Origin of the sequence: Actinoplanes sp. NPDC026670, from assembly GCF_040638175.1 — a bacterium.
In the GTDB taxonomy this organism is placed as follows: domain Bacteria; phylum Actinomycetota; class Actinomycetes; order Mycobacteriales; family Micromonosporaceae; genus Actinoplanes.
Genome location: NZ_JBEZXU010000079.1, coordinates 1 through 52,012, shown reverse-complemented (window position 1 = coordinate 52,012; position 52,012 = coordinate 1). Strand labels below are relative to the sequence as shown.

General features: G+C 70.7%; 43 protein-coding genes and 2 pseudogenes. 23 read left to right on the top strand and 22 right to left on the bottom strand.

Annotated elements, in window-relative coordinates:
* Positions 1 to 80: 80 nt before the first annotated feature.
* From AB0E94_RS45340 to AB0E94_RS45320, 5 genes are all read right to left on the bottom strand, one after another.
* Positions 81 to 1,127 carry an ABC transporter ATP-binding protein gene (locus AB0E94_RS45340; RefSeq protein ID WP_360340370.1) on the bottom strand — a complete coding sequence of 349 codons (1,047 nt, stop codon included), beginning with the start codon at positions 1,125 to 1,127 and terminating at the stop codon, positions 81 to 83.
* Positions 1,124 to 1,912, bottom strand: coding sequence for an ABC transporter permease (locus tag AB0E94_RS45335; protein ID WP_360340367.1), 789 nt, complete (start codon positions 1,910 to 1,912; stop codon positions 1,124 to 1,126). The genes AB0E94_RS45340 and AB0E94_RS45335 overlap by 4 nt, the downstream gene beginning before the upstream one ends.
* Before the next feature lie 5 nt (positions 1,913 to 1,917).
* Positions 1,918 to 2,727: a molybdate ABC transporter substrate-binding protein gene (gene modA, locus AB0E94_RS45330; protein WP_360340364.1), complete on the bottom strand. Its 810-nt coding sequence runs from the start codon at positions 2,725 to 2,727 to the stop codon at positions 1,918 to 1,920.
* Entirely contained in the window at positions 2,724 to 3,137 is a 414-nt protein-coding gene (locus AB0E94_RS45325; protein WP_360340361.1) for a MerR family DNA-binding transcriptional regulator, read from the bottom strand. The genes modA and AB0E94_RS45325 overlap by 4 nt, the downstream gene beginning before the upstream one ends.
* 357 nt (positions 3,138 to 3,494) lie before the next feature.
* Complete coding sequence (locus AB0E94_RS45320) at positions 3,495 to 4,979, bottom strand: FAD/NAD(P)-binding protein (RefSeq protein WP_360340358.1); 1,485 nt, start codon at positions 4,977 to 4,979, stop codon at positions 3,495 to 3,497.
* Positions 4,980 to 5,237: 258 nt separating this feature from the next.
* Between AB0E94_RS45320 and AB0E94_RS45315 the strand changes: the two genes are divergently transcribed.
* Together AB0E94_RS45315 and AB0E94_RS45310 are read left to right on the top strand one after the other, a co-directional pair.
* The gene (locus AB0E94_RS45315; RefSeq protein ID WP_360340355.1) at positions 5,238 to 5,879 is read left to right on the top strand and encodes a SnoaL-like polyketide cyclase; all 642 of its coding nucleotides are present in this window, start codon (positions 5,238 to 5,240) and stop codon (positions 5,877 to 5,879) included.
* Positions 5,880 to 6,065: 186 nt separating this feature from the next.
* Positions 6,066 to 6,296, top strand: coding sequence for a hypothetical protein (locus tag AB0E94_RS45310; protein ID WP_360340352.1), 231 nt, complete (start codon positions 6,066 to 6,068; stop codon positions 6,294 to 6,296).
* A 715-nt stretch (positions 6,297 to 7,011) separates the two neighbouring features.
* Here AB0E94_RS45310 and AB0E94_RS45305 read toward each other — a convergent pair.
* Positions 7,012 to 7,479, bottom strand: a complete 468-nt coding sequence (locus AB0E94_RS45305; protein WP_360340349.1) for an Lrp/AsnC family transcriptional regulator — start codon at positions 7,477 to 7,479, stop codon at positions 7,012 to 7,014.
* A gap of 83 nt (positions 7,480 to 7,562) precedes the next feature.
* On the opposite strand from AB0E94_RS45305, the pseudogene AB0E94_RS45300 reads away from it, so the two are divergent.
* From AB0E94_RS45300 to AB0E94_RS45290, 3 genes and pseudogenes are all read left to right on the top strand, one after another.
* Positions 7,563 to 8,363 (top strand): annotated as a pseudogene (locus tag AB0E94_RS45300) (DMT family transporter); the annotation flags it as partial.
* Positions 8,364 to 8,397: 34 nt separating this feature from the next.
* Positions 8,398 to 9,555: an aminotransferase class I/II-fold pyridoxal phosphate-dependent enzyme gene (locus AB0E94_RS45295; RefSeq protein ID WP_360340346.1), complete on the top strand. Its 1,158-nt coding sequence runs from the start codon at positions 8,398 to 8,400 to the stop codon at positions 9,553 to 9,555.
* Positions 9,556 to 9,598: 43 nt separating this feature from the next.
* Positions 9,599 to 11,218, top strand: a complete 1,620-nt coding sequence (locus AB0E94_RS45290) for an ATP-binding protein (RefSeq protein ID WP_360340343.1) — start codon at positions 9,599 to 9,601, stop codon at positions 11,216 to 11,218.
* Positions 11,219 to 11,228: 10 nt separating this feature from the next.
* Here the strand turns inward: AB0E94_RS45290 and AB0E94_RS45285 are convergent, their stop codons facing one another.
* The 4 genes from AB0E94_RS45285 to AB0E94_RS45270 form a co-directional block, all read right to left on the bottom strand.
* Positions 11,229 to 12,350, bottom strand: coding sequence for a 5-methyltetrahydropteroyltriglutamate--homocysteine S-methyltransferase (locus tag AB0E94_RS45285; RefSeq protein ID WP_360340341.1), 1,122 nt, complete (start codon positions 12,348 to 12,350; stop codon positions 11,229 to 11,231).
* 36 nt (positions 12,351 to 12,386) lie between these two features.
* Positions 12,387 to 14,645: a YhgE/Pip domain-containing protein gene (locus AB0E94_RS45280; RefSeq protein WP_360340338.1), complete on the bottom strand. Its 2,259-nt coding sequence runs from the start codon at positions 14,643 to 14,645 to the stop codon at positions 12,387 to 12,389.
* Positions 14,642 to 17,227: an MMPL family transporter gene (locus tag AB0E94_RS45275; RefSeq protein WP_360340335.1), complete on the bottom strand. Its 2,586-nt coding sequence runs from the start codon at positions 17,225 to 17,227 to the stop codon at positions 14,642 to 14,644. Before AB0E94_RS45275 ends, AB0E94_RS45280 begins: the two co-directional genes overlap by 4 nt.
* 108 nt (positions 17,228 to 17,335) lie before the next feature.
* On the bottom strand, positions 17,336 to 17,734 hold the full coding sequence (locus tag AB0E94_RS45270) for a PLD nuclease N-terminal domain-containing protein (protein WP_360340332.1): 399 nt from the start codon (positions 17,732 to 17,734) through the stop codon (positions 17,336 to 17,338).
* A 483-nt stretch (positions 17,735 to 18,217) separates the two neighbouring features.
* Between AB0E94_RS45270 and AB0E94_RS45265 the strand changes: the two genes are divergently transcribed.
* Positions 18,218 to 19,828 carry a methyl-accepting chemotaxis protein gene (locus tag AB0E94_RS45265; RefSeq protein ID WP_360340329.1) on the top strand — a complete coding sequence of 537 codons (1,611 nt, stop codon included), beginning with the start codon at positions 18,218 to 18,220 and terminating at the stop codon, positions 19,826 to 19,828.
* A gap of 252 nt (positions 19,829 to 20,080) precedes the next feature.
* Here AB0E94_RS45265 and AB0E94_RS45260 read toward each other — a convergent pair whose 3' ends face one another.
* Positions 20,081 to 21,640, bottom strand: a complete 1,560-nt coding sequence (locus tag AB0E94_RS45260; RefSeq protein WP_360340326.1) for an ABC-F family ATP-binding cassette domain-containing protein — start codon at positions 21,638 to 21,640, stop codon at positions 20,081 to 20,083.
* Positions 21,641 to 21,892: 252 nt separating this feature from the next.
* Between AB0E94_RS45260 and AB0E94_RS45255 the strand changes: the two genes are divergently transcribed.
* From AB0E94_RS45255 to AB0E94_RS45235, 5 genes and pseudogenes are all read left to right on the top strand, one after another.
* Positions 21,893 to 23,101 (top strand): TetR/AcrR family transcriptional regulator, encoded by a 1,209-nt coding sequence (locus AB0E94_RS45255; RefSeq protein WP_360340323.1) that lies wholly within the window; start codon positions 21,893 to 21,895, stop codon positions 23,099 to 23,101.
* Positions 23,094 to 23,693, top strand: coding sequence for a transcriptional regulator (locus tag AB0E94_RS45250; RefSeq protein WP_360340320.1), 600 nt, complete (start codon positions 23,094 to 23,096; stop codon positions 23,691 to 23,693). The genes AB0E94_RS45255 and AB0E94_RS45250 overlap by 8 nt, the downstream gene beginning before the upstream one ends.
* Complete coding sequence (locus tag AB0E94_RS45245) at positions 23,690 to 24,952, top strand: PEP/pyruvate-binding domain-containing protein (protein ID WP_360340317.1); 1,263 nt, start codon at positions 23,690 to 23,692, stop codon at positions 24,950 to 24,952. The genes AB0E94_RS45250 and AB0E94_RS45245 overlap by 4 nt, the downstream gene beginning before the upstream one ends.
* Positions 24,945 to 25,346 (top strand): annotated as a pseudogene (locus AB0E94_RS45240) (DUF664 domain-containing protein); the annotation flags it as partial. The gene AB0E94_RS45245 and the pseudogene AB0E94_RS45240, both read left to right, overlap by 8 nt.
* A 60-nt stretch (positions 25,347 to 25,406) precedes the next feature.
* Positions 25,407 to 25,796, top strand: coding sequence for a VOC family protein (locus tag AB0E94_RS45235; RefSeq protein ID WP_360340373.1), 390 nt, complete (start codon positions 25,407 to 25,409; stop codon positions 25,794 to 25,796).
* Here the strand turns inward: AB0E94_RS45235 and AB0E94_RS45230 are convergent.
* The gene (locus AB0E94_RS45230; RefSeq protein ID WP_360340314.1) at positions 25,769 to 26,158 is read right to left on the bottom strand and encodes a helix-turn-helix domain-containing protein; all 390 of its coding nucleotides are present in this window, start codon (positions 26,156 to 26,158) and stop codon (positions 25,769 to 25,771) included. The two genes, AB0E94_RS45235 and AB0E94_RS45230, sit on opposite strands and share 28 nt — an antisense overlap.
* Before the next feature lie 101 nt (positions 26,159 to 26,259).
* On the opposite strand from AB0E94_RS45230, the gene AB0E94_RS45225 reads away from it, so the two are divergent.
* Entirely contained in the window at positions 26,260 to 26,625 is a 366-nt protein-coding gene (locus AB0E94_RS45225) for a DoxX family protein (RefSeq protein WP_360340311.1), read from the top strand.
* On the opposite strand, the gene AB0E94_RS45220 is transcribed toward AB0E94_RS45225, so the two are convergent.
* Positions 26,620 to 27,321, bottom strand: coding sequence for a GNAT family N-acetyltransferase (locus tag AB0E94_RS45220; RefSeq protein ID WP_360340308.1), 702 nt, complete (start codon positions 27,319 to 27,321; stop codon positions 26,620 to 26,622). The genes AB0E94_RS45225 and AB0E94_RS45220 overlap by 6 nt on opposite strands.
* Positions 27,322 to 27,489: 168 nt before the next feature.
* Between AB0E94_RS45220 and AB0E94_RS45215 the strand changes: the two genes are divergently transcribed.
* From AB0E94_RS45215 to AB0E94_RS45200, 4 genes are all read left to right on the top strand, one after another.
* The gene (locus tag AB0E94_RS45215) at positions 27,490 to 28,212 is read left to right on the top strand and encodes a hypothetical protein (RefSeq protein WP_360340305.1); all 723 of its coding nucleotides are present in this window, start codon (positions 27,490 to 27,492) and stop codon (positions 28,210 to 28,212) included.
* A 325-nt stretch (positions 28,213 to 28,537) separates the two neighbouring features.
* Positions 28,538 to 29,413, top strand: coding sequence for an excalibur calcium-binding domain-containing protein (locus AB0E94_RS45210; protein WP_360340302.1), 876 nt, complete (start codon positions 28,538 to 28,540; stop codon positions 29,411 to 29,413).
* A gap of 273 nt (positions 29,414 to 29,686) precedes the next feature.
* Positions 29,687 to 31,471: a GGDEF domain-containing protein gene (locus tag AB0E94_RS45205; RefSeq protein WP_360340299.1), complete on the top strand. Its 1,785-nt coding sequence runs from the start codon at positions 29,687 to 29,689 to the stop codon at positions 31,469 to 31,471.
* On the top strand, positions 31,468 to 32,163 hold the full coding sequence (locus tag AB0E94_RS45200) for a GTP pyrophosphokinase family protein (protein ID WP_360340296.1): 696 nt from the start codon (positions 31,468 to 31,470) through the stop codon (positions 32,161 to 32,163). The genes AB0E94_RS45205 and AB0E94_RS45200 overlap by 4 nt, the downstream gene beginning before the upstream one ends.
* Positions 32,164 to 32,269: 106 nt before the next feature.
* Here the strand turns inward: AB0E94_RS45200 and AB0E94_RS45195 are convergent, their stop codons facing one another.
* Positions 32,270 to 32,842, bottom strand: a complete 573-nt coding sequence (locus AB0E94_RS45195; RefSeq protein ID WP_360340293.1) for a hypothetical protein — start codon at positions 32,840 to 32,842, stop codon at positions 32,270 to 32,272.
* A gap of 168 nt (positions 32,843 to 33,010) precedes the next feature.
* On the opposite strand from AB0E94_RS45195, the gene AB0E94_RS45190 reads away from it, so the two are divergent.
* Positions 33,011 to 33,787, top strand: a complete 777-nt coding sequence (locus AB0E94_RS45190; RefSeq protein WP_360340290.1) for a GNAT family N-acetyltransferase — start codon at positions 33,011 to 33,013, stop codon at positions 33,785 to 33,787.
* A 100-nt stretch (positions 33,788 to 33,887) separates the two neighbouring features.
* Here the strand turns inward: AB0E94_RS45190 and AB0E94_RS45185 are convergent, their stop codons facing one another.
* Complete coding sequence (locus tag AB0E94_RS45185) at positions 33,888 to 34,595, bottom strand: MOSC domain-containing protein (protein ID WP_360340287.1); 708 nt, start codon at positions 34,593 to 34,595, stop codon at positions 33,888 to 33,890.
* Between the two features lie 47 nt (positions 34,596 to 34,642).
* Here AB0E94_RS45185 and AB0E94_RS45180 point away from each other — a divergent pair, with 47 nt between their 5' ends.
* Both AB0E94_RS45180 and AB0E94_RS45175 read left to right on the top strand, forming a co-directional pair.
* On the top strand, positions 34,643 to 35,077 hold the full coding sequence (locus AB0E94_RS45180; protein ID WP_360340284.1) for a GNAT family N-acetyltransferase: 435 nt from the start codon (positions 34,643 to 34,645) through the stop codon (positions 35,075 to 35,077).
* 253 nt (positions 35,078 to 35,330) lie between these two features.
* Positions 35,331 to 40,706, top strand: a complete 5,376-nt coding sequence (locus AB0E94_RS45175; protein WP_360340281.1) for a biotin carboxylase N-terminal domain-containing protein — start codon at positions 35,331 to 35,333, stop codon at positions 40,704 to 40,706.
* A 240-nt stretch (positions 40,707 to 40,946) separates the two neighbouring features.
* Here AB0E94_RS45175 and AB0E94_RS45170 read toward each other — a convergent pair whose 3' ends face one another.
* Together AB0E94_RS45170 and AB0E94_RS45165 are read right to left on the bottom strand one after the other, a co-directional pair.
* The gene (locus AB0E94_RS45170; protein ID WP_360340278.1) at positions 40,947 to 41,591 is read right to left on the bottom strand and encodes a response regulator transcription factor; all 645 of its coding nucleotides are present in this window, start codon (positions 41,589 to 41,591) and stop codon (positions 40,947 to 40,949) included.
* A gap of 69 nt (positions 41,592 to 41,660) precedes the next feature.
* Complete coding sequence (locus AB0E94_RS45165) at positions 41,661 to 43,046, bottom strand: sensor domain-containing protein (protein WP_360340275.1); 1,386 nt, start codon at positions 43,044 to 43,046, stop codon at positions 41,661 to 41,663.
* 134 nt (positions 43,047 to 43,180) lie between these two features.
* On the opposite strand from AB0E94_RS45165, the gene AB0E94_RS45160 reads away from it, so the two are divergent.
* A complete protein-coding gene (locus AB0E94_RS45160; RefSeq protein ID WP_360340272.1) occupies positions 43,181 to 44,392 on the top strand; it encodes an alpha/beta hydrolase in 1,212 nt (403 codons plus the stop codon).
* Between the two features lie 254 nt (positions 44,393 to 44,646).
* On the opposite strand, the gene AB0E94_RS45155 is transcribed toward AB0E94_RS45160, so the two are convergent.
* From AB0E94_RS45155 to AB0E94_RS45145, 3 genes are all read right to left on the bottom strand, one after another.
* Entirely contained in the window at positions 44,647 to 45,645 is a 999-nt protein-coding gene (locus tag AB0E94_RS45155; protein WP_360340269.1) for a GNAT family N-acetyltransferase, read from the bottom strand.
* A gap of 166 nt (positions 45,646 to 45,811) precedes the next feature.
* On the bottom strand, positions 45,812 to 47,167 hold the full coding sequence (locus tag AB0E94_RS45150) for a DJ-1/PfpI family protein (protein WP_360340266.1): 1,356 nt from the start codon (positions 47,165 to 47,167) through the stop codon (positions 45,812 to 45,814).
* Positions 47,168 to 47,244: 77 nt separating this feature from the next.
* Positions 47,245 to 48,204, bottom strand: coding sequence for a helix-turn-helix domain-containing protein (locus AB0E94_RS45145; protein ID WP_360340263.1), 960 nt, complete (start codon positions 48,202 to 48,204; stop codon positions 47,245 to 47,247).
* 87 nt (positions 48,205 to 48,291) lie between these two features.
* Here AB0E94_RS45145 and AB0E94_RS45140 point away from each other — a divergent pair, with 87 nt between their 5' ends.
* Genes AB0E94_RS45140 through AB0E94_RS45130 form a run of 3 tightly spaced genes read left to right on the top strand, consistent with a single transcriptional unit; the run spans position 48,292 to position 50,219 of the window.
* Complete coding sequence (locus tag AB0E94_RS45140; RefSeq protein WP_360340260.1) at positions 48,292 to 49,017, top strand: alpha/beta hydrolase; 726 nt, start codon at positions 48,292 to 48,294, stop codon at positions 49,015 to 49,017.
* Between the two features lie 50 nt (positions 49,018 to 49,067).
* Positions 49,068 to 49,547 (top strand): SigE family RNA polymerase sigma factor, encoded by a 480-nt coding sequence (locus AB0E94_RS45135; RefSeq protein ID WP_360340257.1) that lies wholly within the window; start codon positions 49,068 to 49,070, stop codon positions 49,545 to 49,547.
* A 6-nt stretch (positions 49,548 to 49,553) separates the two neighbouring features.
* Positions 49,554 to 50,219: a hypothetical protein gene (locus tag AB0E94_RS45130; protein ID WP_360340254.1), complete on the top strand. Its 666-nt coding sequence runs from the start codon at positions 49,554 to 49,556 to the stop codon at positions 50,217 to 50,219.
* Here AB0E94_RS45130 and AB0E94_RS45125 read toward each other — a convergent pair.
* Both AB0E94_RS45125 and AB0E94_RS45120 read right to left on the bottom strand, forming a co-directional pair.
* Positions 50,206 to 51,045, bottom strand: coding sequence for an aminoglycoside phosphotransferase (locus AB0E94_RS45125; RefSeq protein WP_360340252.1), 840 nt, complete (start codon positions 51,043 to 51,045; stop codon positions 50,206 to 50,208). The two genes, AB0E94_RS45130 and AB0E94_RS45125, sit on opposite strands and share 14 nt — an antisense overlap.
* 453 nt (positions 51,046 to 51,498) lie before the next feature.
* Positions 51,499 to 51,735, bottom strand: coding sequence for a hypothetical protein (locus AB0E94_RS45120; protein ID WP_360340249.1), 237 nt, complete (start codon positions 51,733 to 51,735; stop codon positions 51,499 to 51,501).
* Between the last annotated feature and the right edge of the window lie 277 nt (positions 51,736 to 52,012).

The window sequence follows — 52,012 nt, the reverse complement described above, 5'->3', positions numbered from 1 at the left end:
CATACGCCGGCGCGACACCGGCCCGGCGGCGGTCAGCCGCCGCGGCCCGACAGCGGTCAGCCGCCGCGGCCGGACGGCGGTCAGCCGTCCCCGGGGTACGCCCGGGTCTCGGCGGCCTTGACCGCCACCCACAGTTCCCGGCCCGGTTCGAGGTGCAGGTGGGCGGCGGCGGCCGGGGTGATGTCGGCGGCCACACTGATCGGCCCGTCCAGCCGGACCCGCAGGTTGTCGCCGTGCCGCTGCACGTCGGCGAGGACGGCCGGCCAGGTGTTGCGCGGGCTGCCGTCCGGGCGGCTCGGGTGCAGCGCGACCGCGGCCGGCGGGAACGCCACGAACGCGTCGCCGTCCACCCGGTCGGTGCTGGTCAGCGTGAAGTCCTCGGTGATCGCCACAGTGTGGCCGTCACCGCGGCCGCGATAGAGGTTGAGGCCGACCAGCCGGGCCACGTAGTCGGTGCGCGGCCGGGCGGTGATCGTCGCCGCGTCACCCTCCTGCACGACCCGGCCCTGCTCGACGATGACGAGACGGTCGGCGAGCACCAGCGCGTCGAGCGGGTCGTGGGTGACCAGCAGGGTCGCGCCGGGATGGGCGGACAGATGGCGGCGCAGCTCACCGCGGGTCTCCAGCCGGGTCCGGGCGTCCAGCGCGGCAAGCGGCTCGTCGAGCAGGAGCAGCACCGGGTCGACGGCCAGGGCACGGGCCAGCGCGACCCGTTGCGCCTGCCCGCCGGACAGGTGGCGGGGCTTACGACGGCCGTGGTCGGCGAGTCCCACCCGGTCGAGCCAGCGGTCGGCTACGGCGTACGCCTGCTGGCGATCTTGACCGTGCCGTCGTGGGCCGAAGGCCACGTTGTCGCGGGCGGTGAGGTGCGGGAAAAGCAGATAGTCCTGGAAGACGACGCCGATCGGGCGTCGTTCCGGCGGGTCGTCGCGGATGTCGCGGCCGTCGAGGGTGAGATGGCCGTCGTCGAGCGGCGTGAGGCCGGCGAGGGCGCGCAGCGCGGTGGTCTTGCCGGCGCCGTTCGGCCCGAGCAGCGCGACGGTCTCCCCGGGAGCGATCCGCAGCTCGATGTCCAGCAGAAACGTGCCCCGACGCACCACCAGGCGCGTATCCAGGAGGGAACTCACGGCGCCGTCAGCCAGCGGTCGCGCAGCCCGGCCAGGATGGCGACCGAGACGATCAGCAGGATCAGGCTGAGCACGACCGCTCCCTCCAGGTCACCGCTCTCCATCGTCTGGTAGACGGCCAGCGGCATCGTCTGTGTGATGCCCGGATAGTTTCCCGCGAACGTGATCGTCGCCCCGAACTCCCCCAGCGCCCGCGCCCAGCACAGCACCGCGCCGGCCGCGATCCCGGGCGCCACCAGCGGCAACGTCACGTGGGTGAAGGTCGTCCACCGGGTCGAGCCGAGAGTGGCGGCGGCCTCCTCGTACCGGCTGTCGGCGCCGCGCAGCGCCCCCTCGACCGCGATCACCAGGAACGGCAGCGCCACGAACGACTCGGCGATCACCACCCCGGCCGTGGTGAACGGCAGCGTGATCCCGAACGTCGAGTCCAGCCACTGCCCGACCAGCCCGCGCCGGCCCAGCGCCAGCAGCAACGCGATGCCGCCGACCACCGGCGGCAGCACCAGCGGCACGGTGATCAGCGCCCGGACCAGACGCCGGCCCGGAAAAGTCACCCGGGCCAGCATCCACGCCAGCGGCACCCCCAGCATCAGGCACAGAACCGTCGCCATCGTCGACGTGAGCAGCGACAACTTCAGCGCTTCGACCACCTGCGGCTCGGCCAGCCGAGCCGGCAGGGTCGACCACGGCGTGCGCGCCAGCAGCCCTGCCAGCGGCAGGAGCAGAAAGATCAACCCCAAAACCGCAGGCACCAGCAGCGGTACGGGTACACGCGCCGTTCTCATGATGATCAGGGTGCCTGGAAACCGGCCTCGGTGAGAACCTTAGCCGCGTCGGCCGACAGCACGTACTCGATGAACGCCTGCGCACCTGCCGCGTTCTTCGCGTTCTTCAGCGCGACGATCGGGTAGTCGTTGATCGCCTTCGCCGACTCCGGGAACTCGACGGCGTCCACGTCGGCCGCGGAAGCCTTGGCGTCGGTGCGGTAGACCAGCGCGGCATCCACCTCACCCAGCTTCACCTTGGACAGCGCCGCCTTCACGTCCTGCTCCAGCGTCACCGGGGTGACCTTGACGCCGGCCGCCTCGATCGCCGTCTTCGCGGCCGCACCACATGGGACGGCCTCGGCGCAGAGCGCGACCTTCAGGTCCGGCTTGGTCAGATCGGCGAGCCCGGCGATACCCTTCGGGTTGCCCTTGGCGACCGCGATGACCAGCTGGTTCTTCACGAACGTGGTCGACTGGCCCGCGCTGTTGCCGGCGTCGACGACGACCGCCAGGTTCTTCGGGGAGGCCGAGGCGAACACGTCGGCCGGGGCGCCCTCGTTGATCTGCGTGGCCAGCGCCGAACTGCCGGCGAAGTTGAACGTGACCTTCACTCCCGGGTGGGCGGTCTCGAACTGCTTGCCGAGCGTGGTGAACGACTCGGTCAGCGACGCCGCCGCGAAAACCGTGATCCCGCCGGTGATGTTGCTGGCGCTGCTGGCCGTACCAGAACCGGGGCTGACGTTGTTGGTGTCGGATTTGTCGCCGCCACATCCGGCCAGGCCGAAGGCGACCACGGCGGCCAGACCGGCCGCCAAGGTACGAAGGGTCCTCAACTGCTTCTCCCTTTATGTGCCACGGCACGCTCCACCACGACCGTGGTCGATTTGATCACTGCCACGGCGACCGAACCGACCTGAAGGTCCAGCTCGTCGACGGCTTCCCGGCTCATCAGCGACACCAGCCGGAACGGCCCGGCCTGAATGTCCACCTGAGCCATGACGGTGTCCTTGACCACGGCGGTGACGATGCCCCGAAGCCGGTTACGCGCCGACGACTCGTCCGCCCGATCATCCGGATCGTTGCCTTTGGCCCGCACGAACCCGGCCAGCTCCACCCCGTCGATCACCCGGTGCCCGGCCTCGTCACGCCCGGCCGGCAGCCGCCCGGCGTCGATCCACCGGCGCACGGTGTCAGCGCTGACCCCGAGCAGCTCCGCCGCCTCACCGATCCGAAACTCCGTCACAGCCGGAACTCTATCGCCCCCGCATCTGCAACCATAGGCGGCCTTGATCACTAGCAGATTCGGCGGGCACCACCTCGCCCTCGCCGCAACTGCCCAATCCCGCCAGCCGTCGCCCACCACGGGAATGCGGCCTTCATAACCGCCGCCAGCGACGGCAGGCGGGTCGGCCGTCGCTCACCACGGGAATGCGGCCTTCGTAACCGCCGCCAGCGACGGCAGGCCGGGCCGGCCGTCGCTCACCACGGGAATGCGGCCGTCGTAACCGCCGCCAGCGACGGCTGGCGGGCCGGAAACCGGGCGGCCGTCGCTCAGCAGGGTTATCCGGTACGGATAACCCGCGTCAGCGACGGCCGGTGGTCAGGCGGTTGGGGCCGGTTGCGGGAGGGCGGCCACCAGGCGTTCGATCTGGGCGCGGATCTCCGGGACGGCTGTCGACTCCCAGGAGCGGCCCCGGCGCAGGGGGCCGACCAGCCACAGGCCGGGGCGGATCCGGCCGTCGGGGCCGGCTTCGAGGCCCAGACCGTGCGGGCCGGTCTCGACCAGGCCTTCGGCGAGCAGGTCGGTGAGCAGCGGGCCGGCCGAGGACGGCAGGGGGCCGGGACCGGTACAGGAGATCACGGCGGCGTACCGGCGCGGGGCCTCGCCCTCGATGTGGACCAGGAGGCCGCCGCGCGGGTCGGGTTCGACCGACAAGAGACGGCCGGAGCGGATCCGTAGGGTGCCCTGTTCGCGGAGGCGGCTGATCCGGGCGGCGATCGGCGGGGCCATCCGGTGCCGGTGCACCTCCCAGTATCGCTGGACGTGCCGGAGGAAACGCTCCTGCGCGGCCGGGTTCAGGCCGTTCCACAGCCGGTCGGCGTTGTGCCGGACGTACTCGACGACCGCGGTCCAGTCGGCGCCGTCGGCGATGGCGGCACGGACACGGCGCAGCAGCGGGCCGAGTTCGGCTGCCTCCGGCAGCGCGAGATCAACGGCGGGCGCGGGTCGCTGCGGGTGGGCCTGTGGCAGCAGTCCGCGACGAGAAAGAGCCTCCATCGGTACGCCACGCGCCTGCTCGTTGATCGTCAACGCCACGTCGATCGCGGTCAGCCCGGTGCCGAGCAGCAGCACCGGCGCCACGACATCCGAACCCGCCGTGGCACCGACCGGCGACGGCCCACCCGAACCGGCGAGCCCGGCAGGCGGCCCACCCTCGGCGTGCGCGGCAGGCGGCGCGCCCGGACCGGCGGCGGCTCGCGCGGCGGTCAGGGCCTGGGTCAGGGCGCCTGGGGTCCACGGGTCGGTGACGAAGGTGGGTGCGCGGCGGGCGGCGGCCGAAACCGCGGGCGGCGGGCTGGACGGCGGGTTGCCGAGAGCGAGGATCACCTGGTCGGCGTGGATCCGGCAACCGTTGGCGTCGGTGATGGTGTATCCGGCGCCCCCTGGCCGTACCGCCACGGCTGTTGATCTGTGGTGCACGAGCCGGGAGCCGGCCGCGGACGCCGCGGCAGCCAGATGGCCGGAAAGGTAGTCGCCGTACCAGGCGCGCGGGAGGAACGTCGCCGCGTCGGCCGGAAGGCCGCGGGCGCGGCACCAGCGCAGCAGGTGCTGGGGGTCGGTGGCGTCGGCGGACATCGTGGCGACGCGGGAGTTGAGGAGGTGCCAGGGCTCGGCGGCGCCGTAGGCGACACCCCGGCCGGGCCGTTCCTCGGGCGAAACAATCACTGTCCGCCATTCGGGATTTTTCGTGATCTCGGCGGCGGCTAGAGCTCCACCGAAGCCGCCGCCGATGATCGCGACGGTATTGCGGTGGCGTCCGGTTGCGGCGGCCGTGACCGTATTGCGGGCAACAGTACTGGTCATTGCGTTGCCACCTCGATCACCGGCCGCTCGGTACAGCAACAGTGCATTGGTTCCTCCTGCGGCTCGCTCCCGCTCCCAGCAAACCATATAACCCGTCGGCTTTGTAGGCTATCCGCGCCGAATTCAGTTGTTAACAGTTCCGCCCTTCCCCGGATCGTCCATCGTGGATATGGTGATCACCGCCTTTGGCACTACGGGGGGTAACCGAAGCGCAACAAACTGATACCCCCTTCCCTCATTCCGGAAGGACATTTCGTCTTGTCTGAGACTCCGTTGTGGCTACAGGGCCGGTCGGCCGTCATCGAAGCCGCTGACCCGTCGGAATTCCGGCACGGCACGCCCGACTACCACCTGTCACACACGGTCATGCCCGGCCAGCGCACCACCGACCATGCGCCCGGTTCCCTGGAGGCGATCGTCGAGTCGATCGTGCAGGTCTTCGAGATGGAGGTCTCGCACAAGCACGACCCCGCGACCTGGGTCTCGATGGTCTCCGAGAAGTTCCGCACCAACATCAACGGCGGCGGCTGGGCCTCCGCGAAGGACATCGCCGAGCAGGGCAGCTACAACGTGCTCATCGGCGACAGCCCGTTCTACCGGGTCGGCAAGGAATCGTTCGACAGCCAGCACGACATCTTCCACGGGGCGTTCCCGGGCGGCTTCTACTGGGAGGTCCTCCAGGTGCTCAGCCCGCCGCCGGTGGTCGCCTTCAAGTGGCGGCACTGGGGCGCCTTCGAAGGCGAGTACCACGGCTTCCAGCCGAACGGCAAGACCATCGAGATGTTCGGCATGAGCGTCGCCAAGGTCGACGACGACCTGAAACTCCTCGAGGTCGAGCACTACTACGACCCGAACGCGTTCCTCGGCTCGCTCACCGGCGGCTGCCCGGTCGCGCACTGACTCCCGGTCCGGGCCGGCCTCCCCTGTCACGAACCTGGGTGGCATGGGCGGCCGGCCTCGCACCTCCGGCACGGCCAACTCGGAAGTAGGCCTAACTTCCTCCCGATCAGGGCCGCTTTTGCGCAGCGGAGCGACAGCGATCAACCCGCGTCGAGCCCATTGACCAGCGTGGCTACCGTCCAAAGTATGACCGGCTACCTCATCGGCGGGATCGGCGCGGCGCTCCTGGTCATCCTGCTCGTCACGACACTCCTGGTCCGGCGCACCCGGGCGAACCGCCACCCCGCAGACCGCGACGAGCTGCTGCGCCGGGCCCGTCAGGCGTCCGGCCAGATCACCCGGGACAACAAGCGCCTCAAGAAGGGCTCCCTCCGGGGCGGCGGCCTGGGCGGAGGCTCCAGCAGCGCCACCGACTGAATTCGAGGTCCGGGCCAACCCCGCGGCGGTCATCGTTGTAGATCTTGCACGGTTCTCCACGTCGGCTCGGTCCCGGTCGGCCCTGGAGATCTTGCACGGTTCTCCTCGTTGGCAGCGATCTTGCACGGTTCTTCACGTCTGGGTGTGGATTGTCGTGCAAGGTCCACTGCGCCGGGGAGACCTTGCAGCTTTCTTCCCGTCGGGCCATGGAAAGGGCTGCAAGATCGGCGCGAGGGTGAAGATTCGTGCAAGATCCGCGGACAACGGACGACGGACGACGGACGACGGACGACGGGCCGTGGCCGACAAAGCCGCGGGGAGGCGTCGCCGGAGGAGGCGTCGCAGCCGAGGAGATATGTCCGTCTGAGGGCTGCCCTTCTCAAGCCGAGGCGCCTGCACAGAAGGCTCCCGGCCGGGCGAAACCTCGCAAGATCGCCGGTCGACGCGGGCTCAGCCGTCGCCGGGCACGGTCAAACCGAACGCATTCCAGCGCCCAGCGACGGCCCGCGGGCTCAGCCGTCGCCCAGCACGGTCAAACCGAACACATTCCAGCGCCCAGCGACGGCCCGCGGGCTCAGCCGTCGCCCAGCACGGTCAAACCGACCACATTCCAGCGCCCGGCGACGGCCCGCGGGCTCAGCCGTCGCCCAGCACGGTCAAACCGAACGCATTCCAGCGCCCAGCGACGGCTGGCGGTCTGCGACGGGGCGCGGTCTCAGGCGGGCAGGGGTAGTGGGGCGGACGGCTTCGTCACGCCGAAGGCGAAGGTGGTCTGGATCGAGGCCAGGGCCGGGATGGTGCGCAACCGGGTCCGGACGAAGGTCTCGTAGGAGGCGAACGAGTCGATGGTCACCTTCAGCAGGTAGTCCTGGTCGCCGGCCAGCAGGTACGCCTCGACGATCTCGGCCACCTGGCGGATCTCCGACTCGACGCGTTCGACCACGTCCCGGCCGTGGGTCTCCAGGGTGATCCGGACGAACGCGGTGATCGGCAGGCCGACGGCCGCCTGGTCGACGACCGCCCGGTAACCGGCGATCACCCCGGCCTCCTCCAGTAGCCGGACCCGGCGCAGGCACGGTGACGGGGACAGGCCGACCCGGTCGGCGAGGTCCTGGTTGCTGATCCGGCCGTCGCGCTGCAATTCGAGCAGGATCCGGCGGTCGATCTCGTCCAAGGCTTTCACGTGGCAGATTCTGCCAAAGCAGGGTCGCCCGGAGCACGAATTGGCAATCGCCTGCCCCGGCCGAAAGCCTAGCGTTCCAACCCATGGGCAGAGGGCTGATCGCGATGGCGGTGACCGTCGTGGTGTGGGCGGGGTTCGCGCTGAGTGTGCGCGGGATCGGGGCGTCCAGCCTGACCACGATGGACGCGGCGCTGATCCGGTTCACGGTTCCGTTGCTGGTGTTCGCCCCGTGGATTCCGCGGACCCTGCGCGAGGTGCGACGGGAACGGCCGATCGTCCTCATCGGGCTGTGCGCCGGAGCGGGGCTGCCCTATTTCCTGGTGGCGGCAGCAGGTGGGCGGATGACCAGCGCGGCCCTGGTCGGCCTGATCATCCCGGGGACCGTCCCGATCTTCGTGACGCTCTTCACGTACCGGCAAAGAATCCGGCTGCCGCAACTGGCCGCGCTCGGCGGGATCGTCGCGGGCGTCGCCGTCGCGGGCGGCAGACCGCCCGGCGGCGGCACCGCGGTCCTTCTCCTGGCGGGCGCCGTCTGGGCGGTCTACACCCTGTCTCTGCGGGTCAGCGTTCTTGATCCATGGGGTACGGCCATCGTGCTCTGCCTGCCGTCATCCCTGCTCACCGCGCTGCTCATCACGACCGGAGCCGTCGATTCGAACCTGGCTCACGCGAACCCGGCCGACCTGGCGTTCTACCTGATCGTGCAGGGCGCGGGCGTCGGCGTGCTGGCCGCGGTCTGCTATCCGATCGCGATCAGGCGCCTGGGCAGTCGCAGCGCCGCGACGCTCGGCGCGCTGAGCCCGGTGGTGACCGCGCTCGCCGCCGTGCCGCTGCTGGGTGAACCGCTCACCGGGGTGCCCGCGCTGGCCCTCGTGGTCGCCGGCGTCATCCTGTTCAATCTGCTGAAACGAGAACCGCATGCTGTTGACGACCGCCCCCGACCCGCTCTGGCAGTTGACCGCGGACTGCGCCGCCGACGCCCGGCCGGACCGGCTGGACCTGCTCGTCGGCGTCTACCGGGACGACTCGGGCGAGGCTCCGGTGATGGCCGCGGTCCGCGCCGCCGAACTGCGGCTGGCTGATCGTTCCCGGTCAAAGGCGTACGTGGGCCCGGCTGGCAACACCCGGTTCCGGCACGAGATGACCCGGCTGCTGCTGGCCGATCCGGTGTTGGCGGCCCGGACCGACGGTGTGCAGGCGGTCGCCGGGACCGGCGCGTTGCGGCTGCTCGCGGAGCTGCTGACGGCGACCGGCCCGGACCGGACGGTGCTGCTGGGCACGCCCGCCTACGTGAACCACCCGGCGATCCTGGCCGCCGCCGGGCTGCGCACCCGGACGTATCCGGTGACCGCCGACGGTGCCGCGATGCTGGCCGCGGTGCACGCCGCGCAGCCCGGTGACGTGCTGCTGTTGCAGGGCTGCTGCCACAACCCGACCGGCCTGGGCTTGCCGCTCGGCCTGTGGGACGAGCTGGCCGCGGCCCTCGCCCGGCGTGGCGTGACGCCCTTCATCGACCAGGCCTATTTCGGTCTCGGCGACGGACTCGACGAGGATCTGGCCGGCATGCGGCGACTGCTGCGTGTCGTCCCGGAGGCGTTCGTCGCGGTGAGCGCGTCGAAGGCGTGGGGCCTGTACAGCGAGCGGACCGGCTGCGCGCTGGTGCTGAGCGCCGACGCGGGACGGCGGCAGCAGGCCCGGACGATGCTGGAGACGATCGCCCGGATCGCCTATTCGCAGCCCCCGGCGCACGGCGCGGCGATCGTCGAGGAGATCCTCACCGATCCGATCCTGACCGCGTGCTGGCGCGACGAGCTGGAGGCGATGCGCCGCCGCCTCGGCCGCCTCCGCGACGGCCTGGCCGCCGGCACCGGCTTCGCCGGGCTCGGACGACAGCGCGGGATGTTCCTCACCCTTCCCCTGGACGCTGCGGCGATGCTGCGATTGCGGCAGATCCATGGGGTGTACGGGCTACCGTCCGGCCGGATCAACCTGGCCGGGATCCCATACCCCCGAATTGAGGCGGTGTCATCAGCCATCAGGTCGGTTGGCGGACGAAATCACGAAATGTCAGCCTGAGAGGGCTACCGTTCGCGTTATTCGGCGAAACGGGAAGGTGGTCATGCTTCCGAGAGGCAGCGCCCTGGCCGTCGTGACCGCGGCCGGCGCCGGGCTGCTCGGCTGGCTCACCGGGCGCTACCTGCGCGGACCCGCCCGCACCTACACGCAGGAACGGGAGATGCTGGCCGCCGTCGCCGACCAGTCCGCCGACGCGATCATCGCCTGCACCCTGGACGGCACGCTCACCGTGTGGAACAGCGGCGCCGAAGCCATGTACGGCTGGCTCGCCGAGGAGGTGCTGGGCACCCCGTTCCGCGGAATACTGCCGCCGGGCGCCGGTCCCGCCCTCGACCAGGCGCTCGCCGTGCTCGCCGCGGGCGGGCAGATCCGCCTGGAGGAGAGCCGCCGGGTCCGCCGGGACGGCAGCACCCTGCTGGTGTCGGTGACCGTCTCGCCGATCCGCAACGAGCAGGGCATCGTCGTCGCCGCGGCCGCCACCGAACGTGACATCACCGAGAAACGGCGGTTCGAGGCCGAGGAGAAACTGGCCATGGAACGGTCGGTGCGGGCCGCCCGCCTGGAGAGCCTCGGGCAGCTCGCCGGTGGGGTCGCCCACGACTTCAACAACCTGCTCGCGATCATCCTGAACTACGCGGACTTCCTGGCCGACGAGGTCACCGGGGACGGCGCGGCCGACCTGTCCCGGATCCGCGACGCCGCCGACCGGGCCCGCTCCCTGACCGGGCAACTGCTGCTCTTCGCGAAACGGGAGCCCACCCAGGTCGATGTGGTCGATCTCAACGAGGTGGTGACCGGCTCCGGAGAGTTGCTGGGCCGGACCATCGGCGCCGACATCCGGCTGGTGTGCCGGCCGTGCGGGGAGACGGTTCCGGTGCACGCCAACCGGGGGCGGCTCGACCAGATCCTGCTCAACCTGGTCATCAACGCCCGGGACGCGATGCCCGACGGCGGGGTCGTGGTGGTGGAGACCGACCTCATCGAGATTCGGGGCGGGTCGGGCGTACCGCTGCCGCAAGGTCGTTATGCCCGGCTGACCGTGAGTGACACCGGAACCGGAATGACCGCGGAGGTCCGTGATCGGCTCTTCGAGCCGTTCTTCACCACCAAGCCGGCCGATCGCGGCACCGGGCTCGGCCTGTCCACCGTCTACGGCATCGTCGGCGACGCCGGCGGGCACATCGGCGTCGACTCGGCGCCGGGGGTCGGCACCACGTTCCGGATCCTGCTGCCGCACGCCGCCGGGCGGGCCGGCCAGGCCGACGGGCCGCCGGTCCAGGCCTGCCCGAGCGGCGACGGGCAGCGGGTGCTGGTGATCGAGGACGAGGACTACGTACGCGATCTGGTGGTCCGGATCCTCCAGGAGAACGGCTACCGCACCACGGCGATCAGCGAGGACGCGGTGGTCACCGCCGACCTGGCCGACGTCGCCCTGCTGATCACCGACGTGGTGCTGCCCGGCCGGTCCGGCCCGGCCGTCGCCGCCCAGCTGCGGGCCCGGTGTCCCGCCCTGCGGGTGCTGTTCATGTCCGGTTACAGCGACGCCGAACTGCGCCGCCGCTACGACATCGCGCCCACCACCCGGATCGTCCAGAAGCCGTTCACCGCCGTCGAACTCCTGGCCACCGTCGGTGAGGCGCTGGCACCAGCCCGCCAGCCGTAGCCGAGCACGGTCAGCCCCAGATCTCGTCGGCGGTCTCGGCGATCAGGCGCAGCTTGGCGACCTGCTCGTCGTAGGTCAGCACGTTGCCCTCGACCGTCGACGAGAAGCCGCACTGCGGTGACAGGCACAGCTGCTCCAGCGGCACATGGCGGGCGGCCTCGTCGATGCGGCGTTTCAGGTCGTCCTTGGACTCCAGCACGCCCCGTTTCGTGGTGACCAGGCCGAGCACGACCATCTTGCCGGGCGGCACGAACCGCAGCGGGGCGAACCCGCCGGAACGGTCGTCGTCGTACTCCAGGAAGAAACCGTCGACGGCCAGCTCACTGAAGAGCGCCTCGGCCACGAAGTCGTAGCCGCCCTCGGCCGCCCACGACGACCGGAAGTTGCCCCGGCACATGTGGGTGGTCACGTTCAGACCGGCCGGGCGGTCGGCGATCGCCGCGTTGATCTGCCTGATGTAGCGCAAGTGCTGGTGCTCGGCGTCGTCGCCGCGGTCGGTCAGCAGGCGCCGCTGTGCCGGGTCGTTGAGATAGGCCAGACTGGTGTCGTCGAGCTGCAGGTAACGGCAGCCGAGGGCGGCGACCCGACGGATCTGCTCGGCGTAGGCATCGCTCAGGTCGGCCCAGAACTCCTCCTCGTCCGGGTAGACCGCCGGATCGATGGCGGCCCGGCCGCCCCGATAGTGGACCATGCTCGGCGACGGGATCGTCAGTTTCGCGGTCACCGCGTCGGCGGTCTCCGCGTTGAGGAAGGCGAAGTCGTCGCCGAAGATCGTCTCGGTGAGCTCGATCGGGGCGTCGACGGCCAGGGCGGCTGATTCGAAGTCGAGTTCGCCGGTCTCGTTGCGGAAGTGGACCTGGATCTTCTCGTCGGTCGGGCGGATGCCCCCGAGACGGTAGATGAAGTCCATGTGCCAGGACGTCCGCCGGAACTCGCCGTCGGTGGCCGAGCGCAGACCGACGTTGCGCTGCATCCGGACCACCTCGCGGATCGCGTCGTCCTCGACGAAACGCAACTGCTCGGCGCTGATCTCGCCGAGAGCGCGCTGCGCACGGGCCCGCAACAGCTGCGGCGGGCGCAGCAGGCTGCCCACGTGGTCGGCTCGGAACGGAGGTTTGTCACGGAGCGTCATTGGCGTGGCCTCCTTCAGTAGGGTCCCGAAGTCAACCTACGCCGGAGGGTGATCAATGGCCATCGATGCCACGCCGTACCGGCCCAGATCGGAGGTGGTCGTTCGGCGGTGGGCGGTGGCCAGGAGGTAGCCGGCTGTTCCGGCGGCCAGCCACGCCAGGGTGTGTGCGACTCCGGAAGGGCCCAGGCCGGCGTCGGCGGTGATCGCCCGGATCGCCAGCACCGGGCCGTGGCCGGGAAGCAGGCCGTCCAGGATGGTCACCCAGGCGGGCACGCCGGAGACCACGGCAGCGGCCAGGGTCACCACCGGGACGATGATCGACAGGAGGCGGCCGCCGCTGCCGAAGGCCACCGCGAGAGCCTGGTTGATCAGCAGGAACGTCACGGCCACCAGGATGTCGACCACCAACAGGGCCAGGAGCTCGACCGGGCCGGGAGACAGCAGCGCGCCGGCCACGGCGGTGACCAGGACGGCCTGGCCGGTGGCCAGCAGCAGTGGGCGGCGGGCGTTACGGACGGCGAGCCGCCAGGTGCTTCCGCGCCAGGCCAGCGGGTCGTGGGCGGCGGCCGGGACGAGCTGGAAGATCAGCATCGCGCCGATCCACAGGGCGATGGCGATGACCGCGCCGGCGATCAGGTCGCCGATTCCGGCGTCGTCGCCGGTGATCGCGGCGACCGGGGTGGCGGCGACGGTCTTGAGGTGGTCGCGGTCGGCATCGCTGTAGGTGGGCACCTGGTCACGGCCGTCACCGAGCGCGCCGGCGAGGCTGCCCGCGCCTTCGGCGAGCTTTCCCGAACCGTCGGAGATCTTCCGGCCGGCGTCACCCGCTTCGTGGGCGCCGTCGGTGAGCTGTCCGGCTCCGCCCGCCGCGGAGGTGGCGCCGTCGGCGAGCTGTTGTGCGCCGGAGGCGGCGTCGCCGGTGCCGGAGGCGAGCCGGCCGGCGCCTTCGGACAGGGTGCCGGCGCCGGTGGACAGCCGGCGGGCGCCACGGTCGACCGAGGCGGCGCCGGTGGCGGCCTGGTGGGCGCCACGGTTCACCGCGACGGCCCCGGTGGCGGCCTGGTCGATGGCGGTGACCAGGCGTGGCGTCCGGTCGGCGAGGACGGCCGTTCCGTCGGCCACCTTCTCCGATCCGTCGGCCAGCGCGGTGATGCCGTCGCGGACTTCGGTGACCTGTCCGCGTACCCCCTCTTTGGCGTTCTCGGCGTTGCCCGCTTCGGCGACGATCCGGTCGGCCAGGGCCTGGAGCTGGGTGCACAGGTCGGCGGGGGTTTCGCACTGGTCGGCGAGCTGCCGGATGCGGGCCGCCTCGGCGGTCAGGTCGGGTAGTGCGTCGATGCCGTCGACGGCCCGGTCGGCGAGCGGGACGACGGTGTCGGCGAGTTCCCGGTTGCCGTCGGCGACCTGCCGGGCGCCGGCGGCGAGCGCCCGGGTCTGGCCGGGCAGCGCGGCGGCGCTGTCGGCAAGCGTGTCGAGTCCGGTGGAGAGCCGGCCGGCGCCGGTGGCGAGTTGCCTGGTCCCGGTGGCGAGGGCGCCGGTTCCGCGGGCCAGGGCGGTGGCGCCGGAGTCCAGTTTGCGGGCGCCGCCGGCGAGGTCTCCGGCGCCGTCGTCGAGTTGTTCGAGGCCGTCGGCGAGTTCCCGGCTGCCTGCGTCGAGGCGTCCGAGCCCGGCCGCGAGCTCGTCGGTGCCGGTGGCGAGCCGGTTCAGGCCGACGACGAGCCGTTCGCTGCCGTCGGCGAGGCGGCCGGCGCCGTCGGAGAGCTCACCGGCGCCGTCGGCGGCCTGGCCGAGCTGGTCGTGCATCCGGTTGAAGCCGAGGTACACGTTGTCCAGATAGGTCTCGACGACGGTCCGGTTGAGGGTGGTGACGGCCGCGTCGGTGAGCGTGCGGGTGATCACCGGGTCGACGCCGGTGACGGTCCGGGAGGCGGTGACGTCGATGCGCGCCTGCGCTGCCGCGGAGGCGGAGGCGTCACCGGTGGAGACGGCTGCGGCGGAGAAGTTCGAGGGGATGGTCACGGCGACGGCGTAGGCCCCGGAGCGAAGACCCTCGGCAGCGTCGTCGGCGGAGGTCAGCACCCACGTGTAGTTGTCGCCGGTGTGGTTGACGAGACGGCCGGCCAGCTCACGGCCGAGCGGAACGGTCTGCCCGCCGCGCTGCACGGGTTCGTCGTCGTTGACCACGGCCGCGGTCACCGTGCCGAGTCGATCCGCGGGCCGGCCGAACGCGCTGAGCAGGGCGCCGGCGATGACCACCGGCACGAGGAGGATGCCGATGCGGCGGAGGCGGGTCATGCGTACACCTCGGAGGGGTTGAGATCGATGGTGCGGGTCGCGTCGAGGCGCGGATCGTGGTCGCGGGCGGTGACGATCACGGTGGTCCCGGCGCGGGCGGCGGCATGCAGGGCGCGTTGCGCGTCGTCCCGGCCGGCCCGCCCGGGAATCCGGTCGAGGCCTTCGACCAGCAACAACGGCGGCGCCAGGCAGGCGGCATCCACGGTTTCGCGGGCCGGCTCGGCGAGCGCGGGACACCTGATCAGAACAGCTTGATCTCGTACGGCCGAAGCGCGCTGTGGCAGCACGAATCCGAGCGTCCGGGCGGCCCCGGGCAGCCTGGTGATCCGCCCGCCGATGGCGTAGAGGAGATCCCGGGTGGCGTCCGGCGCCCCCACGATCTCGACGATCTCGCCCGGACCGGCCCGCAGCACGCCGGGGGTGTACCCGGCGATCGCGACGACGTCCTCGGCGCCGGGTTCGGGCCAGTCGGCGAGGGCGAGCTCGCGGGTGAGCCCTTCGCCTTCGACGTCGAGGGACGGCAGTGCCCGGTCGAGCCGGGACGGCAGCCACCAGGCCCGGTCGCCGAGGAGCCGCAGCACCGCCGGGACGAGGGTCATCCGGACGAGGAACGCGTCCACGAACACCCCGACGGCGAGGGCGAACGCGATGGGTTTGATGGTGGTGCTGCCGTCCGGGACGAACGCCGCGAAGACCGCGAACATGATGAGCGCGGCGGAGACCACGACCGGGGCGGACGCTTTGAATCCGGCGTCGACGGCGTGGCCGGCATCGCCGGTGTGCACGTACTCCTCGCGGATCCGGGAGACGAGGAACAGCTCGTAGTCCATGGCCAGGCCGAACAGGACACCCATCAGGATGATCGGCAGGAAGCTGATCACGCTGCCGGTGTGTGACACGTGCAGCACGTCGGTGAGCCAGCCGCGCTGGAAGACGAGCGCGGTGGCGCCGAACGCGGCCCCGACCGACAGCAGGTATCCGGCGGTGGCCTTGACCGGCACCGCGATCGACCGGAACACCATGGTCAGCAGCACCAGCGACAGCCCGACGACGAGCAGCCCGAACGGGATGAGCGCGCCACCGAGCCGGGCCGACACGTCGATCCCGACCGCGGTGATCCCGGTGACCGCGACGTCCGACCCGGCGAAGTGGTCGCGCAGCCGGTGGACGAGATCGGTGGTGGCCTCCGAGTCGGGGGCGCTGTCCGGGATCACCTGGACGATGCCGACCTGGCCTTTCGGGTCCGGGGTGGCGAGGGCGACCAGGGCGACCCCGGGCATCCCGGCGATCTCGGCGCCGAGCCGGTTCATGTCACCGACCGGGTCACGGCTGGAGATGATGTTCGCGGTGACGAGCAGGGGGCCGTTGTAGCCGGGTCCGAAGTGTTCGGTGATCGTGTCGTAGGTGACCCGGGCCGGGCTACCGTGGGCTTCGCTGCCGTTGTCGGGCAGGGCGAGGCGCAGTTCGGCGGCAGGCAGGGTGGCCAGGCCCAGTCCGAGAACGATCACGACGATGGTGATGATCGGGCGGCGCGTCGCGAGGCGTACCCAATGATCGAAGATGTTGACCTTGGGAAGCCGGAGGCGTGGTTTTCGGGGACGCAGACGCTCGCCCGCCACGGACAGTAACGCCGGGATGAAGGTGACGGCGATCAGCACGGCGACGACCACCCCGAGGGCGGCGGCCAGGCCCATCGTGGTGAGGAACGGGATGCCGGCCACCACCAGCCCGACCAGCGCGATGATGACGGTCAGGCCGGCGAAGACCACCGCCGAGCCGGCCGTGGCGGTGGCCCGGGCGATCGACTCGTCCACGTCGAGGCCGTCGCGGAGCTGGTCGCGGTGCCGGGAGAGGATGAACAGCGCGTAGTCGATGCCGACGGCGAGGCCGAGCATCACGGCGAGCATGATCGCGGTGGACGGCACTCCGGTGAACGCGGTGACGCCGTAGAGCAGCGACGCGGACAGCCCGACGCCGAGGACGGCGGTGAGCAGCGGAATCCCGGCGGCGAGCATCGAGCCGAAAGTGATCAGCAGGACCAGGAGCGCGACGAGCAGGCCGAGCCCTTCGGTGGGGCTGAGTTTCGGCACCCGGTCGGCGAAGGCGTCGCCGCCGGCCAGCACCTGGACGCCCGGTCCCAGGTTCTGCCGGAGCTCGTCGGCGACCGCGGCGAGGCGTTCGCGGGTGGCCGGCTGCACCTCGGTGACCGAGACGTCGAGCTGGACGGTGATGATCGCGGCGGTCCCGTCGGCGGAGACCGCACCCTTGATCCGCTCGTCGTAGGGCGAGACGACCGCGACGACGTGCTCGACACCCTCGGCCCGGTCGGCCGTGTGCGCGACCGCGTCGCGGATGTCCTGGTCGCGCACGTCACGGCCGTCCGGCAGGGTCAGGACGATCTTCGCGGACGCGCCGCTGACCTGCGGGAAGACGCGGGAGAGGGTGTCGAGGGCGGTCTGTGAGGGCGAGCCGGGGATGGTGAACTCGTCATCGGCGCCGGCCGAGATCAGGTTGCCGGCGCCGGCCAGCGCGAGGATCACGAGGAGCCAGAGCGTGATGGTCCGGGCGCGGCGCCGGATCACGGCTGCGGCGACGCGGTACAGGGTCGTGGACAGAGCCGACCTCCGGTGAGCAGAACCTGCACAGTCAAGTGCAGGTTACTTACCTACTCACCGGTGTGCAATTACGGGTTACTCGCCGCCCTCCCGCTTACGCAGGTCCTCCTCACGTCGCCGCAGGTCGGCCTCCCATTTCTTCATCATGTCCTCGTCCTCCTTCCGGCTGCGCTCGGCGACCCGCTTGAGGAACTCGGGGTCGTCGTCGGGCGCCACCGGGCGGGGCCGCTCGTTCTCCGGGAAGCCGCTACCAGGCTTCCAGACGGTGCCGTTGCTGAGCCGGATCGGACGAGCCGGACGGCCGGCCACGAACCAGGCGATCGGGCCGATCGGCGAGAAGAGCAGGATGAGGATCACCCAGACGATCCGCGGCAGGGCCCGGATCTCGTACTCCTCGGCGGACAGGCAGGAGATCAGCGCGCTGATGATCAACACGAGGTCGATCAGCGCGAACAGTGAGTAGAGGCGAATCACGCCGGAGATGATGACAGAGCATCGGCCCCGGCGTGGTCCCATTCCGCAGGCGCTGACCCCGGTCGTGGCGAAACGAGGTCCGCGCGGTCTGAACAGGGTCCGGACCCGGTCGCCGGGCCAAGCGGAACGGGGCGTCCACCATCAGGTTCTGCAGATGCGCGAACCGTTCCGGCGGGAAGTCCGCAACCGCCGCCGCCACCTCCTTGGCCGACGTCTCGTCCACGTCCGCCAGATGCCGCTGCCGGCCCCGGTCACCAGTGCCGTCCGGCCGTTCAGGTCCAGCGTGACCACCCGCGTCGTCCTGCCGCACACCCTACGAGCCCCACACGGCACACATCCATGTGTGAGATCGACACCCCGGGCGGCCCACAGGTGTCCTCACGCCACAACACCGGCCCGTTTTCCCCGCAATCAGCCCGTTGAGCCGGTACGGATGGCGAATGATTCCTTTCGGGGCAAATTCCAGACGAGGGGGACGACGTCATGAGCGAGCCCGTACCATCGGCGGCCCGCCTGGCCGGAGACGTACGCATCGGCACCAAGATCCTGGTGGTCGTGCTCGTGGTGGCGGCGCTCGGCGGGGCGGTCGGACTGTTCGCGCTGCGCCAGATGAGCACACTCTCCGACGCCGCCGAGGGCGAGTACGCCCAGACGCTCAAGGCGCAGGCGATCGCCGACATGCGCTCGGCGTTCAACCGGACCCGGATCAACGCGCTGGAGTTCCTGCTCGCCGGCGACGCCACCACCCGGGCCGACGAGCAGAAGGAGTTCCAGGACGAGGTCACCAACGTCGCCGGCCTCAGCGCCCAGTACCAGGCCCTCACCGGGACCTCAGCCGAACGCGACAGCCTCGAATCGTTCACCGGCGACTGGGACCAGTACCTCGCCCTCGTCACGGACCGACTGTTCCCCCTCGCCGAACAGGGGCGGATCGATCAGGTACGCACCATCCGCGCGAAGGAGATCCAGCCGCTCGTCGCCTCGATGCGCGACGATCTCACCGCGCTGTCCAACGCCGCCGTGGCCGAGGCCCGCAGCTCCCACGAGGGCGCGAACGGCGCGTACAGCAGCGGCCGGGCCATCATCATCACCGCGATCCTGATCGTGCTCGCGGTCGGCGCGGCCATCGCGGTGCTCTTCGCCCGGGGCATCACCCAGCCACTCGCCCACTGCGTGCAGGTGTTGCAGCGGATCGACGAGGGTGATCTCACCGCGCGTACCGAGATCGGCGGCGGCGACGAGATCGGCGAGCTCGCCACCGCCCTCAACCACACTGCCGGCGCGGTCGCCACCACCGTCCGGCAGGTCCGCGACGACGCCGACGCCCTGTCCAGCACCTCGGCCCGGCTGTCGGTGATCGCCGAGGAACTCACCAGGTCCGCGCAGACCACCGCCGAACAGGCCGGATCGGTGTCCGCGGCGGCCGAGGTGATCTCCTCGAACGTGCAGACGGTCGCCGCCGGCACCGAGGAGATGAGCGCGTCGATCCGGGAGATCGCCACCAGCGCCGGGGCCTCCGCGCAGGTCGCCGGATCGGCCACCACCGCCGCCCAGCGGACCAGCGACACGATGGCCAAACTCGGTCAGGCCAGCGCCGAGATCACCGAGGTGATCAACGCGATCACCAGCATCGCCGAACAGACCAACCTGCTCGCCCTGAACGCCACCATCGAAGCCGCCCGGGCCGGCGAGTCGGGCAAAGGGTTCGCCGTGGTCGCGTCCGAGGTCAAGGATCTGGCCCAGGAGACCGCACGGGCCACCGAGGACATCAGCAAACGGATCGCCGCCATCCAGTCCGACACCGACGCGGCGGTCGCGGCGATCGGCGACATCGGCGACGTGATCGCCCAGATCAACGACTACGCCACCACGATCGCGGCAGCCGTCGAGGAGCAGACCGCCACCACCGGCGAGATGGGCCGCAACGTGGCCGAGGCGGCCAGCGGGTCCGGGCACATCGCCGCCGACATCACCAACGTGGCCGCCACCGCCAACCAGACCACCCAGAGCGCCGACGAGGCCCGGACCACCGCGGCCGAACTCGCCGGGATGGCCCAGCGGCTCGGCAGCGCGGTCAGCAACTACCGGGTGTGACCCGGACGCCCGACCGCCGGCCGTCGCCCAGCACGCCGTCGTCGAGCAACGGCCGAGACCGCCAGCCGTCGCTCAGCGCGGCAAAGCGCACCCGATTCCGTCGCTGAGCGACGGCCGAGACCACCGGCCGTCGCCCAGCACGGGAAAGCGCACGCCATTCCGTCGCTGGGCGACGGCCGAGACCGCCAGCCGTCGCTCAGCGCGGGAAAGCGCACGCCATTCCATCGCTCAGCGACGGCTGGCGGTCCTTGGTCACCTCTCGGTGGCGGGCAGGTGCAGGCGGGGCCACGTGGCCAGGTCCGCGAGCAGCTGACGGTCGTGGGTGGCGACCACGACCGCGGCCGGCGTGGTCAGCAGCGCCTCGGTCAGTTCGTCGACCAGCGCCGACGACAGGTGGTTGGTCGGCTCGTCGAAGATCAGCAGGTCGGGGCCGCTCGCCAACTGGAGGGCCAGGTCGAGACGGCGCTGCTGGCCCTGGGAGAGCAGCCGCACCGGGGTACGCAGCGCCTCCGCGTCGAGCAGCCCCATGGTGCCCCGGCCGGCCAGCAGCCGGTGGGCCGTGACGCCGTCCGGCCAGTCCGGGACCTCCTGGGCGATCAGTGCGATCCGGATGTCCGGAGATCGGCGCACGTCACCGGCCGGGGCGGCGAGCCGGCCCGCCAGCAGCGACAGCAGCGTCGACTTGCCCGCCCCGTTGGCGCCGGTCACCAGCAGCCGATCACCACCGTCGATACTGAGGGTGACCGGCCGGTCGAGCCGGCCGGGCGCCCGCACCCCGTCGGCGCGCAGCAGCGGCACCCCTTTGCGGGTGTTCAGTTCCGGCCATCGCAAAACCGCGGGCGGCGCCGGAACGGTGATCCGATGTGCTTCCAGCGCCTCCCGCTCACGGTTGAGGGCCTGCACCACACCGGGCGTGTGCGACTGTCGTTTGTGCTTGTTGACGCCCTTGTCCGGACGCCAGCCGGTGCTCAGCCGGGATCGGGCACGGTCGACCGACTCGACCAGGCGACGGTGTTCGGCCTGCTGTTCGTCGTACTCCTGGGACCATCGTTCCCGGTCACGGCGACGGCCGCGCTGCCACTCGTCGTAACCACCGGCGTAGGTGCGGGCCCGCCCGTCCTGGCTGGGATCCAGGTCGACGAACTCGCCCGCCACGTCCCGCAGCAGTTGCCGATCGTGGCTGACCAGGACGATCCCGCCGGGATGGGCCCGCAGCCGCCCGGTCAGGAAGGACAGGCCCGAGGCGTCCAGGTGGTTGGTCGGCTCGTCGAGCAGCAGCAGGTCGTGATGGGCGCCGAGCAGGCACGCCAGACGCACCCGATATCGCTGCCCGACCGACAGGGTGCGCAGCTCACGGTCCCGGTCGGGGCACGCGCCGAGCGCTTCGAGCGCGATGTCGACGCGGCGTTCGGCGTCCCACGCGTCCAGCCGCCCGGCGGCCTCGAGAGCCGCCCCATACCGGTCATCGGCGCCGGTCCGGCCGGCGGCCAGGTCACCCGCCGCCAATTCAAGATCATTCAGCGCGGTACGGGACTCCAGCAGCGCCGCCGACGTGAGGCTGCCGACGGTGTCACCGGCTCCGGCATGAAGCGCCTGGGCGGCCAGCCCGACACTGCCGGCCCGGTGCACCCGGCCGGAGTCCGGGGTGATCAGTCCAGCGAGGACATGCAGGAGGGTGGTCTTGCCGCGCCCGTTCTCCCCGACGACGGCCAGGCGGTTGCCGGCCGAGGCGGTGACGGACACGCGGTCGAGTACAAGCCGGGCGCCGAGACGAACGGTGACGTCATCGGCACGAAGGTGCGCAAGGGACATGGGTGTGCTCCGCAGCTCGAGAGTGAGCCGGGTAGCCGGATGTGGCCGCCCGGCAGAACGCCGAGACGGCGGGCAGTTCGCAGATCAGTGCGCAAGCGCCGCCGTCAGCGGCCGCCGCGGATCCTCATGAACACGAACCCCATGTGCACAGCTCCTTGAGACATGCCGACGAGGCTAGCCGCCCCGCCCCGCGAGCGCCCACCCATTTTTCAGATGTTCTCATCATCCCGATGTTGGGGGTATCTTGACGGCATGGTTCGGTTGACGAGAATCCAGCAGCAGGCCCGGACGAGAGCCGCGGTGCTCGATGCCGCGGTCGAGGAGTTCGCGGAGCACGGATACGCCGATGCCAAGATCGATCGGATCGCCGCCCGCGCCGACCTGACCCGCGGGGCCGTCTATTCGAACTTCGCCGGCAAACGGTCGCTCTACCTCGCGGTTCTGCTCGGCTACCCGCAGCCGCAGGGCTGGTCGATGCCGGCCGCCGAGCTGCCGGAGAGCGTTCCGGTGACGACGGCCGTCGAGGGGTTCGCCCGCGCATGGCTGGAGCATCTCCCCCTCGCCGGGGACACCTCGGCCGGCGGGCGGCTGCGGTCACGATCGGTCACCGGAGTGTTCGACGACGAGCCCGGCCGGGCCGCCCTCACCGCGATCACCCGGCTGGAGGCTCTGCTGCTGGCCCTCGCGCTGGAGTCCTGCCCACCGGTCGCGACGCGGCGGGTCCGGCTGGCCGAGCTGGTCCTCACCCTGCTGCACGGCGCCGACCATCTGGCCGACACCGCCCCCGGTTTCGGTGATCTGTTCGACCTCACCCGCGCCTGCGCCCACCTGGCCGGGATCACTCTGGACGATTCGTGGGACCCGCCCCACCTGCCGTTCGTGCCGCCGGCCGAGCTCTGCGACGTCCCGTGGGAGCCGGCCGACGGCATCACCGACGACGGGCTGCTCGTGGTCCTCGGCACGGCCCGGCTCGGCGCCGCCGAGGAGGTGGTCCGGGCCGCCGGTCCCGGCGACCGGGTCACCGTGGCGGTGGTCTCCGGCGACCCGGCCGAGACCGGCGCGCTGGTCCGTCTGCGGCTCACCGCCATGGCCGCCTGCCTGCGCCAGGCCCTGCCGCCAGGTGTCGCCCGGCCACTCCACATCGAACTCGACGACGGCCCGGCCCTGGCCGCCGCCGTCGCCGCCTCCTCCCCCGGCCTCGCCGCGCAGGATGACGTGCGCGGCGACGACACAGCGGCCACCGCGAGAGGTGACGTGCTCGGCGCCGCCGCCGAGGCCGCCGCGGGAGGTGGCGTGTTCGGGGACGACGACCAGGTCGCCGCGAAGGTTGACGAGACCGAGGTCGCGGTTCGGATCCGGGACGGACGGGTGGTCGCGCGGGCCTCCGGGCGTGGGGCCGGGCATGCGGTGGCGGTCGCGCTTCGCGACGGCGGGACGGGCGGGGTGGACGGCCGTGACTGATCTGCTGGTGCTGCACACGTTGCGCTGTCTCGGGTTCACCGACCTGGAGCGCGTCGCTGCGGCGGCGGGACTGACCACGTCCGACGCGGAGTCCCGGCTCATCGATCTTGCGGTTGACGGGCTTGTCACCCGTACCCCAGGAGCGTTTGGGGGTTGGGGTCTCACCGAGAGTGGCAAGATCGCGGATGCCCGCCTGGTCGCGGCCGAGCTGGCGGCTGCCGGGGCGCGCGACGCGGTCGGCGCGGCGTTCGAGGCGTTCCTGGTGCTCAATCCGGAGCTGCTGGACCTGTGCACGGCCTGGCACATGCGGCCGGTCGACGGGATCAGCGAGGTCAACGACCACAGCGACGCCGCCTATGACGGCCGGGTGCTGGCCCGTTTCGTCGATCTCGATCAACGGGCGGCGGCGGTGTGCACGGCGCTCACCGCGGCGCTGCCCCGGTTCGGCGGCTATCGCGGACGGCTCACCGCGGCCCTCGATCTGGCGCGGGCCGGCAAGCTGGAGCACCTGGCCGACACCACCACGTCGTATCACAACGTCTGGTTCCAGCTGCACGAGGATCTGCTGGTCACGCTGGGGATCCCGCGATGACCGACATCCACCGGCTCGATCCCCGGACGCCCGCCGACGCCGGCGTGCTCGGCGGCAAGGCGGCCGGGCTGATCACGATGATGCGGCTCGGGCTGCCGGTGCCGGCCGGGTTCGCCGTCTCCACTGTGGCGGGCCGGGAGTTCCTGCGGAGCGGGCGGCTGCCGGAGCTCGACGACGCGGTCCGCGACCTGGCCGCTCCGGCCGTGTCGGTGCGGTCCGGGGCGGCGGTGTCGATGCCGGGCATGATGAGCACCTTCCTGAACGTGGCAGGTGACCCCGGCCCGGTCCGCGACGCGGTCGAGGCGGTGTTCGCGTCGTGGCACACCCCGCGCGCCACGTCGTATCGGGAGGTGCACGGCATTCCCCACGACCTGGGGACGGCGGTGGTCGTACAACAGATGGTCTTTGGTGATCTTGATCTGCGCAGTGGGAGTGGGGTCGCGTTCAGCCGGGATCCCGGCTCCGGCGCGCCGCATCCGTATGGTGACGTGCTGTTCGGGCATCCGGGTGACGACGTCGTGTCCGGCCGGGTCGCCACCCGGCCGCTCGGTGACCTCGCCGGCCGTGAACCGGCGGTGTGGGCGGCGCTGCTCGACGGGCTCGGCCGGGTGGAGCGGCACTACCGGGACGTGTGCCATGTGGAGTTCACGTTCGAGGCCGGGCGGCTGTGGTTCCTCCAGGTGCGGCCGGGCGGGCTGGCCGGGCGGGCGGCGGTACGGGTCGCGGTCGACCTCGCCGACGAGGGGATCATCGACCGGCCGGCCGCGGTGCGACGGGTCTCGGACCGGCAGTTGCGGGCCACCCGCACCCCGCGGATCCGGGCCGGCGTCGAAGCGCTGGCCCGGGGCATCGGAGCGAGTCCCGGCGTGGCGTCCGGCCGGATAGCGGTCACCGCCGACCGGGCCGCCCGGATGGCCGCCGACGGACCGGTCATCCTGGTCCGGCCGCACACGTCCCCGCTCGACATGCACGGGCTGGCCGCGGCCGCCGGCATCGTCACCACGATCGGTGGCCCCACCAGCCACGCCGCGGTCGTGGCCCGGTCGATGGGCCGGCCCGCCGTGGTCGGCGCGACGGCGCTCACCGTCGACCCGGAGGCCGGTTTCGTGCACTCCCCGGCCGGTTCGCTGCCGGAGGGCGCCGTGATCACCATCGACGGCGCCGGCGGCGAGGTGGTGGCCGGCGAGGCCGGGAGCATCGGCGGCGAGGCCGACCCGCACCTGGATCGCCTTCTATCCTGGGCCCGTGCCTATGGATGAAGTCATCGACCAGCCGCTTCGGGCCCAGTGGGAGTCGTTCCTCGAGGAGCACCGGACAGACCTGCACGACAGCCTCGACGGGCTGACCGAGGAGCAGGCCCGGCGACGGCTGGTGCCGTCCGAGACGACACTGCTCGGCCTGGTCAAACACGCGACCTTCGTGGAGAAGGTGTGGTTCGACGAGGCGATCACCGGGCGGCCGCGCAGCGAGATCGGGATCCCGGACACGCCGCACGAGTCGTTCGCCCTCGACGACTCCGACACCATCGACAGTGTGCGGGCCGCCTACCGGGAGGCCTGCGCGGCATCCCGGGCCGCCGTGGCCGGGCTCGGGCTGGACGACATCGTGACCGGCAACCGTCGCGGCCCGGTGCCGCTGCGCTGGGTCTACCTGCACTTCCTGCGGGAGATCGCCCAGCACTGCGGGCACGCCGACATCCTGCGCGAGCAGGTTCTGGCCCAGCCCGCCGACCGGTGGGCACGGTCCGACTGGTGGGGTGTGGTGCTCGACGCGCCGGACATCGAGGTGCTCGCCACGTTCTACGCGGAGTTGCGGGGCTGGTCGATCTGGCGGCGCGAGCCCGGGAACATCGCGCTCGACGCCGGTGAGGGGGTCGGCTACCTCACGGTGCAGCACAACCCCGACCATGTGCGCCCGGTGTGGCCGGCCGAGGCGGGCCGCCAGCAGATGATGCTGCACCTGGACTTCGAGGTCACCGACCTGGCGGCGGCCGTGGCGCACGCGGTCGGGCTCGGCGCGGAACTACCCGCGTATCAGCCGCAGAAGAACGTGCGGGTGCTGCTGGATCCCGCCGGTCACCCGTTCTGCCTGTACACGGCGTAGGCCTCGCGGCTCGCCTCGATGCCCGGGGCGTGCTCGATGGCCCAGCCGGCCAGCGCCAGCGCGGGCGGGATGAGGCTCTTGCCGGTCGGGGTGAGCGCGTACTCGACGCGGGGCGGAACCTCGGCGTGGACGGTCCGGGTGATCAGGCCGTCCCGTTCGAGGTTGCGCAACGTGAGGGTGAGCATGCGCTGGGAGATGCCCGGAATCTGATGGTGCAGGTCGGTGAAGCGCAGAACGCCCTGGTCGAGGGTGGCCACCACCAGCAGCGTCCACTTGTTGCAGATCTGGTCGAGGATCGCGCGCAGCGCACGGCCGCCGTCGCCACGGATCATGCAGGTGTGTTCGTACTCCACGGGTGACATCTCTCTGTTCGTCAGGCACATTTCTGTGCCTTTTGTAGGGCTCCCAAAAGTACCGGATGATGTGGCCACTTACCTCCGGTAACTATTGAGGGGCCCTCGCCATGCACATCGCCTACTGGGTGCTCGCTGTCCTGCTCGCGGTCTTCTACGGCTACGCGGGCGGCAAGAAGGTCAGCCAGAGCCGGGAACAACTCCAGCCGATGATGGGCTGGGTCGACTCCACGCCGATGCCGCTGGTCCGGACGATCGGCTGGCTGGAACTCGCCGGGGCGGCCGGGCTCCTCCTGCCGCCGCTCACCGGGATCGCACCGGTGCTGGCCCTGGCCGCGGCGGCCGGGCTCACCATCGTTCAGATCGGCGGGATCATCGTGCACGTCACACGCGGCGAGGTGAAGGTGATCGGGCTCAACATCGGGCTGCTGATCGCCGGCGCGGTCACCGTGTGGCTGGCCGCCGTCTGGCTATAGCAGCACCCGGTAGTGGTAGCTGTGCGACGGGACGAAGCCGACCTTCCGGTACAGCGCGCGGGCCGCCTCGTTGTCCTCCTCGACCTGGAGATACAGCAGGCCGGCGCCCTGCTCGGCGGACCAGGCGGCCCCGGCCCGCAGAATCGACCCGGCATACCCCTTGCGGCGGTGTCGGGGGTCGGTGGCCATGCAGAACACGCCGCTGAGCCCGGCACCCGCGACGAACAGCCCGAGCGCCGCGATCTCACCGTCGACAGTGACCGACGCGAACCCGGTGGGCGCCGCGATCCGGTCCAGGACGTGCTCGCTGACCGCCTGGTTGCGGTAGGCCGCCCGCCATCGCGGTGTCAGCTCCGGCTCGATCACGACGGCCGGATCGGGCCCGGCCACGCCGGCGACCGGCGCGGTCATGACGATCGTCGGCGCGTCGAACCGGTAGCCCCGGCCGGCCAGCGCGGCATCCAGCTCGGCGTGCTCGTCGGCCGGGCTGATCTGCACGATCACCGGAAGGTCGCGATCCCGATAGAACGCCTCGGCCACCTCGACGGCCGGCCCGGCCTTGGACGGCAGCGCCGAGTTGTTGCGCCGCTTCCCGACACCCGGCGTGTGCCGCAGCAGCCAGCCGCCGGCCTGCTCAGCGTGCGCGGACGGCCACGCGGCAACCGCGTGTTCCTCGATCTTCGCGATGATCCCCATGATCGATGATCTTATGGATCGCCAGCCGGAGCGATTTGCGCCGGATCGCCGACCGGGGCGATTGCGGGGATCGCCGGCCGAGACGATTTGCGGCCGGATCGCCGGCCGGGGCGATTTGCGGCCGGATCGCCGGCCGGGGCGATTTGCGGGGTCCGATACCTTGGGCCGATGCCGAGAGCTGACGAGTCCCACGAGTCCGCACCGGACTGGCTGCTGTGGCCGGTCCGGGCGATCGCGGTGCTCGTGGTGTTGCCGTTCCGCCTGCTCGGCATGGCTTTCGAGGCGATCGGCGGCTTCCTGCACCGCTACCTGCTCATCCCGCTGACCTGGCTGGGCCGACGCCTGATCGTCATCCCCGCCCTATGGCTGTGGCACTGGCTGATAGTCGTCCCGGCTACCTGGATCTGGGGCTGGCTGATCGTGGTCCCGCTGACCTGGCTCTGGGTCAACGTGTTGCGCCCACCGGCCCACTGGCTCGGAAAAGCCCTGGTCACAGTCTTCGGCTGGCTGCTCGCGATCCCGGTCATGCTGATCGGCGTACCGCTGATGTGGCTGTGGGAGCACGCTGCCGTACCGGGCGCGATCCTCCTGTACCGCTGGGTCCTCCACCCGGCAGGCGCCTTCCTGTGGACGTGGATCCTGGTCCCGATCGGCCGGGCCCTCGCCTGGTTCCTGCGGACCGGCTGGAACGGCACCACCTGGCTGTTCCGCCAGATCTACCGCTTCCTGCTCCGCCCGATCGGCATAGCCATCGCGGTGACCTGGCGATACACGGTCGGCGCCGTCTGGCGCCACGTCATCACACCGGCCGCCCGCTGGCTACGCGACGAGATCCTCCGCCCCACCGGCGCCGCGATCCGGTCCGTCCTTTCCGCTCTGGGCCTCCGATAACCCCTCATCTGGTACGGCCACCCCTACCCGAAAGCACCGGCCCCGCCCCGGACCACACCGCGACGGGGCTGCCCGCTCCCGGCCGCCCCGCGCCCGCCGGGCCGAATCCGCCGCTCACCGTCACCCCGCCCGCCGCCGGCCCGCACCGCCGCCTCCGAGCGCTCAGCACGAGCGTGAAAAGTCGTGCAAGATCGGCGCGGGCAGGACGAGAACGCGGGCACCCGCACGGCGATTCACCCGGACGGGCTGCGACGTATGTCTACGGACCCGAACCGGACGGCCAGTACCGTAGGTGACCGGTCGACAGCAAGCTCACCCTGTGAACTTGCCGCCACCCCAGGACCCGTGGGCCGGCCAGCCGGGACCGCCGCCACCACCGCGCCCCGGTAACGGTCCGCCCACCCCGCCGGCGCCACCGAACGCATCGAACAGCCCGCACGGCTACGGTCCGCCGATCGTCCCGGGCCAGCCGGGCGTGCCGTACCCGGGATACGGCCGACCAGCCGCCCCGCGCCCACCCGCCGATCCCTACCTCGGCTACGGCGTACCGCCCACCGCCGGCCAGCCGACCGTCCCGGGCCAGCCGGCCGGTTACGGCCAGCCGCCCTATGGCCCGTCGCCCACCATGATGTTCGCGGCGCCGGCAGCTCCGGCCCCGAGGTGGAAGTCGTGGCACAAGCAGGTCCTCGGTGTTCTGGGGGTGCTGACGTTGTGCGTGTGCGGGGTGGCCCTGTTCGCACCGGATCAGGACACGGACAAGACGGCAGACAGCCCCGAGGTCGCAGCGTTGCAGCAGTCCGCTTCGACTACCCCGCAGACCGCCACGGCGACCCCGAAGGTCGAGGCGACCACCACCGCGAAGCCGGCCAGAACGACGACGAAGCCCAAGCCCAGCCCGTCCCGAACGGCGTCCAAGTCACCGAAGGCCGTCTACTACGCGAACTGCGACGCCGCGCCGGGCGAACTGGGCCGCACCGACCCGGGCTACCGCAAGGCCCTGGACCGCGACGGTGACGGGGTGGCCTGCGAGTCGAGTGGCGACGACGAGGAACCGATCGAGGACGACGACGGCACCGACCCGCGTTACAAGACGTGTGCGGCGGCCAACGACGCCGGGCTCGGCCCCTACCGTCGCGGCATCGACCCGGAATACGAGTGGTACCAGGACCGGGACGGCGACGGGGTGGTCTGCGAGACCTGACGGCGGCCGAACCCGAACCACCGGGCGACACAGCCGGTGACCAGCGGCCTCAGCCCGGAACCCGCGCTGCGGCCGCGTCCCGGCAGCCACCTCGCGTGGTAGCCGACGGAACGGCCCCGATCGCCGGGGAGACCCTTTCCGTACCAAATGTTCGGTTTGGAAAGGCGACCCGGAAGTGACCGCGACCGGGATGGCCCGCCGGGGACGCCGGCGAACGAAATCGGACAGCCGGTCCGGACGTGGGCGCGGGCGATTTGCGGGATCATGACCGGTGTGAGTGGGCGCACGTTCGGGATCCTGTCGCCGTTCGTCGGAGGGGACTACTACGGGGCGATCATCGAGGGGATCAATGCGGCGGCTGTCGCCGGTGGGGACCGGGTGATGGCTGTGCAGACGCTGGACCCTGGCGCGCACAGCGCCGACCGCAGTGGCCTGCCGGAATTCCACCGGCCGGTGGCGTGGCGGCATCTGTCGGGGCTGGCGATGCTGCCGGGCGCGGTCGGTTCGGAGTATGCCGAGGCGGCCCGCCGGGCCGGGTTGCCGGTGGTGCTGGTGGCGGCGGAGAAGTCCGGCGAGGGCATGTCGGTGGTGGCCGCCGACAACCGCAGCGGGGTCCGCGACGCGGTCGCCCACCTGATCGAACACGGTCATGAACGGATCGCCTTCGCCGGCTACATGGTGCATTTCGACCTGCGTGAGCGGCTTGCCGGGTATTGCGCGGGCCTGGCCGAGCACGATCTGAGCCCGATGGTGTTCGACACCGGCGACAACCACGAGTCGGGTGGCGTGGCGGTCGCCGACGCGCTGATCCGGGCCGGCATGCCGGTGACCGCGATCGTTCTCGGCACCGACCGGAACGCGATCGGCCTGATCGAGCGGCTCGCCGCGGCCGGTTACGACCTGCCGAAGGATCTGGCTGTCGTCGGGTTCGACGACATCGCCGACGCCGCCTACCTGCGCCCGGCCCTGTCGAGTGTGCGGCAGCCGCTCGACGCGCTGGGCGCGGCGGTCTACGACCTGATGTCCGAGCCGCCGCAGAAACGCCAGGTGGCGACGCTTTTCGAGCGGCGCGAGTCGTGCGGCTGCGCCTCGGACGGGCTGCCGTTGTCGGAGGCGAACACCCGGAAGCTGTTCGGGCAGGTCCAATATCTCCAGGACACCCTGAACGTCCAGTACGAGCTGGGCATCGCGCTGCTCGGCGAGCAGGGCGGCGATCCGGCGCACCTGGACTGGCTGGACCGGACGACGGCGCGGGCCGGGTGTCTGGGCCTGTGGCATCCGGATGAGCCGGAGAAGCTGGAGACGGTCGGCACGTTCCAGTGCCCGGGGGTCGGCGGCCGGGTCATCCCGGTGGATGAATTTCCGCCGGCCGAGCTGTTCGCGCTGGCTGACGGGCCGGGCGGCGACATCGTGTTCACGGTGCCGGTCCGCAGCCGTAAACGTGACTGGGGGATGCTGGCCGCGGTGGGGCGGATCCAGTCGACGACCCCGCCGGGCCGGGAGATGATGAACCATTCCGGGTCGTTGCTGGCGAAGGCCCTGGACTACCGGGTGGTCGAGGAACGGCTGCGTACGGCCGCGATGCACGATCACCTGACCGGCCTGCCGAACCGGCTGTTGCTGGAGGACCGGCTCACGCAGGCCGGGTTGCGGGCCGCGCGGGAGCCCGGTTACCGGTTCGCGGTGCTGCTCATGGACCTGGACGGGTTCAAGGCGGTCAACGACAGTCTCGGGCACGCGGCCGGTGACCAGTTGCTGGTCCAGGTGGCGAGGCGGCTGACGGCGCTGTTGCGGCGCACCGATACGGTAGCTCGGCTGGGCGGGGACGAGTTCGTCGTGCTGATCGACGACGTCGCCGGGCCGGGAGGGGACAGTGTGGTCCGCGCCGGGATCGAGGCCGCGGTGGTCGAGCCGTACACGATCGACGGGCATGTCGTCGAGGTGGGGCTGAGCATCGGGTCGGCGGTGTCCGGTGACGGGTCGGCCGATCCCGACCTGCTGCTGCGGGAGGCCGACGCCGCCATGTACCGGGAGAAATCGGCCAGCCGCCGACGATGACGGATTTCGTGGAGAAGCGCGACGTGACGACCGACCAGCCCGGCCAGTTGGCGCGCCGGGGTCACCCCGAGGCCTGGCACGACCAGTGGACCGACCTCAATCACTTCCTGATGGTCTACAAGTTCGGCCTCGCCGAGATCAACACGAAGATCACGATCCTGGCCGAGGAACTCACCCACCGCGGCTCCGGCAACCCGATCGAGCACGTCAGCCCGCGCCTGAAGTCCCCGGCGAGCATCACCGCGAAGGCCCACCGCCTCAACTGCCCGCTGCATTTCGACGATCTCCGCTCCCGCATCCGCGACATAGCGGGCATCCGGATCGTGTGCAGTTTCGTCTCCGACGTCTACACGGTCGCGAACATGCTGACCCGCCAGCCGGACGTCAACCTGGTCGTCACCAAGGACTACATCGCCAAGCCGAAGCCCAACGGCTACCGCAGCCTGCACCTGATCGTCGAGATCCCGGTCTTCATGTCGGACCGGGTGGTGGCGGTTCCGGTCGAGGTCCAGCTGCGAACGGTCGCCATGGACTTCTGGGCCAGCCTCGAACACAAGATCTACTACAAGCACGATCCGGACGTGGTTCCACCCCGCCTGCGCGACGAGCTGACCGCCGCCGCGGAGGATGCCGCGCGTCTCGACGTCCGGATGGAACGGTTACACCGCGAAATCCACGGACCAAGACGCTGATTCGGTACGGCCACACCGCCCACCGAATCCACCCCGTCCCGCCGGCGCCACGCAAGGCCCGCAGCGGGTCCGGACCGAAACGCGACCGCCGGGCTGATGCGGTGGCTCAGAGATCGGTGATCCGCCCGCCGTCACCGAAGGCGTCCACCGCCGCGAGCAGCTTCGCCAGGAATTCCGGCAGGTCACGAGCGATGACGGAGATGCCCGGCCCCTCGTATTCGCCACCGAGGTACGCCGCTTCCCGCAGGCGGAGGATCGGCCCGCCCGGCCCCGCCTGCGCCGGCCGGTCCCCGGCCCGTCCCGCACCGTCGCCGAGCGCGATCGCATACTGGGCGCCGCCGCCGTCCCCACCGAAGACCACGACGTCCACCTGATACGCCCCGGCGACCCGGTCCGGTCGTCCGTCATCGTGATCGAGGACGCCGACAAGCCCACGAACGTCGTACAGGAAGTAGCCGTTGCAGATGTCCGGCAACGACACCGCTCCCACGGCCTGCTGAAGTACGACCAGCTCATCCGGCACCCACGGCATCCGGCGCCGCAGCGCGGCCAGTTCCGCAGAGGTAGCCGGCGGCCCCACCGTGTGCTCGTCAGCCTCAAACGGAAACGCCGACACGACGTCCCGCAGCGCCCGCCGAACGGACTCGTCGAGGCGGACAGCCCATTCGTCGACCAGCACGCCGAGCACTGTAGTCCCGGTCTCCGTCCTGGTCCCCGTCCCCGTCTCGGTCCCCGTCCCGCTCTCCGTCCCCGTCTCCGTCCGGGGATGTGGAACTTCCCGGGCGTGCGCTGTGCCAACGGCGAAATTGCGTTGCCCGGATGGGACACCGGTGCTGGGGTTGGACGCGTGGATCATCAAAGGGTGCTGGACCTGTTCGACAGGCAGATGCGGCGGGACATGCGGACCGAGGGCGACGGGTCCCGGATCGAACGGGACGGCCCGGTGGTCCGGCACATCGGCGCCGACCGGCAGTCCTGGAACGCCGTCGTCTGGTCGGATCTCGACGAGACCACCGCGGACGAGGCGATCGCCGGTGAGGTCCGGCGGTTCGGCGAGCTGGGTTTCCCGTTCGAGTGGAAGCTCTACGGCTACGACAGTCCCGCCGACCTGGGCGACCGGCTGACCGCGGCCGGTTTCGTAGCCGACGAGGAGGAGACGCTGATGATCGCCGCGATCAGCGACCTCTCACTGGACGCGGATCTCCCCGAGGGCGTGCGCATCGACCGGGTCACCGATCCGGCCGGGGTGGAACTGATGACGAGCGTGAGCGAGCAGGCGTTCGGCGAGAGCGCCGACTGGCTCCGGCACCGCCTGCTCGACCAGTTGGCCAACGACCCGGACAACGCCTACCTGTTCGTGGCGATGGCCGGTGACGAGCCGGTGTCAGGCGCCCGGATGGACGTGAACGAGGGCACCGCGTTCGCCGGCTTGTGGGGCGGCGGCACAGTCAGCACTTGGCGAGGCCGGGGCATCTACCGCTCCCTGGTGGCCGAACGTGCCCGAATCGCCGCCGCCCTGGGCTACGAATACCTGCAGGTGGACGCCTCAGCCCAGAGCCGCCCGATCCTGGAACGCCTCGGCTTCGCAGTCCTGACCAGCACAACCCCGTACAACAAAGCCTGACCGCCGGCCGTCGCTCAGCCCGGTGAAGCCGCCCGCATTCCAGCGCTCAGCGACGGCTGACGGTCCCGGCCGCTGACCCTCGGATACCCGAGGTCCGGCGCTAGACCCAGGTGGTGGTGTCGCCGGCCGCAAGGGTGCCGGGGTGCTCGACGGTGGCGAAGACGCCGAAGGTCATGTCGTTGTGCTCGGCAAGGGTTTTCAGCAGGTCTCTGCGTTCGGGGACCTGCTCCTGAGCCATGTCGATCATCACGCAGCGGGTCAGCGGCCGGACCACTCGCAGCACCACGTCGGGGCCGATTCGCAGCCGGCGCCCGGACCAGTCGTCCTCCGGGAAACCGACGCCCGGCGCCTCGAGGAGCAGGTTGGCCCGAAAGCGCAACGGGTCGACCGGGCCACCGTTGATCTCGGCGCCGGCCAGCCCGGTGACGGCCCGCAACGCAGCGGTGGTGATCAGGCTGACCGGACCCTCGTCGTGGTGCGGAACCGCCGTCTCCGGGGCGAGGGTGACCGGCCGCCCCAGGTGGTCACTGATCGCCCGATGCCCGGCCGAATCGTCGGCAGCAAACCGGCGGCCATCCGGCAACTCAACCACTGGAACCGCGACGGCCCCGGTACGGGCTCGCAGGTCGAAGAGGCCAGGCATGCGGCGGAAGCGGCGGGTGTTCTTGCCGCTGCCGAACTTGCCGTCGGTGTCACGGACCGCCCACAGACGGTCACCGGCAAGGCCTCGAGAGTCGACGCCGGTGGTCTCGACCACTTCTCCAAGCAGGGATTTCACCGGGTAGCGACGTATCTCGACGAGTTGCACGCGCCGACAGTAGGGGATCTGCAAAACCGATTGTTAGGGTCGGCGGTGTGAGTGTGGTCATCGAGGTCGTGCGGTCGGTCACCGATGAGCTGGTCGAGTCGTTCGCCCGGCTGCTGCCGCAGCTGTCCCGGTCGGCGCCGGCGCTCGACCCGGCGGCGCTGCGGGAACTGATCGCCTGGCCCGGCAATCACGTGCTGGTGGCCCGGGTCGACGGCCGGATTGTCGGCACTTTGACACTTGTCACCTTCCCGATTCCGACCGGGCTGCGGGCCTGGATCGAGGACGTCGTCGTCGATGAGGAGGCCCGCGGGCACGGAGTCGGGGCGGCGCTGACGAACGAGGCGGTGCGGATCGCCGGTGCGGCCGGCGCGCGGACCGTCGACCTCACGTCCCGGCCGTCGCGGGTCGCCGCGAATCGGTTGTATGAACGGCTGGGTTTCCAGGTCCGCGACTCGAAAGTGTTCCGGCTGTCGCATCGGTGAGGGCCGCACCAGCCCGGCTGTCGCTCTGCGGTCAGTTGTCCGGATCACCTCGCGGGGTAGGGGACCGTTCGGGTTTCCTGCGGTTGTCGGTCCGATGGCTCGTACCACCCCTTTTGCCGTCGGAGACAACGGGGTTTGTGGGATTCCTACAACTAACGCTGCGCGACATGCATGATCCGGCCCATGGCTCGACCGGGCAGTAGCCGGGAGGGTGGGGGTGGAGATTGCTGATGGTGTCAGGGAGGCTCGGCAAGTGTTCAGGCGTGTCGCGATCATCAACCGTGGAGAGGCCGCGATGCGGCTCATCCACGCCGTGCGGGATCTGTCCGCGGAGACCGGGACCCGGATCGAGACGGTCGCCCTCTACACCGACGAGGACCGGACGTCGACGTTCGTGCGTGAGGCGGATCTGACGTATCCGCTGGGTCCAGCGGCTGCGCGGCCCTATCTCAACCACGCGCTGCTGGAGCAGGCGCTCAAGGACACCGGGGCCGACGCGGCCTGGGTGGGCTGGGGTTTCGTCGCCGAGGATCCGGTGTTCGCGGAGTTGTGCGACCGGATCGGGGTGACGTTCGTCGGGCCGAGCGCGGAGGCGATGCGCAAGCTCGGTGACAAGATCGGCTCGAAGCTGATCGCCGAGGAGGTCGGCGTCCCGGTCGCGCCGTGGAGCCGCGGCGAGGTCGCGACGCTCGAGGACGCGCTGCGGGCCGGTGACCAGATCGGTTACCCGCTGATGCTGAAGGCGACCGCCGGCGGTGGCGGACGCGGCATCCGGCGTGTCGATTCCGCCGAGGACCTGACCGACGCCTACGAGCGGACCAGTCAGGAGGCGCTGCGGGCGTTCGGCTCCGGTGTGGTGTTCCTGGAGCGCCTGGTGACCGGGGCTCGGCACGTCGAGGTCCAGATGATCGCGGACGGGCAGGGTGGCGCGTGGGCGCTCGGTGTCCGGGACTGTTCGGTCCAGCGCCGCAACCAGAAGATCATCGAGGAGTCGTCGTCGGTCGTGATGGCGCCCGCGCAGGCGGCCGAACTCAAGGAGTCCGCGGTCCGGCTGGCGCTCGCGGTCGGTTACCGGGGTGCCGGAACCGTCGAGTTCCTCTACCACCCGGGTGACGGGCTGTTCGCGTTCCTCGAGGTCAACACGCGTCTCCAGGTCGAACACCCGATCACCGAGATCACCACCGGCACTGACCTGGTCAAGCTCCAGCTGCACGTCGCGTCGGGCGGCCGGCTGGACGGGCCGCCGCCGGCCGAGCAGGGACACGCGGTCGAGGCGCGGCTCAACGCCGAGGACCCGGACCGTGACTTCGCGCCCTCGCCGGGCCGCATCACCCGGCTGGCGCTGCCGGCCGGCCCCGGCATCCGGGTGGACACCGGCGTCAGCGAGGGCGACAGCATTCCGGCCGCGTTCGACTCGATGATTGCCAAGATCATTGCGTACGGCAAGGACCGTGACGAGGCACTGGGCCGTCTCCGCCGCGCGATGGCCGAGACCACCGTGATCATCGAGGGCGGCTCCACCAACAAGAGTTTCGTCCTCGACCTGCTCGACCAGCCCGAGGTCATCGACGGTTCGGCCGACACCGGCTGGATCGACCGCGTGCGTGCCGAGGGCCGCCTGGTCAGCCACCGCCACTCGGCGATCGCGCTGGCCGCCGCCGGCATCGAGGCCTACCTGGACGAGGAGGAGATCAGCCGGCAGCGGCTGCTCACCACCGCGCACGGCGGCCGCCCGCAGGTGCAGCACGACACCGGCCGCCCGCTCGACCTGAAGCTGCGCGGCGTCGGCTACCGGGTGCAGGTGTCCCGGCTCGGCCTCAAGCGCTTCCGGGTCGGCATCTTCTCCGGCGCCTCGCACGGCCACGCCGATGTGATCAGCGAACGGTTCGACGAGCACAGCGGCCAGATGTACGTCAACGGCCACCGTTTCCGGCTGACCACCGCCACTCACGGCCCGATCCACACCATCGAGGTCGACGGCGTCACCCACCGGGTCAGCCGGGACGAGGGCGGCGTGGTCCGCTCCCCCGCTCCCGCCCTGGTGGTGGCCACTCCGCTCGCGGTCGGTGACGAGGTGGAGGCGGGCGCGCCGATCCTGGTGCTGGAGAGCATGAAGATGGAGAACGTGCTCCGGGCGCCGTTCCGGGCGCGGGTGCGTGAGTGCCCGGTCGCGGTCGGCAGCCAGGTGGAGACCGGGGCGCCGCTGATGCGCCTGGAGCCGCTGGCGTCGTCGGACTCCGAAGAGGTCGCCGCGCCGGTCACCGCCGTCGAGATCGACCTGCCCGAGGGCACGCCGGCCGATCACGTCCTGGACGACCTGCGGGCCCGGCTGCTCGGGTACGACGTCGAGACGGTTCTGCCGGTCGACCACGGACGGCGGCCGGTCGCCGAGGAGATCGACCTGCTCACCATCAGCGCCGACCTGCTCGAACTCAGCCGCAACAAGCCTGGTGACGGCTGGACGAGCGAGCCGGGCAGCGCGGTGCACAGCCCGCGGGAGAACTTCCACACCTATCTCCAGAGCCTCGACGTGGAGCGGGCCGGAGTGCCCGCCGCGTTCCAGGACCGGCTGACCCGGGTGCTCGCGCACTACGGCGTGACCAGTCTCGATCGGACTCCGGAACTGGAGGACGCGGTCTTCCGGATCTTCCTGGCTCTCCAGAAGTCGGCCGCGAACATCAATGTGGTTTCCGCCCTGCTCCGGCAGTGGATCGCCGGATCGCCGCCGGCGGAGCCGCTCGCCGAGCGCGCCGGCATCGCGCTGGAGCACCTGATCGAGGCCACGCAGGTACGGTTCCCGTCGGTTTCCGACCTGGCCCGGGGCATCGTCTTCCGGTGGTATGCGCAGCCTCTGCTCCGGCGCACCCGGGCCGAGGTCTACGCGGCTGTCCGGGCCGACCTGCGGCACCTTGATCACCACCCGGATTCGGCTGACCGGGATGAGCGGATCCAGCGGATGGTGGCCTGCTCGGAGCCGCTGGTCCGGCTGGTTGGGCAGCGGATCGGGCGCCCCGGGCGGGATCACATGCCGTTGCTCGAGGTGCTGACCCGCCGCTATTACGAGAACCGGGACCTCTCCGACTTCTCGATCGACGGCCGCTTCATGACCACGACGCACACTCTTGCCACGCGCGTGACCCGCGTTTCGGCCGCCGCCGTCGACATTTCGGACTTGTCGGAGACGCTCGCGCTGGTTTCCTCGGATGTCGCCGACATCTATGTGTCCTGGGACGGCCAGCCCGGGGCCGATGAGATGGCTGCTCAACTGGATGCGATCTTTGGCTCCCTGCGGCTGCCGGGCACCCGGCGGATCACCGCGACCATCGCCGGGACCAGCGGCGCGGTCATGCACCACCACTTCACCTTCCGCGCGGATGAAGACGGACACTTCTCGGAGGACCGCCTCATCCGGGGGCTGCACCCGCAGATCGCGCTGCGCCTCCAGCTCGAGCGCCTGCGCGAGTTCGACCTCACCCGCCTGCCGTCGACCGACGAGGAGATGTACCTCTTCAGGGCGGTCGCCAAGTCGAACCCGTCGGACGAGCGGCTCATCGCGATGTACCAGGTCCGCGACCTGACCGCGCTCCGCGAGACGGACGGCCGGCTGGTCGCGTTGCCGGCCCTGGAGGAGGGCATCACCCTCACCCTCGACGCGATCCGCAACATCCAGGCACAGCGGCCGCAGAACAAGAGATTCGACACAAACCGGATCATGATGTACGTCTGGCCGGTCACCGAACTCTCCATCGACGAGCTGAACGCCCTGGTCCAGCGCATCCTGCCGACCGCGTCCGGGGCCGGCCTGGAGGAGGTCCAGTTCATCGCCCGGCAGCGGCGCTCCAGTGGGGAGCTCACCGAGGTCGCGGTGACGATCACCCTGGAGCCGGGCAACGGCGCGCACCTGCACGTCGGCGAACCATCGACCGATCCGGTGCAGCCGCTCGACGACTATCGCCAGAAGGTGCTGCGGGCGGCTCGGCGCGGGACGGTCTACCCGTACGAGCTGACCGGCCTTCTCGGCAGTTTCCTCGAATACGACCTCGTCGATGGCGCACTGGCGCCGGTCGACCGGCCGAAGGGCCGCAACACGGCCGCCATCGTGGCCGGTGTCGTCACCACGGTGACCGACCGCTACCCGGAGGGCATCACCCGGGTGGTGCTGCTCGGTGACCCGACCAAGTCGCTGGGCGCGCTGTCCGAGCCGGAGTGTGCGCGGGTGATCGCCGCCCTCGACCTGGCCTCCGCCATGAACGTTCCGCTGGAGTGGTTCGCCCTGTCCGCCGGCGCCCGGATCTCGATGACGTCCGGCACCGAGAACATGGACTGGGTGGCCGCCGCCCTCAAGCGCATCGTCACGTTCACCCAGGCCGGCGGCGAGATCAACATCGTCGTCGCGGGGATCAACGTGGGCGCCCAGCCGTACTGGAACGCCGAGGCCACGATGCTCATGCACACCAAGGGCATCCTGGTCATGACCCCGGATTCGGCGATGGTCCTCACCGGCAAGCAGTCGCTGGACTTCTCCGGTGGCGTCTCGGCCGAGGACAACTTCGGCATCGGCGGCTACGACCGGGTGATGGGCCCGAACGGTCAGGCGCAGTACTGGGCGCCGTCGCTGCCCGCCGCCCGTGACGTGCTGATGGCGCATTACGACCACACGTATGTCGCTCCTGGCGAGACCGGCCCGCGTCCGGCCCTCTCCACCGACCCGGCCGACCGGGACGTCTCCGACTACCCGCACACCTGGGCCGGAAGTGACTTCACCACGGTCGGGCAGATCTTCTCGGCGACGCACAACCCGGACCGCAAGAAGGCGTTCGACATCCGCACCGTGATGCGGGCAGTGTCCGATCAGGATCACCCGGTGCTGGAGCGCTGGGCGGGCATGGCGGACGCCGACACCTCGGTCGTCCAGGACGTGCACATCGGCGGCCGGCCGGTCTGCCTCATCGGCATCGAGTCGCGTTCCGTCCCGCGGCGCGGTTTCCCGCCCACCGATGGCCCCGACACGTACACGGCGGGCACCCTGTTCCCCCGTTCGTCGAAGAAGACGGCCCGGGCGATCAACGCGGCCTCCGGCAACCGCCCGCTCGTGGTCCTGGCGAACCTGTCCGGTTTCGACGGCTCCCCCGAGTCGATGCGAAACCTCCAGCTCGAATACGGCGCCGAGATCGGCCGTGCCATCGTCAACTTCGACGGCCCGATCGTCTTCACGGTCATCTCGCGTTACCACGGCGGCGCTTTCGTCGTCTTCTCCAAGGCCCTGAACCCGAACATGACGGTCCTGGCCCTGGAGGGTTCGTTCGCCTCGGTGCTGGGTGGCGCCCCCGCGGCGGCGGTGGTCTTCTCCGGCGAGGTCAACAACCGAACCGCGAACGACCCGCGCGTCACCGAACTCCAGGCCCAGGCCTCAGCCGCGTCGGCAACCGACCGGGCGGCGCTGAACGCCCGCCTGGCCGAGGTGCAGGGTTCGGTCCGGGCCGAGAAGCTCGGCGAGGTAGCGGCCGAATTCGACCGGGTGCACAGCATCCAGCGGGCGGTCGAGGTCGGTTCGGTGGACGCGATCGTGAGCACGGCGGACCTGCGTCCCCGCATCATCGAGGCCATCGAACACGGCCTCAAGAGCTGAACCACGGCCTGCTTCGGCGGGCTCGAGCGCGGCGGTCCACTTCCGGGCCGCCGCGTTCTTCCATCCGGTACGCCCCGGCTTCCATCCCTCGGGCTTCCGCCCCGGCCTCCATCCCCCGGGCTTCCGCCCCGGCCTCCATCCCCCGGGCTTCCGCCCCGGCCTCCATCCCCCGGGCTTCCGCCCCGGCCTCCATCCCCCGGGCTTCTGGGTCCCATCTCCGCCGTCCCCTCCCCCGGGCGTTCAGTTCTGTAGGTAGCGGATCACCGCGAGCACCCGCCGATGGTCGGCATCGGACGGCGGCAGATCGAACTTGCCGAAGATGTTGGTCACGTGTTTCTCCACGGCCCGCTCGCTGACCCGGATCGCCGTGGCAATCGCGGTGTTGGACCGCCCCTGCGCCATGAGGGCCAGCACCTCGCGTTCCCTGGGTGTGAACTCGGCAAGCACCTCCCGGTGCCGGCTCCGGCCGAACATCTGGGTCACCACCTGCGGATCGAGCGCCGTCCCCCCGGCCGCAACCCGATGCAGCGCGTCCACGAAGTCGTCCAGTTGAACAACCCGTTCCTTGAGCAGATAGCCGACCCCGTCCGACCCACCGGCCAGCAGCTCGGCCACGAACGCGGTCTCCACATACTGCGAGAAGATCAACACCCCGATCCCGGGGCATTCACGCCGCAGCCGAACAGCCGCCCTCAACCCTTCATCGGTGTGACTGGGCGGCAGCCGAATGTCCATAATCGCCACATCCGGCGCCTGAACGGCAACCGCCTCGAACAACGACGGCACATCGACGACAGCGGCCAGCACCTGGTGGCCCCGCATACTCAGCAGTTGGGCAAGGCCTTCCCGCAGAATCGCGGAGTCCTCAGCGATGACAACGCGCATCTCTCCACCCATGGCCCTTCCCCCGTCACCGGCCCCGCAGGCGCCGGTCAAGTCGCCTTCCCGATCCGATCAGTCCACCCGAGCCACCGAACTCCCATCCGCCAGGCCACCCCGGGCCGGCGACCCCGAGCCGCCCGCCCCCGAACGAGCAGCTGGAAATGACCCGGCCAACTCCACCACCCCCGGCCGTCCCGTACCGGCCATCCCCGAATCTCGGAGAACACCGGCTCTTGAGTCCGTTGGGTCTGCCGCCAACGGGCATGGGATCTCGACCGTGACGGTGGTCGGCCCGCCGGCTGGGCTGTCGATGACCAGACTCCCGTCGACCACCCGGACCCGCTCGGACAACCCGGCAAGCCCACCACCGGCCCGCCGATGCGCACCACCCCGCCCGTCGTCATGGACCCGCAGTCGAAGCACGTCATCCCGGAGATCGACCCGGATCGCAGCTTTGCGCGCCCCACTGTGGCGCCCCGCGTTGGTCAGCAGCTCACACGCCGTGAAGTAGGCGATGCTCTCCAGCGCCGGCGGTGGCCGTCTCGGCAGGTCGATCTCAACGGTGACCGGCACTGCGCTACCCGCCGCGACGGTGGCCAGCGCCGCCTCCAATCCGGCGTCCAGCACCGGCGGGTGAATGCCCCGCACCAGATCACGCAGGTCGGCGACCGCGGCGGTCAGCGTCGCCTGTGCCGTGTCGACTGCCGCCACCACCTGCTCGGTGGGTGCCTGGGCGCCGACGAGCTCCCGAACGATCGCCAGATGCATGCCGACACCGATCAGCCGAGCCTGGGCGCCGTCGTGCAGATCGCGCTCGATCCGCCGCAGCGTGATGTCGGCGTCCTTGACCGCGCGATCGCGGGAATCCTGTAGGTCGCTGATCCGCTGGTTGGCCCGGGTGGGGCCGAGCAGCCCACGGATCATCAGCCGCTCGACGGCGAGCACCGACCGCAGCATCCATGGCCCGAGCAGCAGAAGGATCACACTGGTGACCATGATGCCGAGCGCTTCGACGCCGAGCTCGTTCTCGTAGAACGGAAGGTAGATCAGGCTGATCAGCCCGTACAGGTAGAAGCCGCCGGCCAGAGCGAGGGAGAGCACCGCCACCGGCGGCTTGATCAGCGCATATGCCAGGACCCGCCAGCTGACCGGGTCCTTGAGGATCGCCCGCCGCCACCCGAACAGGCCGATCCCGGCCACGACCGGGCGGACGGGCGTGGGAACCCGGTCGCCGAGCATCCGTGCGGCCAGATCCCTCCGACTCCCGCCGAGACCCGCCGCACCGCGCAGGACCAGAGCGAGCAGCCAAGTCCCGAGTGGAGTGAGCAGCAGCACGGCGCCGAGCAGGCTCCCCAGCATCAGGAGGACAAAGCTCAGCAGGTCGATCGGCAGGACCAGTAGCAGGTATGCCAGGCCTCTACGCGAACGACTGTCGAAGATCGTGCTCAATAGCTTCATCGCGGAAAAGCATGCCCCTTCCGGCAGCCGAGCGCGATGGTGCCAGCACTAGCATCAATGGTTCGGATAACCGCACCTTCAAGCGCGTGCCTGCTCGACTGTGCCCGGCCCGATTCCCGGTGAGCCTCGATGCCATGCCTCGCATCGCTCTCACGTCCCGGAAAGCCCTGGCGGCCACCGCCCTCGCCGGCCTGGGCCTGATCGGCGGCTCGCTGCTCGGCCCGGCCCGTCCGGAGCCGCTGGTGCCGCCGGCCTCGCTTCCCGCATGGCTCGCCGAGCCCACCGCGCCACCCGATCCGGCCACGGCCACGCCGGAGCGGGTGGCCCTGTTCTTCGCGCGTCTCACTGCGACCGAGGCGACCGGGCTCACCACCCGCTACCCGGAGATCGTCGGCAATCTCGACGGCGCGCCCGTGTCGCTGCGCTATGCGGCCAACCAGGCGCGGCGTCCTTCGGAGGCGGCTGGCCGGCAGACACTCGTCTACGACGACCGAGGCGACGGCCGCATCGCCGAGGTGCTGGGCGACCTGGAGACCGCCGACCGCATCGTGATCCTCGTCCCGGGCTCCGACAACGAGTTGCCCGAGTTCGCAAGCGGTCACGGCGGAGTGCAGCGCCGAGCTCCGGCATGGCAGGCCCGGCAACTGTTCGACAGCATCCATACGTCCGACCGGGGCGCGCGGGTCGCCGTAATCGCCTGGCTCGGTTACGACGCGCCGGAAGGGCTCGACATCGACGCCGTGCGGGAGGACAGAGCCGCCTCCGGCGCCGTCGCTCTCCAGCGTTTCGTGGAGGGTCTCGTGCTCGACCGCCCGGCCCGGTCGATCGTCGTCATCGGGCACAGCTACGGCTCCACTGTCGCGGGTCTGGCCGCGCCCGGGCTGAGCGGGCAGGTCACCGACCTGGTCTCGATCGGCGGTCCCGGCATGGGCGTCGCCGGCAGCTCCGACCTGGACACGTCAGCGCAGGTGTGGGCCTGCGCTGCGCCCAGCGACTGGATCCGCCGAGTCCCGGGGGTGCGCCTGCTGGGTCTCGGTCACGGCCGGTTGCCCTCCGACCCGGAGTTCGGCGCGCGCCCCCTGCCTTGCGACGACGTCCTGGGCCACGACGGCTACTTCGATCCCGGCGCGTCGGTGCTCCCGGCGATCACCGCGATCGTCATCGGCCGGGCATCGGAGGACCCGCTGGTCGACAGCCGGGCACCGATCGGCCAGGGGCTCGAACCGCTGGCGATCGCCGGCACCCGGGCCGGTGTCGGCGAGGCTCCGAAAGTCGGTGGGAGGTCCGCGGAGCGGACCGTCCATGGTGCGGGCACCGGGCATCCGACGCCGGAATACCAACGATGATCATTGATGCTTTCGAGCTGCTCGCCCGCTGGGGCCGACCACGCACTCCGATCATTCGGCCGCGGCGGAGCACGGAGGCTCCAGGTTCGCGCGACAGCACCGCCCGCTGTCCCGACGCCTCAGAGGCCGAGACCTCGAACAACGACGGACCGGCCCGGCTCGTCCCCGAAACCTGATGTCAGGAGGATCGCTCGATGGGCACCCACCTCGCCGAGGCACGACCTCGGACCCCACGGACCGAGGAGTCGCAGCGATCAGCTGACGGACGACTCCATCGAGTGGCTGGTCTCCACCGGGCGGAAACCGAACCGCTCGTTGATCACCTGCATGGCGTCGTTGGACTCCGCGGTCCAGGTGTGCACGTGTTGCGCCCGCGGGTGCCGGGCGACGAGTTCACACAGGTTCCGGGCCTTGGCAAGGCCGCCGAGCCGGTGGCCGCGATGCGCCCGGCGTATGTAGGTGTCGTCCTGGTGCACGTGGATGCCGTCGCTCTCCACGAGCAGCTGGGTGTATCCGGCAGGTTCCCCGCCATCCGTGGTGATCATCGTGGTGACCAAGGCGTATCCGATCTTGCTGAGCCGTTCCTGGTTGGTGCCGACCCGTTCGGCATCCCACCGGGCCGCCTCCACGTCGAGTTCGCCGGTCGGCACGTCAGTCGCCATCTCGCTGGTGAGATCGGCAAGCGCCGGCAGCCATTCAGCGGGCATCGGCCCGTGCCAGGAGTGAGCCCGATAGCCGGGGGCCGGCCGGTCATGATCTGCCAGGATCTGCTCGGGCACCGGCAGGTCGAGCACCAGCCGATCCTCAGCCAGTCCGGAGGCGAAGCCACGGGCCAGTGCGAACCGCCCACCCGGCCATTCCTCAAGGGCTCGCCCGCGCGGGACGTGCACCTCCACGTTGACGGTGGTCCGCCCGACGGAGACGGCACGCTGCGTTCCGGCGTCCCACAGCGCAGCGCCGACACCCCGCCCGCGATTCGGCAACGGGACGGCGATGTCGATTTCGGCCCGGTGCAGGTTCTCCTGCCGTGCCCACTCGACAAGCATCCCGCCGACGCAGGTGTCGTCCTCCCAGGCGCCCCAGGCCTCGCGATGCCGGTTCGGGTTGGTGGCGTTGGCCGCGAGCGACCGCAGCTCGGTGTCACGGGCGGTCACCAGCGCCGCATGCCGGTCGGCCGTCGCCCCCGCGTGCCGCGCCTCGTACCACGCTGAGGCCTCGGTCCCGTCGAAACTCGTCAGCTTCCGGATCTCCATCCGAGGGAGACTATCGATGCCCGCCATGACGTCGACAGCGATTATCGAGCCTCACGATGCGCCACGATATCCGCGGCCGTGCGGGGAGAACCAGGCCCACTCGGGGCCGGCTCTGCGAGTCGGGCTTCGGAGACGAGAGCAACCCGCCGGGGCAGTCTCCACCTGCCTATTGCCGGATCTCGGCCAGGGCTCCGGCGTGCCCTCCACGATCCCCCGCAGGCTCCTTCGTTCCGCGACGGCGAAGACGGGCGATCAGTCGGGGAAGCAGTCCAGCGCCGACGGCGACCACGACTGCGAGAAGTCCGAGCACTGTCGGACGCCACGGCCAGGAGGATCCGGTGAGCAGCAAATGATCGGCCGGGTATTCGGTGAACTTCGCCGTGGTGCGGGCAGTCGCGCGATCAGTGTGCGCGGCAAGGTCACGCAGCAACGGATCGAACGAGAACTCACCAGGTTGACGCCGGGCGTGTGGAAACGTGATCGCGATGCCACGGTCAGCAGCCCAGACCACCAGGTCAGCGCCGGGCTGGCCGACGCCGGGCTCGTCGAGACCGGGGATGACAAGCCGGTCCACGGACGCCGGGCCGGCAATCAACAGCAGGCCGTGCCGGGTGGTCACTGTCGGCCGGGTGGCGACGGGCACGGTCCGGGTGGCGAAAGACGTTCCGGCGTAGGTCTCGAAGGCCGACGCGATGTCGATCTCACCGGCCCCGTCGACGAGCCCGACGCCCACGGTCGGCCGCAGCCAGGGGAACGCCGCGTTCAGGGCATACGGGAGGTCGATCGTCAGGCTCCGCTCAGGAATCCGGGTGGACGTGCCAGGCGTCCAGTCCCGGTAGGCGACCTCGCGCCCGACCCGGGTGGCTTCGGCCGCGCCGGCGATCAGCTCGATGAGCCGAAGGGCGCCGGCCAGCCCGGACGTGACACCCGCGGTCGTGACGATTCGCCCGTCCTCGACAAACCGTTCGCCAGCGACCCAGACCGTCTCCGGATGACTGTCACGGAGCCCGCCGAGTCGTTGCCAGAAGGATGTCGCCCGCCGCCCGGCCAGCAGTCCGACGTCGGCGAGCACTTCGGAGCCCGCACAGACCCCGAGGACGTAAGCGCCGCGAGAAGCCTGTCCGGTGAGCCAGTCGGACAGCTCGGGCTCCTTCTGGACGATGGCGGGAACGACCACCACATCCGGAGCCGGAGCAGTGTCGAAGGTGTGCTCGGGCACGACCTGCACCCCACCGGAGAGCGGAACGGGCCGGCGTTCTGCGGCCACCGTGTAGACGAAGAATCCGGAGGTGCGTGCGAACGCCTCGTACGGCAGCAGGGCATCGCTGATCACCGTCCCGCCGCTGCCGAGGAGCACCGCGACGACGGTCGTTTCCGCTGGTGGATCGCGCGGTGGCGGCCAGGCGCCGGATGTCACGCGATCGACGGGATAGCTGTCGCCCATGGCGACCATCACGCCACCGAACGCGGTGCCGCCGAGAACGGCGGTCGCCAGGAGCAATCCGAGAAGGAAACGAAGCATGACGGCCCCTTCCATGGGCTGATGACGAGATTTCGGACAGCCCGGACAGCACTGTGGAGCCACGGACGCCGGGTGAGTCAGTTGCGGCGACCGGCCGATGGCGGCATGCCGTATCGGGCTCCGTACAACCGCCGGAAATGGCGAGCGTCGCGGAATCCGCAGCGTGCCGCGACCGCCTCCACCGTCAGGGTCGTCTCGGCGAGCAGGTTGGCGGCCAGGTCCAGACGCAGGCGTTGCTGGTATTCGAGCGGAGTGCAGCCGGTCGCCGTGCTGAAGGCCCGGCTGAGTCCGCGTGGCGACAGGTTCGCCAGGCGGGCCAGGTCGTCGAGGGTGTGCGGGAGGTCGAGGTGCTGAGCGAGATGGTCCTGCACCCGGTGGACGCCGGGATGCAGGTGGCCGCGATGCTGGAGGAACGGGCTGACCTGCCGCTGCGATCCGTCCCGCCGCAGGTAGACGACAAGGTCCCGGGCCACCGCGGCGGTCAACTCCGGGCCATGATCGCGTTCGATCAGCGACAGTGCGAGGTCGATCCCGGCGGCGATCCCCGCGCTGGTGCTGACCGGCCCGTCGTGGACGTAGAGCACGGCATCCCGGACACGCGCCCGGGGATAACGCGCTCGCATCAGGTCGACGAGCGACCAGTGCGTGGTGCACCGGCGGCCGTCGAGCAGGCCCGCCTCGGCGAGCAACGCCGCCCCCGTGCACACCGAGGCCACCCGGGCGCCGGCCCGCACCGCGTCCTGCACCCAGGTCACGGCGACCGCCGGCAGGTCCGGACCCGGCGCATACAGCCGTGGACCGGGGATCAGAACCAAGTCGCCGAGGCCGACCGACGGCAGCGGTTTGAGCCCGGCGAGGAGCAGACCCTGCGCGGATCGCACCTCACCGGAGGCGACCGCCACGAACTCCAGGCGGTATCCGGCGCCGTGCTGCGCCGCCGTGTCGAAAGCCTGCACCGGACCACCGAGGTCGAGCAGGTTGACATCCGGCAGCACCAGCACGACCACCCGGCCGCTGGGTCTGTTCTCGCCGTTCACGGTAATGACGCTAGGCGATCGGCGAGTCCGGGAGGAGGGCCGTGAACGTCACCCACCGGACGGATCCGGTAGCGATAGGCTCCCGGGATGGCGCTTCCGGACCATCTTCAGCCGTTCGTCCTGCCGGTGGAGACCGTCACCCCGGACCGCAGGGGATTCGTCGACGTTTATCTGCCGGAGGCTACGGAGCCACGGCCGGCGATCGTGTTCGTGCATGGCGGCCCGGTGCCGGCCGAGCTGCGCCCGACCCCACGCGACTGGCCGGTGTATCGGGGATACGGCTCGCTGGCGGTGTCCCGTGGAGTGGTCGGCGTGACGGTCGATCACCGGCTGCACCATCCGGCCGCCTATCCGGCAGCCGCCGAGGACGTCGCCGAGGCGGTCCGGATCACGCGGGAGTTGCCACAGGTCGACGCCGACCGGGTCGCGGTCTGGTTCTTCTCCGGCGGTGGGTTGCTGCTCTCCGACTGGCTGCGTTCATCACCGTCGTGGCTGCGCTGTCTGGCCGCCACCTACCCGCTGCTCGCGCCGCTGCCGGGCTGGCCGGTCGATCCGGCGTTCCGCCCGGTGGACGTGGTCGCCGGATCTGTCACACCGCCGATCGTGCTGACCCGGGCGGGTCTCGAACGCCCGGATGTCGCCGCGGTGGTCGAGGAGTTCGTGGCGGCTGCCGACAGTGCGCGACTGGATCTGATCGATGTGCCGAACGGCCGCCACGGCTTCGACATGCTCGATCACACCGAGGAGTCCCGGAGCGCCGTGATTCAGGCCTTCGACACGGTTCTGGCCCACCTCGGCTGTTCGGGTCGCTGAATCACCGCCGGAGCTCAACAAATCCGTGGGGTCGCCGTGTAGTCATAGGTATGAGAGGTAACGGGTTCGAAGCGTTCCTGCGGCAGAGTGCCCCCGCCCTGCTGCGTCTGGGGAACGCGCTGACCCTGGACCGGGCCGCCGCCGAGGATCTGGCCCAGGAGACGCTGATCCGGGTGGGTCTGGCGTGGTCGCGGGTGCGCCGGGACGGCAATCCGGACGGTTATGCCCAGCGCACCATGGTCAACCTGTTCCTGAACGAGCGTCGCCGTCGCCGTCCGATTCCGGTCGCTGACCTGCCGGATCGCGCGGACGAGGACGCGGCGCTCGCGTCAATCGACGACACCGCGGTGGTTCGCCAGCTCCTGGCAGGGCTGCCACCACAGCAGCGGGCCGCGATCGCATTGCGCTACCTGGCCGATCAGCCGGACGACCAGATCGCGGCGATTCTCGGGTGCAGCGCGGGCACGGTCCGTTCCCACCTCTCGCGGGGCCTGGCGACACTTCGTGAACGCATGACGGCGGAAGGCTGATCTCACATGCCGGAAATTCTTAACGCGACCGATTTCGATCTGCCGGTGACGGAGGAGTTCCTGCACCGGGTCCAGCGGGGCGTCCGCCGCCGCCAGACATTCCGGATGGCCGCCGCCGGGCTGGCCGTCCTGGCCGTCACAGGTGTGGTGGCCGTGACCCAGACAAGGCCGGCACCCGGTCCGGTCGTAGCCGCCTCCCCCACAGTTCCCGACGTGGACCGTTTCCTGATCGGCTACATCCCGGACGGCATCCGGCTCGACGAGCAGCGCAGCAGCAGCACTTTGATGATCAGGCCGGACGGCACCGACGCCGGCACATCATCTGGACCGCAGGACCTGAACGTGACGGTGTCGATGCGACGGTTCGAGCAGGCCAACGGCGGCTCGTATATGTGGATCACGGTGTTTCGCCCGTCGGCGCCACCCGCCCAGACGGTTCCGGCGACCACGTTCAACGCGCTCCTGGACCGCCACCTGACCGGAACCACCACGGTCGAGAAGTTCGACGTCCCCGCCGGAAGGGCCAGCCTGACAAGGACCTCCGGCACCGAGGCCACCGGTTACGGCATCGTCATCGCTGGCGCCGACCGCACCGTGATCACCATCGAGGCGAACACGCGCGTTCCCGCCGAAACCCTGAAGTCGGTCGCCGCCGGCATCACTCCCGCATGAGCCGGGAGTCCAACCACGACAGGAGGTGTTCGGCCTGCTCACGCTGCATGCTCCGGAGCCGCGGCTCACCGGGCAACGCGCAGTCACGCCAGGCCCGCCCGGCAAGCCCGGCCAGCGCCACGTTCACGTCCTCGTCAGGCGTGTCCCGCCAGCATGATCGCCGCAGCACGGTCTCCGGGTCGTGCCCGGCCGACGCCAGGTCCGGCAGCAGCCGGATCAGGTCCATCCAGCCCGGGGCCGTCCACATGTGGGTCCAGTCAACGATCCGCAACCGCCCGTCAGGCTCCCGGATGATGTTGTCGCGCCGCAGGTCGCCATGATGCAGCGCGACGCCCGGCGCGAGCACGGCCACCCAGCGAGCCTCCAGTTCGGCGAGCCGCGCCACAGGCGCGGAGATCGGCGGCGGTCGCCGCACCCCGAGCGTCGCCCAATCCCCGAGCAAGGGCACAAAATCTTGCGCGTACGGCCAAACGCCCCGGATCGAGCAGGGTTGCATCCGCTCCCGCATCCGGCTGATGACCCGAAGCACCTCGTCAACGTCTGCCGAATTCCAGGCGTCGACAGTCACCCCGTCGACCACTTCGTAGGCGGCGACCCGCCATTCCTCGCAGGAGACAGCCCTCAGCAGCCGGGGCCCGAGATCACCGACCGCATCGGCCAGCACCGTCCCGGCTTCCACCGCTTCCCCGAGCCCGGTCCCGATCGGCGCGGCCTTGACGAACAGCCGAGCCCCGGACCGCCCCGCCACCACGGAGGCAATCGAAGGAGTGAACCCGGCCTCCGCAGCCCACTCCCCCACAACCAGTTCCCCGAGCACCTCGGCCACCGCGTCCCGGACACTCTCTGGCGCCGCACTGAGCAGGGGCCGCCGACCAGACGGGGGTCGCCGATCAAAACTCACCGCCGCCACTGTAGACGGAACGGCCCCGAGCACCAGGACAAACCCCCGCGAAGGCATGGGCGATCGCTGCACCGAAAGCGGTGATCAGTACGACCGCATCGTGGGCCACCTGCCCTGGGGCTGGGGCTGGGGCCAGCTGAACAGGACAGCGGCCAACACAATCATGCCGTAAGCCGCCAGCCTTGGGGCTGAGGCCAGCTGAACAGAACGGCAACCAGCACGATCATGCCGTGGGCTATCAACATGGGACTAGCGTCAGCTGACAGCGCAGCCGCCAGCACGATCATGCCGTAGACCGCCAGCCCTGGGGCTGAGGCCAGCTGAACAGAACGGCAAATAGCACGATCATGCCGTGAACCACCAGCCCCTAGGCTGGCGTCAGCTGAGCAGAGCAGCCGCCAGCACGATCCCGAGCACGGCCCCCGCGGCACCGGCGGCCGCCGCATAGAAGCCGAGCGGCCGGTCGCCCAGGAAACCACCGACCAGACCGAGAATGATCGCGACCAGGCCGAACATGAACGGCCAGAACAACACCGCCAGCCCCGCGAAGACGAAGGCGATGATCGTGCAGATACGGGCAGCGGAAACACTCTGGCGGCTGGTGCCGTACGACATCTCGGGCTCCTCCCAGGCGGCAGTTCGTGGACGCCCTCTGTCTACCCAGGACGAACGAATACCATGCGTGACCACCCACGCACCGAGCCCGCCAACCACGCAAAGGCCGACGAGACGCGGGCCGGACCGGCGAGACCCCGAGCCGACTGCCACACGGCGGCCAGAGCAGCACCAGCACCTCAGAGTCTTTTTCTTGGTGTGGGTTGGTTTGGTTGTCAAGGTCTGGGTTGGGTGGTGGTTTTGCGGAGGTATTTGGCGGCGTTGTAGGAGGTGGTCA

Excerpts from the sequence above, each read along its gene's own strand:
- AB0E94_RS45335 (WP_360340367.1), bottom strand. The coding sequence starts at position 1,912 with ATGAGAACGGCGCGTGTACCCGTACCGCTGCTGGTGCCTGCGGTTTTG.
- AB0E94_RS45320 (WP_360340358.1), bottom strand. The coding sequence starts at position 4,979 with ATGACCAGTACTGTTGCCCGCAATACGGTCACGGCCGCCGCAACCGGA.
- AB0E94_RS45310 (WP_360340352.1), top strand. The coding sequence starts at position 6,066 with ATGACCGGCTACCTCATCGGCGGGATCGGCGCGGCGCTCCTGGTCATC.
- AB0E94_RS45295 (WP_360340346.1), top strand. The coding sequence starts at position 8,398 with ATGCTGTTGACGACCGCCCCCGACCCGCTCTGGCAGTTGACCGCGGAC.
- AB0E94_RS45290 (WP_360340343.1), top strand. The coding sequence starts at position 9,599 with ATGCTTCCGAGAGGCAGCGCCCTGGCCGTCGTGACCGCGGCCGGCGCC.
- AB0E94_RS45285 (WP_360340341.1), bottom strand. The coding sequence starts at position 12,350 with ATGACGCTCCGTGACAAACCTCCGTTCCGAGCCGACCACGTGGGCAGC.
- AB0E94_RS45280 (WP_360340338.1), bottom strand. The coding sequence starts at position 14,645 with ATGACCCGCCTCCGCCGCATCGGCATCCTCCTCGTGCCGGTGGTCATC.
- AB0E94_RS45265 (WP_360340329.1), top strand. The coding sequence starts at position 18,218 with ATGAGCGAGCCCGTACCATCGGCGGCCCGCCTGGCCGGAGACGTACGC.
- AB0E94_RS45260 (WP_360340326.1), bottom strand. The coding sequence starts at position 21,640 with ATGTCCCTTGCGCACCTTCGTGCCGATGACGTCACCGTTCGTCTCGGC.
- AB0E94_RS45255 (WP_360340323.1), top strand. The coding sequence starts at position 21,893 with ATGGTTCGGTTGACGAGAATCCAGCAGCAGGCCCGGACGAGAGCCGCG.
- AB0E94_RS45245 (WP_360340317.1), top strand. The coding sequence starts at position 23,690 with ATGACCGACATCCACCGGCTCGATCCCCGGACGCCCGCCGACGCCGGC.
- AB0E94_RS45230 (WP_360340314.1), bottom strand. The coding sequence starts at position 26,158 with ATGTCACCCGTGGAGTACGAACACACCTGCATGATCCGTGGCGACGGC.
- AB0E94_RS45225 (WP_360340311.1), top strand. The coding sequence starts at position 26,260 with ATGCACATCGCCTACTGGGTGCTCGCTGTCCTGCTCGCGGTCTTCTAC.
- AB0E94_RS45220 (WP_360340308.1), bottom strand. The coding sequence starts at position 27,321 with ATGGGGATCATCGCGAAGATCGAGGAACACGCGGTTGCCGCGTGGCCG.
- AB0E94_RS45215 (WP_360340305.1), top strand. The coding sequence starts at position 27,490 with ATGCCGAGAGCTGACGAGTCCCACGAGTCCGCACCGGACTGGCTGCTG.
- AB0E94_RS45200 (WP_360340296.1), top strand. The coding sequence starts at position 31,468 with ATGACGGATTTCGTGGAGAAGCGCGACGTGACGACCGACCAGCCCGGC.
- AB0E94_RS45170 (WP_360340278.1), bottom strand. The coding sequence starts at position 41,591 with ATGCGCGTTGTCATCGCTGAGGACTCCGCGATTCTGCGGGAAGGCCTT.
- AB0E94_RS45165 (WP_360340275.1), bottom strand. The coding sequence starts at position 43,046 with ATGAAGCTATTGAGCACGATCTTCGACAGTCGTTCGCGTAGAGGCCTG.
- AB0E94_RS45160 (WP_360340272.1), top strand. The coding sequence starts at position 43,181 with ATGCCTCGCATCGCTCTCACGTCCCGGAAAGCCCTGGCGGCCACCGCC.
- AB0E94_RS45155 (WP_360340269.1), bottom strand. The coding sequence starts at position 45,645 with ATGGAGATCCGGAAGCTGACGAGTTTCGACGGGACCGAGGCCTCAGCG.
- AB0E94_RS45150 (WP_360340266.1), bottom strand. The coding sequence starts at position 47,167 with ATGCTTCGTTTCCTTCTCGGATTGCTCCTGGCGACCGCCGTTCTCGGC.
- AB0E94_RS45140 (WP_360340260.1), top strand. The coding sequence starts at position 48,292 with ATGGCGCTTCCGGACCATCTTCAGCCGTTCGTCCTGCCGGTGGAGACC.
- AB0E94_RS45135 (WP_360340257.1), top strand. The coding sequence starts at position 49,068 with ATGAGAGGTAACGGGTTCGAAGCGTTCCTGCGGCAGAGTGCCCCCGCC.
- AB0E94_RS45130 (WP_360340254.1), top strand. The coding sequence starts at position 49,554 with ATGCCGGAAATTCTTAACGCGACCGATTTCGATCTGCCGGTGACGGAG.
- AB0E94_RS45120 (WP_360340249.1), bottom strand. The coding sequence starts at position 51,735 with ATGTCGTACGGCACCAGCCGCCAGAGTGTTTCCGCTGCCCGTATCTGC.